At 75.1% G+C, this 57,478-nt stretch carries 53 protein-coding genes (1 of these 53 cut by a window edge); 23 read left to right on the forward strand and 30 right to left on the reverse strand.

The window, feature by feature from the left end; all coding sequences use genetic code 11:
- The 4 genes from VGH76_RS14490 to VGH76_RS14505 all read right to left on the reverse strand — a co-directional run.
- The coding region (locus VGH76_RS14490) for an iron-containing alcohol dehydrogenase (protein ID WP_331557386.1) at positions 1-613 on the reverse strand (613 nt) is incomplete at its 3' end.
- Positions 601-1,341 (reverse strand): phosphocholine cytidylyltransferase family protein, encoded by a 741-nt coding sequence (locus VGH76_RS14495; protein WP_331557387.1) that lies wholly within the window; start codon positions 1,339-1,341, stop codon positions 601-603. The genes VGH76_RS14495 and VGH76_RS14490, both read right to left, overlap by 13 nt.
- Before the next feature lie 13 nt (positions 1,342-1,354).
- Positions 1,355-1,723 carry a DUF6752 domain-containing protein gene (locus VGH76_RS14500; RefSeq protein ID WP_331557388.1) on the reverse strand — a complete coding sequence of 123 codons (369 nt, stop codon included), beginning with the start codon at positions 1,721-1,723 and terminating at the stop codon, positions 1,355-1,357.
- Positions 1,705-3,186, reverse strand: a complete 1,482-nt coding sequence (locus VGH76_RS14505) for a hypothetical protein (protein WP_331557389.1) — start codon at positions 3,184-3,186, stop codon at positions 1,705-1,707. The genes VGH76_RS14500 and VGH76_RS14505 overlap by 19 nt, the downstream gene beginning before the upstream one ends.
- A gap of 141 nt (positions 3,187-3,327) precedes the next feature.
- Between VGH76_RS14505 and VGH76_RS14510 the strand changes: the two genes are divergently transcribed.
- Positions 3,328-5,205 carry a glycosyltransferase gene (locus VGH76_RS14510; protein ID WP_331557390.1) on the forward strand — a complete coding sequence of 626 codons (1,878 nt, stop codon included), beginning with the start codon at positions 3,328-3,330 and terminating at the stop codon, positions 5,203-5,205.
- Positions 5,206-5,871: 666 nt separating this feature from the next.
- Positions 5,872-9,024: an arabinosyltransferase domain-containing protein gene (locus tag VGH76_RS14515; RefSeq protein WP_331557391.1), complete on the forward strand. Its 3,153-nt coding sequence runs from the start codon at positions 5,872-5,874 to the stop codon at positions 9,022-9,024.
- 12 nt (positions 9,025-9,036) lie between these two features.
- Here VGH76_RS14515 and VGH76_RS14520 read toward each other — a convergent pair whose 3' ends face one another.
- Both VGH76_RS14520 and VGH76_RS14525 read right to left on the reverse strand, forming a co-directional pair.
- Entirely contained in the window at positions 9,037-9,774 is a 738-nt protein-coding gene (locus VGH76_RS14520) for a class I SAM-dependent methyltransferase (RefSeq protein WP_331557392.1), read from the reverse strand.
- Between the two features lie 25 nt (positions 9,775-9,799).
- Positions 9,800-11,155: a glycosyltransferase family 4 protein gene (locus VGH76_RS14525; RefSeq protein ID WP_331557393.1), complete on the reverse strand. Its 1,356-nt coding sequence runs from the start codon at positions 11,153-11,155 to the stop codon at positions 9,800-9,802.
- Between VGH76_RS14525 and VGH76_RS14530 the strand changes: the two genes are divergently transcribed.
- The 3 genes from VGH76_RS14530 (at position 11,149) to VGH76_RS14540 (ending at position 15,214) form a co-directional block, all read left to right on the forward strand.
- The gene (locus tag VGH76_RS14530; protein WP_331557394.1) at positions 11,149-12,651 is read left to right on the forward strand and encodes a hypothetical protein; all 1,503 of its coding nucleotides are present in this window, start codon (positions 11,149-11,151) and stop codon (positions 12,649-12,651) included. The genes VGH76_RS14525 and VGH76_RS14530 overlap by 7 nt on opposite strands.
- 170 nt (positions 12,652-12,821) lie before the next feature.
- A complete protein-coding gene (locus VGH76_RS14535; RefSeq protein WP_331557395.1) occupies positions 12,822-13,754 on the forward strand; it encodes a hypothetical protein in 933 nt (310 codons plus the stop codon).
- A gap of 41 nt (positions 13,755-13,795) precedes the next feature.
- On the forward strand, positions 13,796-15,214 hold the full coding sequence (locus VGH76_RS14540) for a hypothetical protein (RefSeq protein WP_331557396.1): 1,419 nt from the start codon (positions 13,796-13,798) through the stop codon (positions 15,212-15,214).
- Here VGH76_RS14540 and VGH76_RS14545 read toward each other — a convergent pair.
- Positions 15,211-17,025, reverse strand: coding sequence for a hypothetical protein (locus tag VGH76_RS14545; RefSeq protein ID WP_331557397.1), 1,815 nt, complete (start codon positions 17,023-17,025; stop codon positions 15,211-15,213). The genes VGH76_RS14540 and VGH76_RS14545 overlap by 4 nt on opposite strands.
- A 107-nt stretch (positions 17,026-17,132) precedes the next feature.
- On the opposite strand from VGH76_RS14545, the gene VGH76_RS14550 reads away from it, so the two are divergent.
- Complete coding sequence (locus VGH76_RS14550; protein WP_331557398.1) at positions 17,133-20,801, forward strand: arabinosyltransferase domain-containing protein; 3,669 nt, start codon at positions 17,133-17,135, stop codon at positions 20,799-20,801.
- Here the strand turns inward: VGH76_RS14550 and VGH76_RS14555 are convergent.
- Both VGH76_RS14555 and VGH76_RS14560 read right to left on the reverse strand, forming a co-directional pair.
- Positions 20,798-21,529 (reverse strand): class I SAM-dependent methyltransferase, encoded by a 732-nt coding sequence (locus VGH76_RS14555; RefSeq protein ID WP_331557399.1) that lies wholly within the window; start codon positions 21,527-21,529, stop codon positions 20,798-20,800. The two genes, VGH76_RS14550 and VGH76_RS14555, sit on opposite strands and share 4 nt — an antisense overlap.
- Positions 21,526-22,911, reverse strand: coding sequence for a hypothetical protein (locus VGH76_RS14560; RefSeq protein ID WP_331557400.1), 1,386 nt, complete (start codon positions 22,909-22,911; stop codon positions 21,526-21,528). Before VGH76_RS14560 ends, VGH76_RS14555 begins: the two co-directional genes overlap by 4 nt.
- An 80-nt stretch (positions 22,912-22,991) precedes the next feature.
- Between VGH76_RS14560 and VGH76_RS14565 the strand changes: the two genes are divergently transcribed.
- A complete protein-coding gene (locus VGH76_RS14565) occupies positions 22,992-23,150 on the forward strand; it encodes a hypothetical protein (RefSeq protein WP_331557401.1) in 159 nt (52 codons plus the stop codon).
- Between the two features lie 20 nt (positions 23,151-23,170).
- Here the strand turns inward: VGH76_RS14565 and VGH76_RS14570 are convergent, their stop codons facing one another.
- The 3 genes from VGH76_RS14570 to VGH76_RS14580 all read right to left on the reverse strand — a co-directional run bounded on the left by VGH76_RS14570 (position 23,171) and on the right by VGH76_RS14580 (position 26,500).
- Entirely contained in the window at positions 23,171-23,635 is a 465-nt protein-coding gene (locus VGH76_RS14570; RefSeq protein ID WP_331557402.1) for an Asp23/Gls24 family envelope stress response protein, read from the reverse strand.
- Positions 23,636-23,668: 33 nt separating this feature from the next.
- Positions 23,669-24,919 (reverse strand): Na+/H+ antiporter NhaA, encoded by a 1,251-nt coding sequence (gene nhaA / locus VGH76_RS14575; protein WP_414637729.1) that lies wholly within the window; start codon positions 24,917-24,919, stop codon positions 23,669-23,671.
- 72 nt (positions 24,920-24,991) lie between these two features.
- Positions 24,992-26,500, reverse strand: a complete 1,509-nt coding sequence (locus VGH76_RS14580) for an alpha/beta hydrolase (RefSeq protein ID WP_331557404.1) — start codon at positions 26,498-26,500, stop codon at positions 24,992-24,994.
- A 142-nt stretch (positions 26,501-26,642) separates the two neighbouring features.
- On the opposite strand from VGH76_RS14580, the gene VGH76_RS14585 reads away from it, so the two are divergent.
- The 4 genes from VGH76_RS14585 to VGH76_RS14600 all read left to right on the forward strand — a co-directional run bounded on the left by VGH76_RS14585 (position 26,643) and on the right by VGH76_RS14600 (position 30,731).
- The gene (locus VGH76_RS14585) at positions 26,643-26,924 is read left to right on the forward strand and encodes a PASTA domain-containing protein (protein WP_331557405.1); all 282 of its coding nucleotides are present in this window, start codon (positions 26,643-26,645) and stop codon (positions 26,922-26,924) included.
- 36 nt (positions 26,925-26,960) lie between these two features.
- Complete coding sequence (locus tag VGH76_RS14590) at positions 26,961-27,917, forward strand: TIGR03557 family F420-dependent LLM class oxidoreductase (protein ID WP_331557406.1); 957 nt, start codon at positions 26,961-26,963, stop codon at positions 27,915-27,917.
- Positions 27,918-28,227: 310 nt separating this feature from the next.
- The gene (locus VGH76_RS14595; protein ID WP_331557407.1) at positions 28,228-29,877 is read left to right on the forward strand and encodes a peptide chain release factor 3; all 1,650 of its coding nucleotides are present in this window, start codon (positions 28,228-28,230) and stop codon (positions 29,875-29,877) included.
- Positions 29,874-30,731 carry a polysaccharide lyase gene (locus VGH76_RS14600; protein ID WP_331557408.1) on the forward strand — a complete coding sequence of 286 codons (858 nt, stop codon included), beginning with the start codon at positions 29,874-29,876 and terminating at the stop codon, positions 30,729-30,731. Before VGH76_RS14595 ends, VGH76_RS14600 begins: the two co-directional genes overlap by 4 nt.
- A gap of 15 nt (positions 30,732-30,746) precedes the next feature.
- On the opposite strand, the gene VGH76_RS14605 is transcribed toward VGH76_RS14600, so the two are convergent.
- Both VGH76_RS14605 and VGH76_RS14610 read right to left on the reverse strand, forming a co-directional pair.
- Entirely contained in the window at positions 30,747-31,148 is a 402-nt protein-coding gene (locus VGH76_RS14605; protein WP_331557409.1) for a hypothetical protein, read from the reverse strand.
- 67 nt (positions 31,149-31,215) lie between these two features.
- Complete coding sequence (locus VGH76_RS14610) at positions 31,216-31,578, reverse strand: hypothetical protein (RefSeq protein WP_331557410.1); 363 nt, start codon at positions 31,576-31,578, stop codon at positions 31,216-31,218.
- Between the two features lie 338 nt (positions 31,579-31,916).
- Between VGH76_RS14610 and VGH76_RS14615 the strand changes: the two genes are divergently transcribed.
- From VGH76_RS14615 to VGH76_RS14625, 3 genes are read left to right on the forward strand one after another with little or no spacing between them, the layout of a single operon-like run.
- Complete coding sequence (locus VGH76_RS14615; RefSeq protein ID WP_331557411.1) at positions 31,917-32,999, forward strand: protein kinase domain-containing protein; 1,083 nt, start codon at positions 31,917-31,919, stop codon at positions 32,997-32,999.
- Positions 32,996-34,261: a PP2C family serine/threonine-protein phosphatase gene (locus VGH76_RS14620; RefSeq protein WP_331557412.1), complete on the forward strand. Its 1,266-nt coding sequence runs from the start codon at positions 32,996-32,998 to the stop codon at positions 34,259-34,261. Before VGH76_RS14615 ends, VGH76_RS14620 begins: the two co-directional genes overlap by 4 nt.
- Positions 34,258-34,701 (forward strand): FHA domain-containing protein, encoded by a 444-nt coding sequence (locus VGH76_RS14625; RefSeq protein ID WP_331557413.1) that lies wholly within the window; start codon positions 34,258-34,260, stop codon positions 34,699-34,701. The genes VGH76_RS14620 and VGH76_RS14625 overlap by 4 nt, the downstream gene beginning before the upstream one ends.
- Here the strand turns inward: VGH76_RS14625 and VGH76_RS14630 are convergent.
- From VGH76_RS14630 to VGH76_RS14645, 4 genes are all read right to left on the reverse strand, one after another.
- Complete coding sequence (locus VGH76_RS14630; protein ID WP_331557414.1) at positions 34,682-35,227, reverse strand: GtrA family protein; 546 nt, start codon at positions 35,225-35,227, stop codon at positions 34,682-34,684. The two genes, VGH76_RS14625 and VGH76_RS14630, sit on opposite strands and share 20 nt — an antisense overlap.
- A gap of 58 nt (positions 35,228-35,285) precedes the next feature.
- Positions 35,286-36,338 (reverse strand): decaprenyl-phosphate phosphoribosyltransferase, encoded by a 1,053-nt coding sequence (locus VGH76_RS14635; protein ID WP_331557415.1) that lies wholly within the window; start codon positions 36,336-36,338, stop codon positions 35,286-35,288.
- Positions 36,335-36,892, reverse strand: a complete 558-nt coding sequence (locus tag VGH76_RS14640) for a phosphatase PAP2 family protein (protein ID WP_331557416.1) — start codon at positions 36,890-36,892, stop codon at positions 36,335-36,337. The genes VGH76_RS14635 and VGH76_RS14640 overlap by 4 nt, the downstream gene beginning before the upstream one ends.
- Before the next feature lie 140 nt (positions 36,893-37,032).
- Positions 37,033-37,833, reverse strand: a complete 801-nt coding sequence (locus tag VGH76_RS14645; protein WP_331557418.1) for an HAD family hydrolase — start codon at positions 37,831-37,833, stop codon at positions 37,033-37,035.
- A gap of 49 nt (positions 37,834-37,882) precedes the next feature.
- On the opposite strand from VGH76_RS14645, the gene VGH76_RS14650 reads away from it, so the two are divergent.
- A complete protein-coding gene (locus VGH76_RS14650; RefSeq protein WP_331557419.1) occupies positions 37,883-38,086 on the forward strand; it encodes a hypothetical protein in 204 nt (67 codons plus the stop codon).
- Here the strand turns inward: VGH76_RS14650 and VGH76_RS14655 are convergent.
- Positions 38,083-40,146 (reverse strand): glycosyltransferase, encoded by a 2,064-nt coding sequence (locus tag VGH76_RS14655; RefSeq protein WP_331557420.1) that lies wholly within the window; start codon positions 40,144-40,146, stop codon positions 38,083-38,085. The genes VGH76_RS14650 and VGH76_RS14655 overlap by 4 nt on opposite strands.
- A 241-nt stretch (positions 40,147-40,387) precedes the next feature.
- Between VGH76_RS14655 and VGH76_RS14660 the strand changes: the two genes are divergently transcribed.
- Positions 40,388-41,668, forward strand: a complete 1,281-nt coding sequence (locus VGH76_RS14660) for an ATP-grasp domain-containing protein (protein ID WP_331557421.1) — start codon at positions 40,388-40,390, stop codon at positions 41,666-41,668.
- Between the two features lie 83 nt (positions 41,669-41,751).
- Here the strand turns inward: VGH76_RS14660 and VGH76_RS14665 are convergent, their stop codons facing one another.
- The 5 genes from VGH76_RS14665 to VGH76_RS14685 form a co-directional block, all read right to left on the reverse strand.
- Complete coding sequence (locus tag VGH76_RS14665; RefSeq protein ID WP_331557422.1) at positions 41,752-42,978, reverse strand: FAD-dependent oxidoreductase; 1,227 nt, start codon at positions 42,976-42,978, stop codon at positions 41,752-41,754.
- Positions 42,979-43,112: 134 nt separating this feature from the next.
- The gene (locus VGH76_RS14670) at positions 43,113-43,550 is read right to left on the reverse strand and encodes a DUF350 domain-containing protein (protein WP_331557423.1); all 438 of its coding nucleotides are present in this window, start codon (positions 43,548-43,550) and stop codon (positions 43,113-43,115) included.
- A gap of 131 nt (positions 43,551-43,681) precedes the next feature.
- Entirely contained in the window at positions 43,682-44,644 is a 963-nt protein-coding gene (locus tag VGH76_RS14675; protein WP_331557424.1) for an SCO6745 family protein, read from the reverse strand.
- On the reverse strand, positions 44,644-45,810 hold the full coding sequence (locus VGH76_RS14680; RefSeq protein WP_331557425.1) for a glutathionylspermidine synthase family protein: 1,167 nt from the start codon (positions 45,808-45,810) through the stop codon (positions 44,644-44,646). The genes VGH76_RS14675 and VGH76_RS14680 overlap by 1 nt, the downstream gene beginning before the upstream one ends.
- A 26-nt stretch (positions 45,811-45,836) precedes the next feature.
- The gene (locus VGH76_RS14685; protein WP_331557426.1) at positions 45,837-46,685 is read right to left on the reverse strand and encodes a hypothetical protein; all 849 of its coding nucleotides are present in this window, start codon (positions 46,683-46,685) and stop codon (positions 45,837-45,839) included.
- Between the two features lie 151 nt (positions 46,686-46,836).
- Between VGH76_RS14685 and VGH76_RS14690 the strand changes: the two genes are divergently transcribed.
- Entirely contained in the window at positions 46,837-47,991 is a 1,155-nt protein-coding gene (locus VGH76_RS14690) for a septum formation family protein (RefSeq protein WP_331557427.1), read from the forward strand.
- A gap of 11 nt (positions 47,992-48,002) precedes the next feature.
- Complete coding sequence (locus VGH76_RS14695) at positions 48,003-48,341, forward strand: metallopeptidase family protein (protein ID WP_331557428.1); 339 nt, start codon at positions 48,003-48,005, stop codon at positions 48,339-48,341.
- 51 nt (positions 48,342-48,392) lie between these two features.
- On the opposite strand, the gene VGH76_RS14700 is transcribed toward VGH76_RS14695, so the two are convergent.
- Genes VGH76_RS14700 through VGH76_RS14710 form a run of 3 tightly spaced genes read right to left on the reverse strand, consistent with a single transcriptional unit; the run spans position 48,393 to position 51,049 of the window.
- Positions 48,393-49,043, reverse strand: coding sequence for a histidine phosphatase family protein (locus VGH76_RS14700; RefSeq protein ID WP_331557429.1), 651 nt, complete (start codon positions 49,041-49,043; stop codon positions 48,393-48,395).
- Positions 49,044-49,065: 22 nt separating this feature from the next.
- Entirely contained in the window at positions 49,066-50,049 is a 984-nt protein-coding gene (pheA, locus tag VGH76_RS14705) for a prephenate dehydratase (protein ID WP_331557430.1), read from the reverse strand.
- A gap of 1 nt (position 50,050) precedes the next feature.
- Entirely contained in the window at positions 50,051-51,049 is a 999-nt protein-coding gene (locus VGH76_RS14710) for a hypothetical protein (RefSeq protein ID WP_331557431.1), read from the reverse strand.
- Between the two features lie 126 nt (positions 51,050-51,175).
- On the opposite strand from VGH76_RS14710, the gene VGH76_RS14715 reads away from it, so the two are divergent.
- On the forward strand, positions 51,176-51,556 hold the full coding sequence (locus tag VGH76_RS14715; protein WP_331557432.1) for a DUF2470 domain-containing protein: 381 nt from the start codon (positions 51,176-51,178) through the stop codon (positions 51,554-51,556).
- Here the strand turns inward: VGH76_RS14715 and VGH76_RS14720 are convergent.
- Together VGH76_RS14720 and VGH76_RS14725 are read right to left on the reverse strand one after the other, a co-directional pair.
- Positions 51,507-51,866 carry a DUF3817 domain-containing protein gene (locus VGH76_RS14720; protein WP_414637730.1) on the reverse strand — a complete coding sequence of 120 codons (360 nt, stop codon included), beginning with the start codon at positions 51,864-51,866 and terminating at the stop codon, positions 51,507-51,509. The two genes, VGH76_RS14715 and VGH76_RS14720, sit on opposite strands and share 50 nt — an antisense overlap.
- 21 nt (positions 51,867-51,887) lie before the next feature.
- Entirely contained in the window at positions 51,888-52,379 is a 492-nt protein-coding gene (locus VGH76_RS14725) for a hypothetical protein (RefSeq protein ID WP_331557433.1), read from the reverse strand.
- Between the two features lie 66 nt (positions 52,380-52,445).
- On the opposite strand from VGH76_RS14725, the gene VGH76_RS14730 reads away from it, so the two are divergent.
- From VGH76_RS14730 to VGH76_RS14740, 3 genes are all read left to right on the forward strand, one after another.
- Entirely contained in the window at positions 52,446-53,252 is an 807-nt protein-coding gene (locus VGH76_RS14730; RefSeq protein WP_331557434.1) for a CPBP family intramembrane glutamic endopeptidase, read from the forward strand.
- Positions 53,253-53,345: 93 nt separating this feature from the next.
- Positions 53,346-54,533, forward strand: coding sequence for an arginine deiminase (locus tag VGH76_RS14735; protein ID WP_331557435.1), 1,188 nt, complete (start codon positions 53,346-53,348; stop codon positions 54,531-54,533).
- A gap of 118 nt (positions 54,534-54,651) precedes the next feature.
- Positions 54,652-55,650, forward strand: a complete 999-nt coding sequence (locus VGH76_RS14740) for a DUF5914 domain-containing protein (RefSeq protein WP_414637731.1) — start codon at positions 54,652-54,654, stop codon at positions 55,648-55,650.
- A gap of 32 nt (positions 55,651-55,682) precedes the next feature.
- On the opposite strand, the gene VGH76_RS14745 is transcribed toward VGH76_RS14740, so the two are convergent.
- The gene (locus VGH76_RS14745; protein ID WP_331557436.1) at positions 55,683-56,405 is read right to left on the reverse strand and encodes a class I SAM-dependent methyltransferase; all 723 of its coding nucleotides are present in this window, start codon (positions 56,403-56,405) and stop codon (positions 55,683-55,685) included.
- A gap of 279 nt (positions 56,406-56,684) precedes the next feature.
- Between VGH76_RS14745 and VGH76_RS14750 the strand changes: the two genes are divergently transcribed.
- Positions 56,685-57,478 carry the 5' end (the start) of a ferredoxin reductase family protein gene (locus VGH76_RS14750; protein WP_331557437.1) on the forward strand. 901 nt of this gene lie beyond the right edge of the window, so only the first 794 of its 1,695 coding nucleotides appear in the window; it begins with the start codon at positions 56,685-56,687; its stop codon lies beyond the right edge, outside the window.

Raw genomic sequence — 57,478 nt, forward strand, 5'->3', positions numbered from 1 at the left:
CGAGCCGGGCGAACGACACCGCGAGCCCGTCCACGCGCTCGCCCCGCTCCCGCCCGGCGAGCTCCCAGTCCGCGATCGCGGAGAGGTTGCTGACGACGTCGCCCACCCCTGAGCGCACCATCTCGGCGGGGGCCCGGCGCACGTAGTCGAGGTCGACGACGGCGGCGATCGGCATCGAGACCCCGAACGACTCCTTGCCGACCTCGGTCTCCAGCGACGACACCGGCGAGCACACGCCGTCGTGGGCGAGGTTGGTGGCCACCGACACCATCGGCAGGCCCATCCGGGTGGCGGCGTACTTGGTGACGTCGAGGGTGCGTCCGCCGCCGATGCCGACGAGGGCGTCGAAGCCGCGGCCGCTGGCCCGCACCGCGTCCTGCAGCCGGACCGCGTCGTCCACCGAGCCGCCGTCGACCCGGAAGATCGACGCCGTCGCCAGGGTGCCGGCGAGCCGCACCGCGATCTCCTCGCCGAGCCCGGGCCCGATGGCGACGGCGACCTGGCCGCCGCCGCTGATGCGCTGGTCGGCGAGCAGCCGGGCCAGCCCGTCGACCGCGCCGGGCCGGATGTCGACCTCGAGCGGGCCGAGCAGCATCCGGCTCAGCAGCGGCACGCGACGTCCCGCGCCCGGGCGAGGTCGGCGTGGTCGTCGACCTCCACCCACGTCGTCGGCTCGAGCGGGACGGGCCGGACGAGCCGGCCGCGGTCGGCGTACTCCTGGTAGCCGTCCTCGTAGTACAGCCCGTGGTCGCGTTCCCAGGTGGCCTGCAGGGCGTCGGTCAGCGGAGCGGCGGCCCCCGGCTCGATCAGCGAGACGCCGATGTACTCCCCGGCCGCCTCGGCCGGCGGCATCAGCTTGGTGATCCGCGCGAGGTAGCCGCGCTCGTCGACGCCGACCTTCATCTCCTCGTCGGCGAGGGTCTTGTCGGTGTCGAGCGCGAGGAGCACGCCCGGGCCGCCCGGGTCGCGGTGCGCGAGCAGCGTCTCCTCGACGCTGGGCGGGTGGACGGTGTCGCCGTTGACGAGCAGCGCGCCCTCACCGAGATACTCGCGCGCCGTCCACAGCGAGTAGGCGTTGTTGCGGTCCTCGGCATGCGGGTTGACGACCAGCTCGAGGTCCACGCCGTGGCGGCACTCCAGCTCCGGGCGCAGCACCTCGACCGCCTGCCGGGCGTACCCGACCACGACGACGACGTGGCGCAGGCCCACCGTGGCGAGGTTGCGCAGGCAGACGTCGAGGATCGTCGTCGTGCCGTCGATCGGGACGAGGGTCTTGGGGACGGAGTCGGTGTGTGGCCGCAGCCGCCGGCCCGCGCCCGCCGCCAGGACCAGCCCGATCACTGCGCCTGCTCCCTCACTGGGGCTCGACGTCGTGCGGGCGCAGTCGTTCGATGTCGATCTCGCGGTCGTGCAGCGGGAGCACGACCTCGGTGACGAGGTCGGTGAGCTCCGCGAGCCGGACGTTGAGCCGGCGGGCCTCGTCGAGGTCGGCGTCGAGGACCTCCACCCGCTGCGCGAGCCGGTCGCGCTCGCCCTCGAGGCGGGCGAGGTCCTCGCCCTGCCGCGCCACCGTGTCCTGCAGCGCGGCCAGCTCGTCGCGCAGCAGCGCGACCTCGGGCGTGACGGCCCGGCCGACCAGCCGACGGGCCCGCATCACCGGGCCCTGCGTCACCACCGACCGGACCCGGCCCACCAGGCGCGCCCTCACCTGTGCGGCGTCCACGCCATCACCATCCTCGTCACCGCTTCCCGGTCGGCCCGCGCGGTGTCCTCCGGCCGCAGGCCGTACCGCGCCGCCTCGGCCAGGACGTGCTCGAAGGGCTCGGCACCGTCGGCGATCTCCAGGTACGCGCGCCCGCCGCACCGGAGCGCCATCGAGAGCAGGCGGAACAGGTGGTGCCGCCCGCTGGGGCCGAGGCCCTCGACGACGCGGCGGACCACGACGGCCCAGGGCACGCGCCGCCCGCCGACCTCGGCGCCGAACGCGATCGTCGTCCGCGGGTCGTAGAGGTTCAGCACCCGCGTGGCCAGGTTGGTCGTGGTGGGGATCGCCGCCACCGCGTCCCGCGCCCAGTCGACCGCGAGGGTCTCGTGACCCGCCGTCGCGAAGCCGCGGGCGTCGACGCCGTTGCCGCAGCCGAGGTCGAGCACCGGCACGGTCGGATCGAGGCGCTCGGCGACCCAGCCGGCGAAGGATGACCCGGCGCGCGGACCGTCGAGGCGGTCCGCGTGCAGGACGTCCTCCCACTCGTCGCGGCCGCCGTTGAGGCCCGGGAACCAGTTCTCCAGCCGCCGACGGGTGGCGGGCACGGTGTCGAAGCGGAAGGCCGGGTCGGGCACCCGCCAGCCCGGGCCGTAGTTGGCCTCGAGCTGGATCCCCGGCGAGCGCGGCGCCGGTTCCTCGCGGTCCCCGACCCGCAGCGGGACCGCCGGGAGCAGGTCCTCGCGGTCGGCGGGGTGGCGGATGCAGAACACCTGGTGCCACCAGCCGTCGGCGAACCAGCCCGCGAACACGTCGACGTAGTGATCGGAGATGCCGCGGTACGTGAAGTGCATCTGCAGGTGGCCCGGGGAGTGGCGCACGACGTCGAACCCGGCCCGGCGCAGCGCGCGGCCCAGCGCGAAGCCCTCCCGGGCGACCTCGACCGGGTGGACGTGGCGGCTCACCCAGGCGAAGTCGACGTCGTCGTCGTGACCGATGAGGTGCCCGTCGCGGACCGGGCCCAGGAGCGTCCCGCCGGTGACGAACACATCGAGGCCGAACTCGTCCTCCAGGAGGCTGCGCACCTCGTCGGCGTGGTCGAGCAGGCGCACGACGATGGACTCGTCGTGGTCGTCGAGGACCCGCCCGGCCCGGCCCCACTTGTTGACCACGAGGTCGCGGCCGTGCTCGTCGACGAACACCACCCGCCCCGGGTCGTCGGTGAACGCGATCTCGGCGCACGCCCAGACCTCGTCGTCGGCCACGGCGCGAAGCGCGACCTCGGCGGACCCCCGCAGAGCCGTCAGGATGGCGGTGGGCCAGGGAACGGTGCGGAGGCCGTCGGTGGTGGTCTCGACGGACTCGAGCCGGAAGGACCAGACGCGGCGGCCGTCGAGCAGCACGTCGACGGCGCCCTCGGTCCGGCCGGGTGGGGGGACGAACCGGATGGCCTCGCGGTCGACCTCGACGGGCCGCGTCACCATCAGAGGCTCCGCAGCATCCGTCGTACCCATGTCGGGCACGGTACGGCCCACCGCGAATTTGCCGTGCGCTTACCCCCGTCCGGACGGCTCGCCGGGCACGGGGTGCTCGCGGTCGCGGCGGGTTCTCCTACCCTGCGGAGGGTGACCGACGTGCAGACGGTGTCGACGACCAGCTCCGATGCCGCGGCGCCCCCCGGACGCCTCGTCGTCCAGCGGGGGCTGTTCACCGGCCCGTCCACCGAGATCCCCGACGAGCTGTACGTCGAAGTGCTCGCCGGTCATGCGGAGCGCCGCCGCCGGCACGTGCGGGTCGGGCCGTTCGGGCGGGTCAGCACGAACACCTACTTCGGGCGCTTCCCCGCCTCGTACTGGCAGCGGTGGACGACGGCCGGCGCGGTGCGCTTCGAGGGCCGGATCAGCGGCGCCGGGCGGGTGATGCTGCGCGCCTCGGACACCAACGGCGTGCCCCGCACCGTGGCCGTGCACGACGCGCGCACCGAGGACGTCCGCCTCGAGGCCCGCCTCGACCGGTTCCTCGACGGCGGCGGCCTGTGGGTCGAGATCGTCACCGACGACACCGAGCTGCTCCTGCACGACGCCTGCTGGACCGTGGAGGCGCCCGCCGTCACCCGACACACCAGCATCGTCGTCTGCACCCACAACCGCGCCGACGACTGCGCCGCCACCCTCGCCGCCCTCGCCGACGAGCGGGAGGTGCTCGGCATCGTGGACGAGGTGATCGTCGTCGACCAGGGCACCGACCCGGTGGAGTCGCGAGCCGCCTTCGGCGAGGTCCGCGAGGCGATGGGGTCGACGCTGCGCTACCTGCGCCAGCCCAACCTCGGGGGGTCGGGCGGCTTCACCCGCGGCCTGCACGAGGTCGTCACCGCCGCCGGCGACACCCCCACCGACGCGCTGTTCATGGACGACGACGTGCGCTGCGAGCCCGAGGTCGTCGTCCGCCTGGCGGCGTTCGCGCAGTACACGACGGACTCGACGATCGTCGGGGCGCAGATGCTCAACCTGCTCCACCCGACCCAGGTCCTGGCCGGCGCCGAGTACGCCGTGCTCGAGGACCTGACGAACGGCCACGTCGCGCCCGGCGCCGTCGGGGAGTCGGACGTGACCGCGTACTTCCCCGACGGCTCCAAGAACGTCCAGGACCGGCGGGTCGACGCGGGCTACACGGGCTGGTGGTCGTGCCTGATCCCGGTCGAGGTGGTGCGCGGGATGGGCTATCCGCTCCCGTTGTTCTTCCAGTGGGACGACGTCGAGTACTCCTACCGCGGTCGCGGCCACGGGTTCCCGACGGTGACGCTGCCCGGCGCCGGGCTGTGGCACGCGGACTTCCCCTGGAAGGACTGGGACGACTGGCACCGGTACTTCAACCTGCGCAACGCCATGATCACCTCGGCCCTGCACAGCGGGTTCCCGGTGCGCCACGTGGCCAGGACCCTCGGGGACCTGCTGGCCCGCTACCTGGTGTCGATGAACTACGGGCTCGCCGCGACCCTGATCCGGGCGGTCGAGGACTTCCTCGTGGGACCGTCCGTGCTCGAGGACGGCGGGGTCGCGGCCACCGCGCGGATCCGGGGGGAGCGGTCGTCGTACCCGGAGACGGTGATGCACCCGGTGTCGGACGCCCCGGGACTCGGGCCGAGCCAGATGCCGATCGTGCGGGCGGCGAGTAAGCCCTCGCGGACCGGGCTGGTCATGGCCAAGCGGCTCGTCCAGCAGGCACTGGGGCGGGTGCCCCACCCCGTCGGCGCGGTCGGGGCCGGCGAGGCGCACTGGTGGCACGTGTCGCTCTTCGACCGGGTCGCGGTGACCGACGCGGGCCAGGGGGGCGTCCGGGTGCGGCAGCGGGATCCGGAAGCGTTCACGCGACTCGGGCGCGACGGGGCGAAGGTGTTGTGGCGCTTCGTGCGTGAGGGCGAGGGGGCCGCCGCGCAGTGGCGCGAGGCGATGCCGCGGCTCGTGGGCGAGGAGAACTGGCGCCGACTCTTCGGGATCGGCTGAACCGCCACGCCGGGTGCCGCCCTCGGTGATCGCCCGGGGTTCCGGCACCCTGATCCCATGGGAACTGCCGTCCGATCGTCTCCGGCCCTGAACAGGCCGCGGACCCCGACCCCGGGCGAGCTGGTGGCGGCGGATCCCGCCGAGGTAGTAGTGCGTGTCCTGCAGCAGCAGCCCTGGCCAGAGGGTGACCAGGGCGGCGAGCAGGCCCGGTACCGCGAGCGTCGCGATGGCGGAGCCGGTACGGCGTGAGGCCGCGACGCCGACGAGCGCGGCGACGACGACCGCGCTGCCCGTCGCGGCGACCGCGGTGGGCACGGAGGTGGGGAACGGGATGTGCACGCGGCTGATCGCGACCTGGAGGACGAGGCACACCAGGACGGCGACGACGAGGCCGCCGAGTCCGGCCGCTGCGTGCGACGTGGCGCCGTTCCCTCGCCCCGACCCGGAGCGCCGCGGGCTCCCTGGCGACGAGTCGATCGGGTGCTCCCTCCGATCCCGTTCTCGTGTCCGACCTTCGGCCCCCGGGGCGCGCAGGGTACGGAGATCGAGCGACCGGATCCGCGACCGGCCCCCTTCGTTGGCCGGAGCCTCCCCGGAGATCACTTCCGGGGTTGCTACGTTCGCTGTTCACAACGTCACACCGCACGCGGATCCGGAGATCATCAGGTGACCTCGACGTCGCAGGGGGAACAGGCGACGGCGCAGGTGGCTCCCCCACCGACCGGCGACCACGCCGAGCCGTCCCCGTCCGACCGACGGGGCTCGCGAGCGCTGGTCCTCGCAGCCGTCGCCGGCGCCGTCGCGATCATCTGTGCGGTCCTCCTGCCGCTGCTGCCCGTCCGTGTCGACCGGCCCGTCGTCTCGTGGCCCGAGGTCGCGGGTGCACCGCAGTCGACGCAGCTGGGCCTCACCGCACAACGTCCCCTCGTCCTCGACGCCTCGTTCGACTGCGCCGACGCCCGGAGCGCCGCGACCGTGCCGGGCGGCCTCGTGCTCTCCACGGCCCCGCCGGGGTTCCCGGACGCGCAGCAGGCCGCCCTGACCGCCACCGCGACCAGCAGCGGCCTGGACATCACCAGCCGGGGCAGCGTGCTCTACCGGGGGGCGCTGCCGACCGGCCCGTGCACCGTCGCGGTGCACGGCGACCTCGCCGGACTCTCCGCCCGGATCGACGGCGCGGTCGTAGGGGCACTGCCCGGGGGGTCGCTGCCGGACGTGGACGCCCTGGCGACCGGCCTCTCCGGACCCGGCTCACGGCTGCAGGTCCACCTCACGCTCGACGACCAGGGAGCGACCTCCCCGACTCCGCTCAAGGGGGTCGTGACGATCCTGCTGGTCGTCGCGGGTGTGGTGTCCCTGGTCGCGCTGTGGTTCGCCGAGTGGCGTCCGGGCCGGGTCCGCGGCCGCCTCCCGCGCCCCGCCCTCGTCGACCTCGCGGTGCTCCTCGTCATGGTCGTGTGGTCGTTCCTCGCCCCGATGACCGACGACGACGGCTACTACTCCGCGATGGCGACGAACGTGTCGCACTCCGGGTACGTCGCGAACTACTTCCAGCTGTTCAACCAGTCGTTCACGCCGTTCACGTGGATCTACTACGCGCTGAACTGGTGGCAGGACGCGGTCGGCACCGCCCCGGTGCTCCTGCGGGTCCCGGCGTTCCTGCTCGGCCTGGTGACCTGGCTCCTGGTGCGGGTGTTCGTGGACCGGCTGATCGACGAGTCCGTCGGCCGACGCACCGGGCAGGCTCTCCGGATCACCCTGGCGATCGTCTTCGTCGGCTGGTGGCTGCCCTTCGACACCGGCGTCCGCCCCGAGGCCGTGGTCGCGGCCTGCGTCATGGCGAGCCTCGTGGCGCTCGCGCACTCCCTCGAGACCCGGCGCGCCTTCCCCGCGGCACTCGCCGTGGTGTTCGCCGGCGTCGGGTTCACCGCGGGCACGGCCGGCTTCGTCGCGCTCGCGCCCGTGCTCGCCGCTGCCCCGGCCCTCTGGCGCGCCCTCGCCGGACGGTCGCGGCTGCTCGCCGTGGTGGCGGTCCTGGGAGCGGGCTCGGTGGTCGGACTCCTCGCCTTCGCCGACGGGTCCCTGCGCGACTTCACCCGCGCACAGCAGATCTTCCTCGGGATGCAGTACCCCGAGACGTGGTCCACCGAGATCGTCCGGTGGTACTACCTCCTCGAGAAGCCAGGGGCCCAGGGCAACTTCGCCCGGCGTCTCCCGGTGCTGATCACCCTGTTCGCCGTCGCCGGCTACCTCGTCGCCGCGGTGGGCCGTCGGCCGGACCGCGCGTGGCCGGCCCGGGTCCGGCTCGCGATGCTCACGACGGTCCTCGGCTTCCTGCTGCTGTGGATGACACCGAGCAAGTGGACCCATCACTTCGGCGCACTGGCGGGGGTCGGCACGGTCCTCGTCGCGACGGTGCTCGTGCTCGGGGTGGCCGACCTCCTGGAGATGTCCGACTCCCGGACACCGCGACTCGCCCTCGCCGTCGGTGCCCTGGTGGGCGTGTCGATGCTGGCCGCCCTCGCCGGGCAGGGCATCAACTCCTGGCCGTACTCGTGGCTGCTCGGCCTCCCGCACCCCCTCGTGGCGCCCCAGGTCTCGATCGTGAAGCTCGGCCAGCCGGCGTGGTGGCTGCTCGGGAGCGCGCTGGTGACGGCCGCCGTCGTCGTCGTGATGCGCCGCCGTGGCCGCGCCCCGACCGTGGCGACAGCCGCGTGGCTGGCGCTCCCCGTGGTCGTCTGCGTCGCCTTCCTCGCGACGACCGGCTACATGGTCGGGACCTTCGCGCTCGCCACGGTGCGCACGGCGAGCACGTACTCGCCGTGGGCGGACGCCGTCGAGGACCCGCTCGCCCACCGGTGCGGCGCCGAGCAGGCGGTCCAGGCCCTCGACCCCCGCACCGCGAGCGCCCTCCCGGTGGCCACGCTCGCCGGGGCGTCGACCCCCGGCCCGGTCTTCTCCCCGGGCGGGTGGTCACCGTCCAGTCCGCCACCCGTCCCGACGGTCCCGGCGTGGGGCAGCCATCGCCCGGGTCCCGACAGCGCCGACCCACCCGACGGCGCCGGCAGCGGCACCCTCGACACCCCCTGGTACTCGCTCCCGGCCGCGGGGCCGTCGAACGGGGTCTCGTTCTACGTCTCCGGGAGGACCGGGGACGGCAACTCGGTCCGCGTCGAGTACGCCTCGACCGATCGCACCGGCGCGCCGACCCCGCGCGGTGAGGTCCCCGACGTGGGCGAGGGGAAGGGCGACGCCCCCGTCGACGCCCGCCAGTGGCGGTCCGTCACGCTCGACGGTCCGCTGGCACCTCCCCCGGGGGCCACGGCCGTCAGGCTCGTCGTCACCGACACGTCCGACGCCCCGGCGGGCTGGACCGCGGTCACGGCCCCGGTGCTCCAGCGGTGGACCCCGCTGGCCGGCATCCTGCCGCCCGGTTCGCCGGTCGCGGTCGGCTGGACGCTCGCCTTCCTGTTCCCCTGCCTCGACAAGCCCGTCCAGGCAGACGGGATCAACCAGCCCGTCGCCAGCGCCGTGACCGGCGGCGAGGAGCCGATGGACGGCGTCGGGGACAGCGCGTTCCAGTCCGCGCGGGGCGGTCTGTTCATGCAGAGCTACCGGGGCTCGGCCGTCACGCAGCTCTCGGCCCGGTTCACCGACTTCCCCGCGACGCCTGGCATCCAGGTCTACCTCTTCCGGAGCACGTTGCCGGCCGGCCGGTACGTGGTGGCGCCGGGGAGCGAGGTCGTGCCCGGATGGGCGAAGGCCCCCAACACGACGTTCTCCACCCCGGTGGGGCCGGACGCCGTCATCCGGCCCTGAGCCGGACGGTCGCTACGCGGTGGTCGTCACGTAGAGGCGGCTGTCCCAGCGGGGACCGGCGCTCGTGTCGTGGTCGGCGGCGACGACCCGTGCCCCCGTCGACGCCACGAGACGCTCCACCTCCGGCTCCGGAGTCGCGTGCATCTCCATCCCGCGCCGCAACAGGCGGGCGAGAGGGGTGGGCAGGGCGGACAACAGCCGACCCGACAGCGCGGACGACGGCCGGGTCGGCATCTGGAAGACGACCACCCCGCCCGGCCGCGCGACGCGCCAGAACTCCCTGATGTAGCCGTGTGCGAGCGCGGGCGGCATGTGCTGGAGCACCCGGCACGAGTACACGAGGTCGACGGAGCCCGTCTCGACCGCGGCGAGGTCGGTGCCCGTGACCTGCACGAAGCGGCACGCGGGGTCGGGGACGATCTCGCGTGCCTTCTCGAGCATCGTCGGCGAGATGTCGCAGCCCAGCACCTCCTCGAACCCGGCGACCGCGAGGCCGTGGGAGAGGCGGCCGGCACCGCATCCGAAGTCCAGGGCGCGCCCGTGTCCGAGCTCGAGCCCGAGTGCCCGCAGGCGGGCGAGCACCGCCGTGATCTCCTCGACCCCGGTGGCCAGGAAGTCCTCCGGGCTCCAGCGGTTGCGATCCTTCCCCCGGTCGGTGAGCACGGCCCACATCGGGTCCTCGCCGCCGAGCTTCGTCCAGGTGCGCGAGACGTCGTCGATGTCGCCTGCGGCGTCGCGATCGGTGGTCATGGGGCGGTTCTCCACGGGGTCGGGGTCAGCCGGCGGCTTTGGTGAGGACCGCCTCGTAGGCGTCGAGCACGGAGTCGACGCTGAAGTTCGTCGCGGCGGCCGCACGGCCGGCCGTGACGTCGGGTGGGGTGTCGCGCAGCCGGACCAGGCCGTCGCGCAGGGCCGGGACGTCCGCCGGCGGGACGATCGTGCCGAATCCCGTCCGCTGGACCGGCACGCGGACGCCCGGCAGGTCGCTGACCAGCGCCGGGACGCCCGCCAGCATGCCGACGACCTGCACGATCCCGAACGCCTCGAAGGCGTTGACCGAGGGCAGCGCGAACGCGTCCACCGAGGCGTAGAAGTCGCCGAGCCGCTCGTCGGGGACGAACCCGAGCAGGTCGATCCGGTCGTCGCCCCCGGCGTGCGCCCGCACCCGGTCCACGACGCTCCCGCCGGCGATGCGGCTGTGGTCGCCGCCGATGAGCAGGCGCGAGTCGGGGTCGTCGAGCGCCAGGAATGCGTCGACCAGGTGCTCGACGCCCTTCTCCTCGACGAGGCGCCCGAGGAAACCGACGTGGAACCCGCGGCCGCGGCGATAGGTCGGCTCGCCGGCCGAGACCGGGAGGCACGGGGGCGGGATCGCGACCATGTTGGGCGCGATGACCGACCAGAGGCGACTGCGCCGGGCGTAGTCCTCGCTGCTGACGATCGTCGCCGCCGACCGGCGCAGCGCGGAGCTGCTCGACCGGTCCACCGCCTCGCGCTGGGCGCCGTTGACGACGCCGGGCGGGAGACTCACGTCGCAGTGGTAGGTCGACACGACCGGGATGGGCGCGAACCTCGTCAGCAGGCCCGCCTCGATGAGCGGCAGGTGCAGGTTGGCGACGCGCGACCGCCGCATCTCGCGCAGCGCGAGCCGGGTGAGGTTGACCCCGATGGTGCCCTTCCCGACCCGCGCGAGGACCGGCGCGCGGACGACCCGGACGCCGTTGATCACCTCGTGGGTCGCCAGGGACTGCTCGTGCTTGCTCGCCACGACACAGACGCGCCAGCCCCGTGCGGCGAGGCCCTCGGCCACGTCGCGCGCGACATTCGTCAGCCCCGAGACGTACGGCGTGTAGTAGGTGAGGACGATGACGAGGTCGTTCTCGGCAGGCGATTCCGCGCGTCCGATGGCCGGGCCTCCCTGCTCGTCTCGCGGACGACCGGCCGGAAGCCCCGGTCCTCGTTGGCGCGGGTCCGCTTCGGCCGAGTCATCGGTGTGGGGCCACGGTAGCGTTCGGGACGTGCGACCTCCGTCACGGGCTGTGGGGACGCGCCGTGGCGCCCCTCCGGCAGCCCGACCCGCGTGCCGCCCGCGGTCCACGCCGCCGGGCACGGCACCCTGACCCCATGACACTGACCGGGGGGCTGGTCGAGGCCCGGGACACGCCGTCGCGGGTTCCGGGGGTCGTCCGGCTCGGGCTGCTCGGCGCCGCCGAGGGTGGGGCCCTCGGGGCGATCGGGTTCTGGGCGATGCACCGGGCGCTGGGGGACGACGCCCTCATCACCGTCAGCTACGCGCGCACCCTCGCGGCGTCGGGGACCTGGGGCGTGTTCCCCGGCCTGACCGCGAACACCCAGACCAGCCCGCTGAACGCCTGGCTCCTGGCGGCCGGGGTCGCGCTGGCCGGGCACCCGGTCCTCGTCGCCGGGCTCCTGTACTGCGCCTGTCTCGCGGCGTGCGGATGGCTCGCGACGGTCCTCGCGGCCCGCTGCGGGGTCTCCCCTGTGGGCGGGTGGTTGACGGTGGGTCTCGTCGCCACCTCCCCCGTCCTCGTCGCCACCGTCGGGCTGGAGGCGTGCCTCGGCGCGGCGGTGCTCCTCGCGGTGGCCCTCGCCGCCACCACCCGTCGGACCGTCGCGACGGGAGCGCTCGTCGGGCTCGCCGTCCTCACCCGACCGGACCTCGCGGTCCCCGCGGGGGTCCTCGCGCTCGCGCTGGTACTCGTACCGGGCCCGGACGGCACCCGCCGTCGCCCGGCGCACCTGGCGGCGGCGGCCGGCATCGCCGTGGTGATCGCGCTGCCGTCGCACCTGTGGTCGTGGTTCGCCCTCGGGGACGCCGTGCCGGACACGACGTGGGTGCGCACCGGCGACCGGAGCGGCCCGAGCATCATCCCGGCTGTCGCGACGTGGGTGCACCTCTACCCGGCGGCGGCCATCGGGAGCATCGTCCCGGTCGTGGTCGCCGTCGGTTGCGCGGTGTGGGCCGTGCGCCGCCGCGACGCGGCGGTCGGCACCGAGGTGATCCTGCTCGTGGCGGCGGGGTGGGCCCACCTCCTCGCCATGCAGGCCATCCACGCCCAGGGCGCCGGGTGGTACTACGGGCCGGTGGTCACCTGCTCGGCGGCCGCGATCGGCCTGACGGCCGCGGCGACGGGCCCGAGGATCACCGTGGGCGGCCTCGCCGTGGTCGGGGCGCTGGCCCTCGCCGGCCTGGTGACCTCGGGTCCGCTGCCCTGGACCGCGGCGCCGCTCGTCGCGAACTACGCCCGGACCGAGCAGTACGCGGCCGTCGGCCAGGAGCTGCGGGGGCTCACCGGCGGCGCGCCCGTCGAGGGACCCGGTGAGCTCGGCGCCCTGGCGTACTACGCCGACGTCCCCGTCCTCGACTTCCTCAGCGAGCCCGCGCAGACCGACGCGGTGATGGCCGCCCGCGCCGCCCGCGGTGGGCTCCGCGCGGAGCTCATGCGGTGGAGCACGCTGCACCGCCGGCCGGCTGTGCCGATCTCGACCCCGTGGCACCTCGGGTGGGGTTCGTCCGGCGTCCCGCGAGGACGCGTCGTCGCCACGTGGCCCATTGACAGCCCGAACCGTGGCGCGGACACGATCGTGCTCAGCATGGGTGGTTGACCTACTCGAGTCTGTGGGGTTTGCGGGTGGCGCGCGCACTGATCCACAAGCGATCCGGCACTCTTCGTCGCATGGCGCGGGGGGCGTTGTCAGCAACATCCATCGGCGGGCGGAGCTCGGGGCGGCCCGGATGGACGTCATGGGTTCATGACGCCAGGCTGGTCAGGTACTTGCCCGAGGCGCTCGGGGTCATCGTGTTCCTGGGGTGCTTTCTCCGTATCCGACAGCGGTGGTTCATCGAGGGCATGCCCGGGTTCGGCTTCACGACGTGGGTCGCCCAGACGACAATCGACGGGACCGCCATCGCCCCGGATCAGTACCGGGCGCTCATGCCCTGGGCCGACCACCTGCTCGCGATCGCGGGTCAGCTGCCCCTACCCACCGCGATCCTCGTCTCGGATTTCGGGCTCCTGGTCGTCGTACTCGTCCTGCTACACCTCTTGGAAGCCCGGCTCGGCCAACCTGGCGTGCTGCTCGCAGCCGCAACGGGATGGGCGTACTGGACGGCCAAGCTCGACCATTGGGACCCGCAGGTCATGCTGCTGACCGCGGTCGTCACCGCCGTCAGCCTGCTGCTCCACGATGAGCGATCTCACGACGGACTCGCCCTGGCGCTCGGCCTGATCACGTGTGGTGCGCGAGCGGATTACGCGGTCGGTCTCGGGATCGTCGTGCTCGGCGTGGGCGTTCACCGCAGGCGCCGCCGCACCGCCCTCACCGGCCTGGCCCTCATCATGGCTGCCGTGGCAGCTACCTTCGTCCTCGCCGACGTCCTGTACCCGAAGGCGAGATACGACGTCGCTATCGTGCAGCTCCCGTTCAACCTGACTCCGGGCGTGTGGGCCATGGTGCTGACCTTCTACGGTGCGCTCCTGATCACCCCGGCTCTACTCGCCGCGCGGAGCAGGTCCGCTCCGCCGATGGCGTTCACGATCGCCTGGTTCCTCGTCGAATTCGCCGCGACGTTCGTCGTCGGACGGGTCGAGGAGTCTCGAATCTTCATGCCTTTCGCTCCGGTGCTCGGAGTCGCCGCGCTCCTCGCCTATCAGCATCTCTCGGGACGATCATCAGTCGCGATCACTCGAGAACCCGCATGCCCATGACGATGGCCCGGATCCCTCTCATCCTCCGTGCGCCCGGCGCGATGAACGCACGCGACGCCGGCCCGCGCGCGAGGACGCCGGTCCGTCCTGTTTCCTGGGATCTGCTCCTCGCGGTCGGGCTCTACCTGCTGGCGGCCGGGTGGTTCCTGTGGCTGGGGGCCGCCGCCTCGGCCCAGCACGTGATCACCGGCGAGGAGGCCTCGATCACCCATCGCGACGCGATGTCGATCGCCATGGCCTGGCAGCCCTCGATGTACTCGACGAACGTGGCCTCGCAGGTCTTCTACTGGGCGGCCGGCCACCTGGACCCGCACTACGGGCTGCTCTACGCGCGAAGGTGGAAGGCCGTCGCCACCGCGCTGATCGCGCCGTTGCTCTACCTCGCTGCCCGGCGGCGGCTCGGGTGCGGCCGGGTCGCCGCGACGGTGGCCGGGGTGCTGGTCGCCCTGCTGCCGGGGGTGTCGGCGGTCGCCTGGGTCGGGACCGAGAACGGTCTCGAGGCGGTCGCCGGCGCCGCAGCGCTCTACGCGGTGACCTCGAGCAGGCGGTGGTGGCCCCTCGGACTCCTCGGCGCCGGGCTCTCGATCTCGCTGTACACCGCGGGCCTCTCCTGGGCCGTCGTCGTGGCGGTCGTCGCCGTGACCCGGATCCGCTCCCTCCGGACCGCCGCGTCCGTGGTGCTCGCCGCCGCCGGGGGCGCCGCGGTCGTGGTCTGGCCGCTCGTGTGGTGGCACAACGGGGGCCAGCTCGTCACCGGAGGCGGTGGCGCCGGAGCCGACGTCACGGCCGTCCCCGTGAACCTCGGGCAGGCCTTCCGCTACGCGGTGGACTCGGGCTCGTCGTACTACTACTTCTCGCCGTTGCCGACGCTCGGCGGTCGGGGCGTCGCCGCGCTCCTGCTCGTGGGGTCGGTGGTGGCCGTCGTGGCAGGGCCGGCCGCGCGCTGGTGGGCGGCGGTCGCGGTGGTCGCGGTCGGCATCTACGCGGTCTCGACCGGTGTCCCGGGAGCACGCCGCCTCGTCGCGGTGGCCGTCGTCGCGGCACTGCTGGCCGGGGTGAGCCTCGACGTGCTGCTCCGCAGTACGCGCGTTCCCGCGATCGCGCGCGTCGCCGCCGCGGTGGCGGCGACGCTCGCGGTCGTCGCGGTCCCGGTGATCCGGACGGTGCCGTGGCACGCCGACCTGGAGTCGGGGCGCGAGGCCCTCCCGATCGACTGGGCCTTCCCGGTCGACCCCGGCGGAACCCAGGAGTCCACGCTGGCCCGTCTGGACGCGGCGGTCAGGTCCGGGCGGCTCTCAGCGGCGCAGGTGGGCGAGCGCTACGGGGGGACCCGGACGATGGCACTGCTGTTCATGCTCGACGAGCGTGCGGGCCGGGGCCCGGCGGTCCGGCCCGCCGACATCGTCGGGTTCTACCGCTCCACCCGCGACTGCCGCGATCTCGACGGGGCCGCCTGCTAGCGGGCCGCGACGGGCACGATCCACGCACCGTCGGCAGAACGGCCCGGACCCCCGCCCACCGCCCGTGCCCAGCGCAGGGCGGCGTCGGGATCCTTCACCGCCGACGGCACCACGACGATCGCCGACACGTGCCGCGCCGCGAGGTCCGCCCGCGCGGCCGCGACGTCCCCCCGCCCGCCGTCGGCGACCCCGCGCTGGAAGGCCCCGATCTCACCCTCGTAGAGCACGGGAGTGGTGGGGCTGCCGCCGATGAAGTAGCCGCCGGTCTGGCGGAACGCGTACCCGGAGAGCGCCTGCCAGCGCAGCGGGTCGCCACCACCGAGCCAGGCCTGGGAGGGCCGCGGCACCACCTCGACGATCGGCGGCCCGCCGTCCGGCGCCGGGGCACCGAGGCCCGGGGCGCCGGCGGTGAAGAACGCCGGCACGGCGGCGTCGGTGCTCTGCTGGTCGTCGACCGGCACCCACGTGGCCGCCGCCGCCAGCACGAGCACGACGACGACGCCGCGGCCCACCCGGCGCCACCGGCTCCCACCGGCGTGCGTGAGGTGCTCGAGCGCCAGCGCCCACACCGTCACCACCCCGAGCGCCACGAACGGCGCCATCCGGCCCGCCTCGGCCTGACCCACGAGCGGGAGGTCGACGAGCAGCCGCCACGGCAGCGGGACGCCGGTGTCGTGGCCGAGCACCGCGACCGAGGTCCCCAGCGAGAGCACCGCGAGCACGACGGTGACGACCGCGGTGAGCAGGACGGGCCGCGTGCGCACCACGACCACCGTCGCCAGGAACACCAGCAGCATCGCCGCCCCGAGGTAGGCGCCCTGCTCGCCGGGATAGGCGCGCAGCCCGGCGGCGAGGGCGTCGGTGCCCTGCCGGATCGCGGTCAGCGGGGAGGGCACGACGAGGTTGGCGGCGTCGGCGCCCATGGTCACTGCGTCGCGGACCGGCCCGCGGGGGCGGCTCGGCCCGCGCAGCAGCACCCACGCCGGCCACGCGCACAGCACCCCGGCGACTACGAGGGTGGCCGCGAGCGCGCGGGCGAGGTCGGGCAGCCGCCGCCACGCGGCGCGGGGCGCGCCGATCACCAGCACGACGGCGACGACGACGAGCGCGACCGCCCCCAGCGCGACCGTCTGCGTGTAGAGCCCGACCTGCACCGCGAACGCCAGGCCGAGCAGCGCGCCGTCCCGCCAGGGCCGCGCGCCCGCACCGTCGTCATGAGGACCCCGACCGGCCAGCACCCGCACCGAGGCCCACAGCACGACCGGCGGGAACACCGTCCAGACCAGGTTCGCGTGGCCCACCCACGCGTGCGCGATGACGAACGGCGAGAAGCCGTAGACCAGCCCGGCCAGGGCCCGTATCCACCGCGGCCCGACCAGCACGCCCAGCGCCCGGTGCGCGGCGTACGCGGACACCGCCGGCCCGAGGATCATCGCCACGTTGTCCGCGACCACGGGGCCCGCGCCCGCGGTCACGGGCGCGAGCAGCACCCCCAGCAGCGGCACCCCGGTGTTCCACATGCCGTCGACGCCGTCCGGGGCGTTCTGCCAGGTCGAGGTCAGCGGGTCGAGCCCGTGGCCGAAGGCGTACGGCGTCCAGCCCAGCCACCAGGTGAAGAGCGACGAGTCCGAGGACACCCAGCCCGTGGCGCGCCCGGCGAGGTCGCCGAGGACCCGGTGGTACAGCAGGGCCGAGGCGGCGAGGTAGGCGACGACGACGCCGAGCTCGGCCGCCACCCGGCGCGCCCGCCGGGGGCGTGGGGGCGCCGGGTCGCCGACGGTGGGCGGCCGGGTCGTCGTCGTGGTGGTCACCGCCGGAGAATCTACGACCCGCGTACGGCTTCACCGGGTGGGAGCCGGACGATTGTTAGCGTCAGGGGCTGCTGGCCGGGATGACGAGGGGTCGAGGGGAGCACGGCGTGGGCGAAGGCACCGACGGCGGTGTCGGCCCGTCCGACGCCGACTCCGGAGCCACCACCCCGGCCGGGCTGCTCCTGCGCCGGCTGGTGCCGATGGGTCCCGGACGGCTCCGGCCGCGCCTCGTGCCGGTCCGGTCCGGTCGGCATCCCGACGCCGCCGCCACGTCCGACACCACCGCCTCCGAGACCGCCACGTCCGGCACCGCCACCTCCGACACCACGACCGAGGACGGTCCCGCCTCGGCCCTCGACGCCGGCACCGAGCCCCTGGGCCGGCGCGGGACCGAGGACGTGTTCACCCCCGACGACGACGTGCCCGACCAGTGGGGGCCGGACGACTGGGGGCTCGACGGCCTGCTCGTCGCGCGGGTGGTCGCGGTCGCGTCGGCCGTCGTGGCCGTGGTGTGCGGGGTGCTGCTGCCGTTCGCGCCGGTGGTCCAGAACCACCCCGAGATCCGGTGGCCGCAGGACGTCACCCGGCCCGAGCCGACGATGCTCATGCTGACCGCCTACCAGCCCGAGTCGTTCTCGGTGCGGTTCAGCTGCCGGGCGGCCCGCGACGCCGGCGCCACCCCGGACGGCTACGTCCTGACGACGATGTCGCCGACCTCGTCCGACTTCGACAAGAAGGCGCTCTCGGTCCGCGTCCGCGCCGGCGAGCTGACGGTGCGCAGCGCGGGACAGGACATCGTCGCCGAGCGCCTGCCCGCCGGGGACTGCTCCTACGACGTCGACGGCACCACGGCCCGGGTGGCCGTGAGCCGCGACGGGCGGCCGGTGGGCCAGCTGGCGCCGCGCTTCGGGGAGGCCGACCCCGACGAGATCAAGAACATCCCGCCCGACTCGAAGCCCGCGCCCAAGCCGATCAGCGCCCTGCCCGACATCGACGCCCTGTCGAGCTCGCTGGCCGCCCTGCCCGGGGCGACCCGCGCCGATCTGTCGGTGAGCGTGTACCCCGACGACCGCTACGCCAGCTCACCGAGCTCGTTCAAGTCGGGCCTGACCACCGCGACCGTGCTGGCCGTGGTGCTGGGCGGGCTGGCCACCACGGTGGCCATCTGGCTCGGCCGCCGCCGGACCCGGTGGCGGGACGGGGAGACCCTCAGCTCCGGGACGGAGCCCGACGGCGATCAGGCCCCGCAGTCCCGCTGGGCGCCGCCACAGTGGGCGCCGTCGTGGTGGGCGCGGATCGACGCGAAGGTTCTCGCCGGGCTGGGCCGCTACCGGCCCCGGCTGATCGACCCCGTGGTCGTCGTGGCCCTGCTCTCATGGCTCTACCTCGCGCCGCTGACCGACGACGACGGCTACTACTCGGCGATGTCGGCCGACGTGCCGTTCGCGGGGTACGTGCCGAACTACTACCAGATCTACAACCAGGGCTTCACGCCGTTCTCCTGGCCCTACTACCTGCTCTCGTGGTGGCAGCAGGAGGCCGGCCTCTCCCCGGTCGCGCTGCGGGTGCCCTCGGTGGTGTGCGGCATCCTGACCTGGATCGCGATCCGGGTGTTCGTGGCCCGCTGCCCCGGCGTGACGTTCCCGTGGCGCGACCACTGGTGGCTGGCGTTCGCGAGCCGGATCGTGCTCGGCGTCGCGTTCCTGACGTGGTGGCTGCCCTACGACGTCGGCACCCGCCCCGAGCCCTACACCGCGGTGTTCGCAGCCGCGGCCCTGGCCGTCGTCGCCGAGGGCATCGAGCGGCAGCGGATGGACCTGCTGGCGCTCGCCGTGGGCCTCGGCGGGATCGGCCTGATGACCGCGCCGACCGGGTTCATCTGTCTCGCGCCGCTGCTGGCCGCGGCGCCGACCGCGTGGCGGGTGATCCGGCGCCGGTCGTCGCACTGGTGGGAGATCCCGCCGCGCTGGCTCGTCGTGATCGCACCCGGGGCGCTCGGCGCCGTCGCCGGGTTCGCCGACGGCACCTACGGCGACTTCGCCCGCTCCCAGCAGATCTTCGCGCCGATCCAGCGGGCCGATACCTGGTACCTGGAGTTCGAGCGGTACGCGACCCTGCTCAACGAGACCTCGCGGTTGGGCACCTATGCCAAGCGCACCGCCGTGCTGCTCTGCCTGCTGGCGCTGGTGTGGTTCCTCGTCACGGCGGTGATCGCACGGGTGCGGGATCTGCCGGTGCCGCAGCGCCTGATGCTGTCGGGCTGGACGACGGTGCTGGCCTTCGTGCTCCTGCTGCCGACCCCGAGCAAGCCCTCGCACCACTTCGGCGCCATCGCCGGGGTCGGGGCCCCGTTCCTCGCGCTCATCCTCGTCGCGGGGCCGGCCCTGGTTCGGGCCTCGGTGCGCACGGTCCGCGCCCGCGACGGGAAGGTGCCCGTCCCGGCGGTCCTCGCGTCGGCGGCCGCGGCGATCATGGTGATCGCCCTGTCGGGCCACGGCCGCAACCGCTGGGGCTTCATGTGGGGCCTGGGCATGCCGTCGTGGCTGGACTACCCCTCGGTGAAGGGGTTCTTCTTCGACCAGCCGCTCTGGTGGGCCCTCGTGCTCGTCGTCCTCACCCTCGCCGTCGCCCTGGTGACGACGTGGCGGGGCCGCGGGTGGCGGCCGTGGTCGCTGATGCTCGCGATCCCGGTGCTGTGCACGGTGGCGATGGCCGCGAGCACCGGCCGCATGGTCTCGGACTTCGCGCTGTCCGCGGCCCACACGATGCAGACGTACTCCCCGGCCGCGGACGCGTGGGAGGACCCGTCCGCCGCCCGGTGCGGCGCCGAGCGCGCCATCGACGTGCTCACCCCGCAGCGCACCCCGCTGCTCCCGCTCCGACCGTTGCCCGCCGCCGACGACGAGGCGGGCGGCGGGACAGGCGGCGGGACAGGCGCCGGGACAGGCGCCGGGGAGGGGTCGGACCAGGCGTTCCTGCGCGACGCCACGCTTCCCGCGAGCCCCCCGCCCGCGGACCTCCCGCGCGGGCTGCCGGTGTGGGGCAGCTTCCGCGCGCCGTCGGAGGGCCGGTCCCCCGACTCCCGCACCGGGACGTTCACCGGGCCGTGGTTCCGGCTGCCCTCCGGGCCGACCCGCGACGTCGCCCTCACCACGGAGATCTCGGGCCGGCTCGGGCAGGGCAACACGCTGCGCCTGGAGTACGCGCACGTCGGTCCGAACGGTTCCGACGTCGAGCCGCTGGGCTCGAGCACGGTGCGCGAGACCAGCGACGGCACCGACTGGCGGACCGTGGACATGACGAAGTCCCAGGTCCTGCCCCCGGACGCCACGCTCGTGCGGCTCGTCGCCACCGACACCACCACCGACGTCGGCGGTTGGCTCGCGTTCACCGCGCCGCTGTCCCAGCGGTGGGCGCCGATGACCACGGTGCTGCCGCGCACCAACACCTACACGGTGGCCTGGGAGAACTCCTTCCTGTTCCCCTGCATCCACCAGCCGATCCAGCAGAACGGCGTCACCCAGCCCATGGACGGCTTCCTCGGCTACGGGGAGACAGAGAGCTACGCGCTCGCCGACTTCATCGCGAAACCGGACAACGGCGGCATCGTCGGGAACGCCTACCGCGAGGCAGACGTCACCGAGCTGCGCACCCGGCTGCACGACTTCCCGGACGTCGACGACGACGTCTTCCTCATGCTCTTCGACCAGCCGTACCCGACCGGACGCTACGACCTGGTGCCCGGTTCGCGGGTGGTGTCCGGGGCCCAGCCCTAGGTGCGCGAAGCGCACCTCAGCACGAACATCGACGACTCCCCCGTGCCCGGCCGCAGCAGCATCCGTCCGGCGACGAACTGCACGAACCCCGGCACGGCGTACCGCGCCGCGTCGAGCAGCTTCGGGAGGCGGGAGTACGGGACGTCCCAGAGCCCGTCGGTGCCCTCGCGCTCCACCGTGAACCCGTGCTCGCGCAGGAACGCCGCCCACTCGGCGTGGGGCTTGAGGTTGATGTGGGTGGGGTCGGCGAAGCCCATCCAGTCGTTCCCGGCGAGGCGGCGGCCGCGACCGGCCGGGTCGGGCATGACGACGAGGGCCTGTCCCCCGGGGCGCAGGATGCGCCGCCAGGTGGCCAGCACGTCGGCGGCGGTCGCGTCGTCGAGGTGCTCGAGGACGTGGATCGCGGTCAGCGCCCCGAAGCCGGCGGTGGGCAGCTCCTCGACGTCGGTGGTGATGGTGGCGCCCGGCGCGGTCGCCCGGGCCGTCGCCGCGCTGTAGTCGGAGAGCTCGAACCCCCACGCCGGCCCGAGCGCGGAGAGCCGCCGCACCAGGTGCCCGGTGCCGCAGCCGAAGTCGAGGTAGGGCCCGCCGTCGGTGTAGCGGGCGACGAGGCGGGTGTAGAGCCGCAGCGCGGGCCGGTCACCGGCCTGCCCGTTGCCCGCGTAGTAGTCGGCGTCGTAGTGCTCGCCGGTGCCCTCGTGGCTCCCGGGCGCCCGTTCCGCGCTCACGTGGCCGTCCTCTCCGTCGTCGTCCCGGTCGTCCCGTCCGCCGCGCCGTGGGTGCGCATCAGCAGCAACGCGCTCACCACGGCACCCACCGCCGAGCCGACGCCGAAGGCCACCTCACCGGCGACCACCACCCCCGGCACCAGCCAGAACGTCACCGCCGCCACCACCAGCCCGGCGAGCCAGCTGGCCGCCACGTCCACGTGCCGGTCCCGCGCGACGTGGACCTGGGTCACCACGACCAGCCCGACGTGCGCCAGCACGCCGGCGATGATCACCGCGAGCTGCGCGCCAGGGATGCGGTACTCCGCTCCGAACACCAGCGACACGATCGGCGGGCCGAGCCACCACGCCAGCGGGACCCCGACGACGGCGAGCCCGGCCAGCCCGGCCGCTCCCCGGGCGAGCAGGCGCAGCACCTGGCGGCGGCGGCCCGCCCCGAGCAGCCGGGTCAGCGTCGGGACCACGGCCGACTGCAGCGGCACGACCATGGACAACGGCGCCTTGGCGAGGGTGAACGCCGCGACGAACACGCCCGCGGCGGCCTGGGCGGTGCCGTCGGCCAGCGCGACCACCACCACCGGCAGGCCGTTGAGGAGCAGCTGGGCGCACACCGAGCCGACGAGCAGCGGCGTCGCCGACCGCGTGAGCGCGCGGGTGTCGTGCCGGGTGGGGTCGGGCGCGGCGGTCGCGACCTCGCGCTCCGCTCGGCGCCACGCGCACGGCAGCAGCGGCACGTGGGCCAGCGCGATCGCCGCGACCAGGGCCCAGCAGTAGAACGACGCCTGCCGGCCGCCGACGGCGAGCAGGACCACCGCGACGCCGAGGCGCAGCAGCGCGTCGAGCACCATCACCGCGCCGTGGCGAACGAGCCGGTCGGTGCCGATGAGCACCCCGCGCAGCAGGAACTGCCCGGCCGAGACGAGGCAGAGAGCCACCAGGGCGCCGAACGCCCAGGGGTCCCGGTCCAACGAGCTCGCCACCACCGGGAACGCCGCGAGCAGGACGATCAGCGCGAGCGCCGCGAGAGCCGCCGCCGTGGTCGCCCCGGCGAGCAGTACCTGCCGTCGGGACTCCCGCAGCGACAACCGCCGCGCGAGCTCCTGCTCGAGCGGGAGGAAGGGCCCGAAGCCCAGGACGAGCGCGAGCGCCCAGAACGCGCCGAACGTCGCGTACTCCGCCGGGGTCAGCGCCCGGGCGACGACGGCGAGGTAGACGTTGACCAGCAGGCCCGAGACGACGACGCCGATCCCGGCCGATCCGACCAGGCGCCGCGCCCCCGGCCCGCGCGGTCGCGCCGCGGGCGAGGGGCCGGAGGGATCCGTCGTCGCACTGATGCGACGACGATAGCGATACACCGGTGGGCTGCCACGGCTCGCCTCCATGGGGGCCTCCGTGCACCATCCCGGTGAAGACCGTGTCACTCCCCTGTGTGACCTACCCCGCGTGAAGGTACGGTGACGCTGTGTCCGTAGGGAGAGTCGTCGGCGTCCTCGTGGGGATCCTCGTGATCTTCTGGATCATCAGCTCCCCGGCGACGGCTGCCCACACCGTCAACACCATCCTCGCCGGCCTCGCGTCCGCCGGTGCCTCGGTGATCCTGTTCCTCCGCGGCGTCGTCTGACGGCAGGGGGCCGACGGCCTCTACAGCGTCGCCGTGGGGGCGCTCGGCGGCGGCGGGGTGGGGGCGGGTTCGTCGTCCCGCCCGGGCAGGTGCACGTCGGTGACGACGATGTTCAGCTCGGTGACCCGCACGCCCGCGATCTGCTCGACCGCCTCCGGCACGTGCCGGCGCAGGCCCCGGGTCAGCTCGCGGGCACCGGCGCCGTACTCGATCTCGACGTCGAGCCCGACCACGGCCGTGTCGCCGTTGAGCTCGACCCGCACGCCGCCGACGTTCTCGGTGTTCCCGGTCAGCGTCTGGCGCACCGCGCCCACCGCGCGGGAGCCCGCCGCGCCGAGCGCCACGACCCCGGGGATCTCGCGGGCGGCGTAGGCGACGACCTTCTGCACGACGGCGGGGAGGACCTCCGTCGTCCCCGTGACCGGCACCGCCCCCGGGGGCGGGGGCGGCGGCGTCGGCGGGACCGGGGGCGGCGGGGTGGTCATGGTGACCGTGTACCCGCTGCGGGGTCCCTCGCGTCACCGTTCGCCCGGACGGGCCCGGCGTCGGGCGGACAGGCGCAGCACCAGCGTCGCCAGCACGGAGGCGATGACAGAGGCGGCGACGATTCCGACCTTGACGTGGTCGTCCGCGGGCGTCCCGCCGCCGAACGCGAGCTCGCCGATGAGCAGTGAGACGGTGAAGCCGATCCCGCCCAGCAGGGCCAGCCCGAGGACGTCGGGCCAGCACAGGGAGGGGTCGAGCCGGGCCCGGGTGAAGCGGGAGACCAGCCAGGTCGCCCCCGCGACACCGATCGTCTTCCCGGCGACGAGGCCGACGACCACCCCGATCGTGACCGTGTCCGACAGGCTCGCCCCCAGGCCGCCGCCCACGACCGACACCCCGGCGGCGAAGAAGGCGAACACCGGGACCGCCACCCCCGCCGAGAGCGGGCGCCACCGCTGCTCGAAGTGCTCGGCGAGGCCAGGACCCTCCCCCGGCGAGCGCCGGATGACCGGCACCGTGAACCCGAGCAGCACCCCGGCGACCGTGGCGTGCACCCCCGAGGCGTGCACGAGGGCCCAGGCCACGCCTGCGAGGGGCAGCAGCAGCCACCAGCTGCGCACCCGGCGCTGCACGAGCACCCCGAACAGCGCGATCGGTACCAGCGCGAGCAGCAGCGGCACCACGGAGAGGGTCTCCGTGTAGAAGACCGCGATGATCGTGATGGCGATGAGGTCGTCGACCACGGCGAGGGTGAGCAGGAAGGTGCGCAGCGCGGTCGGCAGGCCGCGCCCGACCACCGCGAGGACCGCGAGGGCGAAAGCGATGTCGGTGGCGGTGGGCACTGCCCAGCCCGCCAGCCGTTCCGGGTCGCCGAGGGTGATCGCGGCGTAGAGGACGGCGGGCAGGACCATCCCGCCCACGGCCGCCGCCACCGGCAGCAGGGCCCGGGCCGGGTCGCGCAGGTCACCGGCCACGAACTCGCGCTTGAGCTCCAGGCCGGCGACGAAGAAGAAGATCGCGAGCAGGCCGTCGGAGGCCCACGTCGCCAACGTCAGGTCGAGGTGCAGGGCGCTCGGGCCCACACGCAGCGCGCCGAGGGCGGTGTAGGCCTCGCGCCACGGGGTGTTGGCCCAGACGAGGGCGACCAGGGCCGCGCCGATGAGCAGCGCGCCCCCCACCGTCTCCCGGCGCAGCAGCTCGGCCAGCCGCGACGCCTCGCGCGGTGACGGCGGGACGAACAGCCGCCCGGTGCGGGTGCGGCGCAGGAGGTCGCGGGGTCTCACGGCGGCTCCGGGGCAGGGGGCATCGACGCCGACCAGACTTCCCGGCACACCGTCGTCCAGGCTACCGGCGGCTCAGCAGGTCGCGTTCGGTCCCGGCAGCGTGAGGTCGGTGAGGTAGCGGTTCACCTGGTCGTCCACGCACGCGACGCCCTGGCCGTACACGGTGTGCCCGTCCCCGCGGTGGGTCAGCAGCACCGACCCGGGCAGGTGGCGCACCAGGTTGACGCTGTTCTGGTACGGCGTGGCCGGGTCGTTCGTGGTGCCGATGACGAGGGTCGGGGCGAGGCCCAGCCCGGTGGGCGGCGTGAGCGGGTCCTGCGGGACCGGCCAGTCGGCGCAGGTCAGGCCGCTGACCAGGACGTTGCCGCTGAAGTGCGGCGCCCGGGTCTCGGCGGTGCGGGCCTGGGCGAGGACCTCCTGCTGGTTGCGCGGCCAGGAGCTGTCCAGACAGGTGACGGCGTTGTAGGTGTCGGAGTTCGAGCCCTCGAAGTACTTGGCGGCGAGCCGGCGGAACGGGCCGCCGTCGCCGCCGTCCGCGGCCTTGAGCGCCTGCGCGAGCACCGGCCAGTTGCCCTTGGAGTACAGCGGGAGCACGACGCCGAGCTCGAGCAGTCCCGGGGAGAGCGGGGTGGTGCCGGCCACCGGGATCGGCGCGGCCTGGACCCGTGCCCGGACCCGGTCGAGCATCGCGATCGCGTCCGGGCCCGCCGGGCAGTCCGGCCGGGAGGCGCAGTCGGCGGCGAACTGGTGCAGCGAGTTCTCGAAGCTCTCCGCCTGGCTGGGGTCCAGGCCGGGCAGCGTCACGTCGACGACCCCGTCGAGCACCATCGCCCGGACCCGCTGGGGGAACAGCTCGCCGTAGACCTGGCCGATCGAGGTGCCGTAGGAGTAGCCGAGGTAGCTGATCTGCTGCTCGCCCAGCGCGGTGCGCAACGAGTCCATGTCGCGAGCGACGTCGCGGGTGCCGAGGTGGGGCAGCAGCTGGCGGAAGGCGTCCTCGCAGGACTGGTCGTAGCGCTCGACGGCCTGCGACGTGGACGCCTCGCCGGCGGGGTCGCCGGGGTCCGGGTCCCCGTAGTAGGGGGTGTCGGGGGTGACCGGGCACTTCAGGGGGCTGCTGCGCCCGACCCCGCGGGGATCGAACCCGATGACGTCGAAGCGGTCGGCGACGGCTTCCGGGACCTGGCCGCTCTCGACGGTGTCGATGCCGGACCCGCCAGGGCCGCCGGGGTTGACGAGCAGGACACCGACCTTGCGGGCCTGGTCCTTCGCCGGCTGGCGCACGATGCCGATCCCGACGGTGGGACCGCCGGGGTTCGCGTAGTCCATCGGGACCGTCACCGTGGCGCACTGGAAGGCGCCGTCGCACGGCACGAACTGCGCCGGGGCGCCGAGTGGGCTCGGGGGCGGCGCGGGGGCCGGCGTCGTGCTCGACGACGACCCGGTCTGCAGGGCGGGCAGGGTGGCCACGCTGCTGCACCCGGCGAGCACGACGGCCGTGACCAGGGCCGCGAGGCCGGCACGAACGGCGCGCCGCGGCCGGCGGCGTGCTCGACCCGTCGGCACCGTCCGTTGCTCCATCCCGCCGCTCCCGCCCCGCCGTCTGCTCGACATGGGTGCCACCAGCGCGGAACCCGACCGTTCGGGGCATCTTGCCGGTACCCGGGCGGGGGGACCCGCGCCGCCCCTTCTGCGGACGCGTCCGGGTGGCTACCGTCGGCTCATGGATGAGCCCGACCTGGTGCTGGTTCCGGCGCTGGTGGGGCTCCCCGCCGCCCAGGCACACGAGATGGCGATCTCCGCCCGTGTGGTGGCGGTCGACCCGGACCCCGACACCCCGCCGACGGTCAGCGGCACCGTCACCGCCCAGCAGCCGCTGGCCGGCATCCGCGTCCCCGCGGGCGACCCGGTGACGATCTGGGTGGAGCCGGACGACGACGGCGGCGGCAACATGCCCCGCCTCGCTCCCGACCAGCCGCTCGACGGGGCGGGCGCCAACACCTGACCGCGTCGGGCGTGCCCGCACCGGGCACCCGCCCCCATGAGGATCGGCTACAAGCTCATCGCCGAGGGCTACGGGCCCGCCGAGATGGTCCGGCAGTGCGTGCTCGCGGAGCAGGCGGGATTCGACTTCGTCGAGATCTCCGACCACTTCCACCCGTGGGTCTCCGAGCAGCAGCACTCCGGGTTCGCCTGGTCGATGCTGGCCGCAATGGCCGCGCGGACCGAGCGCATCGAGCTCGCGACGGGGGTGACCTGCCCCTTCATCCGCTACCACCCGGCCGTCATCGCCCAGGCCGCCGCCACGACGCAGCTCCTCGCCGAGGGCCGCTTCACGCTCGGGGTCGGCTCGGGCGAGCGGCTCAACGAGCACGTCGTCGGCCAGGGCTGGCCCGCCGTGCACGTCCGCCACCAGATGTTCCGGGAGTCCCTGGAGATCATCCGGCTGCTCTGGCGGGGTGGATACCAGAGTTACGAGGGCAAGCACCTGACGATCGAGGACGCGCGCGTGTTCGACCTCCCCGAGAGCCTGCCGAAGATCGTCGTGGCGGCCGGCGGACCGCGGGCGGCGGCCCTCGCGGCCGCGCTCGGCGACGGGCTGTTCGTCACCGAGCCGCGGGCCGACCTCGTCCAGACCTACGAGGAGGGCGGCGGGGACGGGCCGCGCTACGCCGAGGTCCCGCTGGCCTACGCCGCCACCGAGCAGGAGGCCGCGCAGAGCGCCCGCGACCTGTTCCGCTTCGGGCTCACCGGCTGGAAGGTGCAGGCCGAGCTGCCCAACCCGGTCAACTTCGACGCCGCCACGTCCTGGGTGTCCCCGCAGCACATGCAGCAGGCCTTCGGCTGCGGGCCGGACACCTCGCGCCACGTCGCGATCGCCCAGCCGTTCGTGGATGCGGGCTACGACCACCTGGCGCTGATCAACGCGGGGCCCGACGTCGACGGCTTCTTCGACCATGCCCGCTCGGAGCTGATCGGGGCGCTGCGCGAGCTGTAGGACTCCGCCGCCGGGTCGGTCCCCTCCCCCCGGGAGGACCGGCCCGACGACGTCGCCGGGGCAAACCGGGCGGTTTGCCCGTAGGAAGTGTGCCGTGCGGACGCCACCGGGAGCACACGGGGACCCCGCAGATCCGTTCGGCGGTCCGTTCGACGCGACGAGCGTCCGATCGCCGCGGTCGGAGGCCCTCGTCCGGCCCTGGGCGGCCGCCCGGGTGACCCACCCCGGGTGCCGTCCCCCAGACGCTCGTCACACCGGCGTCACCCGTAACCTGACCTCCGATGGAGACGAGGAGGGGGAGGACCACCGGATGACCGTGGCCTCCCCGCACACCGACCCGGACGGACACGACACGTCGGGCGGGAGCGATCCGGACGGCAGCCCGGTGGGCGAGGCCCGTCGCCGCCGCACCTTCGCCGTCATCTCGCACCCGGACGCCGGCAAGTCGACGCTCACCGAGGCGCTGGCGCTGCACGCCGAGGTGATCTCCGCGGCGGGCGCGGTCCACGGGAAGGGCGGGCGCAAGGGCGTCACGTCCGACTGGATGGACATGGAGCGCGAGCGCGGCATCTCAGTGACCTCCGCGGTGCTGCAGTTCGCCTACCGCGACCACGTCGTCAACCTCCTCGACACCCCGGGCCACGGCGACTTCTCCGAGGACACCTACCGCGTGCTCGCCGCCGTCGACGCCGCGGTGATGCTCCTCGACGCCGCCCGCGGCCTGGAGCCGCAGACGCTCAAGCTCTTCGACGTGTGCCGGGCGCGGGGCGTGCCGGTGCTGACCTTCGTCAACAAGTGGGACCGGCCGGGCCGCGAGCCGCTGGAGCTGGTCGACGAGGTCGAGCAGCGGATCGGGCTGCGCCCCATGCCGATCACGTGGCCGGTCGGGATCGCCGGCGACTTCCACGGCCTGGTCGAGCGGGCCGACGGCAGCATGCGGCGTTTCACGCGCACCGCCCACGGCGCGTCGCGGGCCACCGAGGAGATCCTGGATGCCGACCGCGCCGCGGCGGAGGAGGGCGTGGACTGGGAGCGCGCCACCGAGGAGCTGGAGCTGCTCGGGGAGATCGGCGCCGACTTCGATGCCGCCGCCTTCCACGACGGCACCGCCACCCCGGTGATGTTCGGCGCGGCGCTGTCGAACATCGGCGTGGCGCGGCTGCTCGACGCGCTCGTCGACCTGGCCCCGCCGCCGTCGCCGCGTCCCTCCGCCGGCGGCGAGCCGCGTCCCCTCGAGGCCCCGTTCTCCGGGCTGGTGTTCAAGGTGCAGGCCTCGATGGACAAGTCGCACCGCGACCGGGTGGCGTTCGTCCGGGTGTGCTCCGGACGGTTCGAGCGCGGCATGGTGCTCACCCACGACGCCACCGGCCGGCCGTTCGCGACGAAGTACGCGCAGGCGATGTTCGGGCGGGACCGCTCGACGATCGAGGAGGCGTTCCCCGGCGACATCGTCGGGCTCGTCAACGCCACCGCCCTGCGGCCCGGGGACACCCTGTGGGCCGAGAAGCCTGTCACCTTCCCGACCATCCCGAGCTTCGCGCCCGAGCACTTCGCCGTGGTGCGCGTCGCCGACGCCTCGAAGACCAAGCAGTTCCGGCGCGGCATCGAGCAGCTCGACTCCGAGGGCGTCATCCAGGTGCTCTCCTCCGAGCTGCGCGGTGACCAGGCACCGGTGCTGGCCGCGGTCGGCCCGTTGCAGTTCGAGGTGGTCACCGCCCGGCTGTCCGACGAGTTCTCCGCGCCGGTGCGGCTCGAGCGCCTCGACTACTCCCTCGCGCGGCGCACCGACGCGGCCGGGGCGGAGGCGCTGAAGGGGGCGATCGGCATCGAGGTGCTCACCCGCCGCGCCGACGGCGAGCTGCTCGCGCTGTTCCCGCACAAGTGGCGCCTGCACGCCGTGGCGTCGAACCAGCCCGACCTCGTGCTCGAACCGCTGATCGCCGAAGGAGCCGCCCCGTGAGGCCCACGACCGGGAGCCGGGCCCACGGTCTGCTGGGACTCGCCGTGTCGTTCCTGCTGGTGGCGGGCGTCGTCGTCGGCTGCTCCTCCGGGGGCTCGGGCGGGTCGACCGGCTCGTCGAACCCGGCCGACGCCCCCGCCCTGACCGGCGTCCCGGACCCCGCGACCGTGCCCGCCCCGATCTGGGCGGCCAACCTCTCGGGGCCGAATCCGCTGGCCAACTTCCGGGACACGCCCTACAACAACGACGGCGCGCCCCCGCCGTCGATCGTCGACGCGCCCGACGTCTCCGGCGCGAAGGCGGTCCGCTACACCGTGCCCGGCGGCGGCAAACGCACCGAGCTCGAGCCGCAGGTCCCCTCCTACCGCGAGGGCGGCGAGGGCTACTTCGGGTTCGCCTGGTTCCTGCCCGAGGACTTCCCGGTGAACGCCGACGGCTGGCAGGTCGTGGCCCAGTGGAAGAACGAGGGCGAGGGCAGCCCGCCGATCGAGGTCAAGGTCGACCACGGCCAGTTCGTCCTCGACGGCGGCGCGGGCGGCGACGATCCGCGGCAGAACTACTTCTCGGTGCCGATCGGCCCGGCCGTGACCGGCCGGCAGACCGACGTGGTGCTGCACATCCACTTCTCGACGGACCCGCAGAAGGCGGCCGTCGACGTGTGGATGAACGGCCAGAAGCGCATCGACGGCTACCACCCGGCGGGCGGCACCCGGTACTCGAGCGACGACTCCTACCTCAAGACCGGCATCTACCGGGACTCGGCGATCGACCAGACCGCGATGCTCTACCTCGTCGACGCGCGGGTGGCGACGAGCTACGACTCCGCGGCGGCGCTCGTCGGGCCGAAGAGCTGACCGGCCCGCAGCCCATCAGCCCCGCGGGGCCGGGCTCGCCCCGGGAGGCAGTCCGCGCGGGCGCAGCGCGGCGTTGATGATCCGGCTGAGCTCCTCGGGGTCCTCGACCTCGACGACCACCCGGTGGAACGGCACGCCGCGCAGGTAGATCGCGAGCAGCGTGGTGGCGGCGTGCACCATCCACAGCTGGCGGCGCTCCCCGACGCCGTAGGACCCGGCCCGCAGCATGCGCGGCACCGAGATGCCGGGCAGGTGCACGCGCGGGCTGGCCGCCACGGCCTCGCGGCGCCGCAGCGTCCGCGCGCCGAGCACGCGGTCGATCGGCAGGAACACCCCGCCGCGGCACGCGTACACCTTGTCCCGGCCGGTGAAGCGCAGCAGGACACCGTGCTCGGTCACCCTGGTCTGGACTGCCATCGCGCGGCCCCCTCCCCGCTCTCAGCCCGACGGTCCGCCCCACGCCGCCGTTCACACGGGGCGGGGCTCACTCCCCACGGTCGGCCCGGGACGAGGACTGCTCGTACGCCTCCTCCGCCGCGCGCCGGGCGTCGTCGAAGCCCTTCTGCACGGCGTCCTGGCCGTCGTCGTGCGCCTCCGCGACGGCCTGCTCCGCGGCCTTCGCGGCAGCGGCGAGGGCGCGCTCGGCCTCCGCGGCGGTCGCCGCGAGGTCGGGGCCCGTCTCCGCCTGCGACGTGGCCGGGCCGGCCGGCTCCGGCGAGGTGGGCGCCTGGGCGGTCGAGGCCGCGTCCCCCGTGTCGGCGGTGCCCTCGTCGCGGTGACGGGCCCCGGGGGCCTGGTCCTCGCTCGTCCGCGGCCCCGTCGCTGGGGTCGGAGTCGATGAAGTCACTGCGCGTCTCCGTGGCTCGGTGTCCGGTGCCGCCGTCCAGCGCAACCGGTTGCGCTCCGACCGCCCCGGACAGGGGTGCTTCTCGTCAGCATCGCACCTTCCCGCCCCCGTGACGCCAGGGGGCCCGCCCCGGGGACCGTTCGGCGCAGGAGCGGCCGCGGAGCCCGCCACGCGTCCGTCCCCGGCGGCCGGTCGCCGCACGGGCGGGCGGCGGTCCGGGCGCGGCGGGGAGGGCGGGAACCGGGGGTATCGTGCTCGGACCGTCCGAGGGGCCACGGCCCCGGCCGGACGGCGTCGGGGAGAGCGGATGCCGGTCATCCGCGCACGAGGAGCACGCGGTGGATCGTCACAGCACGCGGGCGGGCGGGACGCGCCGTGGTCTGCGGCCGTCCGCCGCGGGACCCGCGGTACCCGACGACGTCCTCGCGCACGCCACCGCCCTGTTCCCCGAGTCCCGCCGCTGGTGTCCGCACTGCGACGCGGCCGTCGGCCGCTCGCGCGACGGCCGCCCGGGACGACTGCGCGGCACCTGCGCCCACTGCCGCCGCCCCTTCGACCTCACCCCGACCCTCGCGCCGGGCACCGTCCTCGCCGGCCGGTGGCGGGTCACCGGCCTGCTCGCGCGCGGCGGGGACTGGCTCCACACCGCGGCCGGGGCGGGCGGGGAGTCGGTCGTCCTCGCGCGCCGCGGCGACGGCGACGCCACGACGCCCGCGCTGCTGCTCGGGCACGACCACCCCGCGCTCGTGCGGCTGCGCGACGTCGTCGAGCACGACGGCGCGGTGCACCTCGTCCTCGACCCGGTCACGGGGGAGCCGGTCCGTGGCCCGCGGGACCCCGACGCCGCCGCCGCGGTGGTGCTCGGCATCGTGCCCGCCGTCGCGCACCTGCACCGTCTCCGCCTGCTGCACGCCGACCTCAAGCCCGGCAACGTGCTCGACACCCCCGACGGCCCGGTCCTGCTCGACCTCGGCTCCGTGCGCCGGCTCGACGACCGCCACAGCCCGGTGTGGGGCACCGAGGGCTTCCTCGCCCCGGAGATCGCGCCCGGCGGCGCGGGGCCGTCGGTGGCCTCCGACGTGTTCGCCCTCGGCCGCACGCTCGCCGTGCTGCTCGGCCGCCCGGTCCGCCCCCAGCTCGCACCCCCGTCCGACCACCCGACGACGGCGCTCGACCCGGTCATCGCGCGGGCCACCGCGGCCGACCCCGGGCTGCGCCACCCCGACGTCGAGACCCTCGCCGCGGACCTGCGGGCGGCGTCGCACCGCGGTCGGTCGGGACGACCCGTGCGGTGCGGCGTGGGTGGGACGGCCGACCGCGAGGCCGTGCACCAAGATGATTCCCGCCGCGATCACCGCCGCCGCGACGATCCCGACTCCCCCGCCCGCGTGCCCGCCCCACGAGGAGCCTTCCCGACGTGACCGAGTCCTCCGCGCCGCCGTCCGCGACGAACGGCTCCGACGACCCGGGCCCCGACCGCTCCGGCCGGGCGACGCCGCCGTCGGGCACCGCCGTGCCCGACCCCGGGCCGACCGTCGACGCCCGCGACCCGGACCCGACCGGCGGCGTCCCGGTGCAGTCCGTCGGGCCCGCGGGCTCGGCCGGGGAGCACACCGACCTGCGAGCCGTGCTCGAGGCGACCCGCAGCGAGATCGAGGAGGCGGACTGCCCGGAGTGCGGGGCGGGCGCCGAGGCGGCGGTCGAGGGCGCCTGCGGGACCTGCGGCACGCGCCGGCCCGCCCTGCGCGACCACGTGGAGTTCCGGCTCGGCCCGGGCGCCGCGGTCACCGACCGCGGGCTGCGGCGGCGGCGCAACGAGGACGCCTGCGCGCTCGGGCGCATCGCGACGGCCGCCGGGGAGGTCCTCCTGGGCTCGGTGTGCGACGGCGTCGCGTCGGCCCGGCGGGGGGACGAGGCGTCGCTCGCGGCGGCCGAGGCCGCGGTGGCCGCCGTCCTCACCCGCATCGCCGCCCACGGCGACGGCCGCGCGGGACTGGACACGCTGGCCGCGACGGCGGCCGGCGCCGCCGCCGAGGCCGCCGCGGACCTGCTGCGCTACGGCGGTGACCCGTCCGACCCGCCGGCCACCACCTACACCGGCGCCGTCACCCGGGGCGGCTCGGCCGTCGTGTCCTGGGTCGGCGACAGCCGGGTGTACTGGCTCGCCCCGGACGGCACCTCCCAGCTGCTCTCCACCGACGACTCGTGGGCCGAGGAGATCGCAGCGGCCGGGGTCATGACCCGCGAACAGGCCCACGCCGACCGCCGCGCGCACGTGCTCACACGCTGGCTGGGGCACGACTCGCCGGAGGGGCCGGCCCGCGCCCGGCGCTTCCGCCCCGCGGGGCCGGGCTACCTGCTGCTGTGCAGCGACGGGATCTGGAACCACCTCCCCGACCCCGACCGGCTCGCGGCGCTCCTCTCCGGCGACGACGTCCTCGCCGACGCCCGCGCGCTGGTGGACGCCGCGCTCGCCGAGGGCGGCCACGACAACGCCACGGTCGCCCTGCTGCCCCTCGACCCCGGCGACGGCGGCGGCGGCGGCGAGTGGGGTCCCCGGCCCGACGGCAGCGACGACACCGGGCCGATCCTCATCCCGCTCGACGGCGACGACGACGACCGCGAGGACCCGATCGGCGGCGCGGGCGACACCGCCGACCCGACCGGGTCCGGACGCCCGTGACGGGCTGGACCGCGCGGGTCTGGGCCGACCGGGACCACTACGAGCTCGTGCATGCCCGCGCGGTGCCCACCGAGGACCCCGTCGCGCTCCCGGCGTTCCCCAACGACCCCGTCCAGTTCGAGGTGCCGCTGCGCGGCGAGGAGGTCCGGATCGGGCGCCGCGGGGTGCCCGACGACGACCCGTCGGCCGCCTCGCGGCCCGACGACGTCCCCGACATCGACCTCACCGGTCCCCCGCGGGACCCCGGGGTCTCGCACCTGCATGCGGTGCTGCTCGCCGTGGGACCGGACCGCTGGGTGGTCCTCGACGCCGGGTCCACCAACGGGACCTCGGTGAACTACGCCGCCGAGCGCCTGGAGCCCGGCACGGCGGTGCCGCTCGCCCCCGGCGACAGCATCCACGTGGGGGCGTGGACCACCATCACCGTCGAACGGCGATGAGCCGCAGCGTCACGGGGTCGTCCTCGATCGCCGCGGCGGCCGCGGGGTCCACGGTCGCCAGCGGGCCGGTCGACGGGTGCGGCTCGGGGGCGGGGCCGTCGGTGACGACCGGGATCGGCCCGGTGGCCGTGGTCGCGCGGTGGTGGGCGAGGACGAAGCGCGCGGCGAGGAAGCTCACCGGCACCGCGAGCACGGCCGCGGCGAGGGGCGCGACCCGCTCGTCCACCCCGACCCCGACCAGGACGACGACGCCGACGGTGGTCGCCGCGACGTTGACCGCCTGCGAGGCCGGGTAGAGCAGGAAACGGCGCCACGAGGGCCGGACGCGGAACGTGAACCGGCAGTTCAGGAAGAACGACACCACCATCGCGGCGCCGAGACCGAGGACGTGGGCGGTGAGGTAGCCGACCTCGCGCAGCACCAGCAGGTAGACCACGTAGTACGTGGCGGCGTTCCCGACCCCCACCAGCGCGTAGCGCACCAGGGCCCACAGCAGCACGGTGCGGCGGGCCTGCACGGTGCTCACCGTCCGAGGAATCCTCACGCCCGGGGTGTCCGTCCTGCGTCCGTCCGCGGTTCGGTCCTCAGCGGACGCCCGGGCTGAGCATCACCGCGAGCGCCACCAGCACCACCCAGGCGATGCCGAGGATCTGCAGCACGCGGTCGTGCAGCACGATCTCCTCGGGCTCACCGCCGTTGCCGCCGTCGACATCCACCGCGTAGCGCAGGATCGCGATGACGAACGGGACCACGGAGACGATCGCCCACATGCTCGGCGGGGTCGGGAGCCGGCCGGGGATCGTCATGACGCCGATGCCGAACGCCCACAGCCCGTAGGCCATGATCACGACGGTGGCCGAGAGCGACCACACGAACCGCAGGTAGGACGCGGAGTAGCGCTCCAGCGACTTGCGGATCTTCGCGCCGGTCCGCTCGGCGAGGCGCATCTCGGCGTAGCGCTTGCCCGCGGCCATGAACAGCGACCCGAACGCCATCGTCAGCAGGAACCACGGCGAGAGGTACAGGGTGGCGGCCGCACCACCGGCGATGGCGCGCATGAGGAACCCGGACGACACGATGCAGATGTCGATGACGGGCTCGTGCTTGAGCCACAGGCAGTAGGCCAGCTGCACCACGATGTAGACCGCGGCGACGATCGCGAGATTGCGGCTCGCGACGAAGCTCAGCGCGATCGCGCCGACGAAGAGCACGACGGCGACCCCGTACGCCACCGACGCTGGCACCACCCCGGCGGCGATCGGCCGGAAGCGCTTCTTCGGGTGGGCGCGGTCGGCCTCGACGTCGCGGGCGTCGTTGACCAGGTAGACCCCGGAGGCGGCCAGCGAGAACACCGCGAACGCGACCACGACGTGCAGCAGCACACCGACCTCGCCCAGCCGGCCGGCCGCGAACGGCGCCGCCAGGACGAGCACGTTCTTCACCCACTGCTTGGGGCGCATCGTCTTGAGCACGCCCAGCGGGAGCGCCAGCGGACCCTTCCGGCGCTCCGGCACCGCGGTGTCGTCCGGGGCGTCCTCGGGCTCGCTCTCGGCGAGCGCGTCGAGCGCGAGGTCCTCGGGCTCCACCTCGTCGCGCGTCACCTCGCCCCGCGTCTCCCGCTCCTGGGATGTCGTCATGCAGTCCTCCAGCGGCCGACGGACCCGCGCGCGATGAGCCGGCGCGCGCCCAGTGCGCACGCCACCCCGAGGGCGGACCCGGCCAGCACGTCGGTCGGGTAGTGGACGCCCAGCACCAGGCGCGAGAGCGCCATCGCGGGCACGGTCGGGAGGGCGGCACCCGGCCGCCCGAGCAGGCCACCGAAGAGCACCGCGGCGGCCGTGGTGGAGGTGGCGTGCGAGGAGGGGAAGGAGAGCCGGCTCGGTGTGCCGACGTGCACCGCGATGCGCGGGTGGTGCGGCCGGGGCCGGCGGACCACACGCTTGACGGCGATCGAGGCGCCGTGCGCGGCGGCGACCCCCGCGGTCGCGGTCAGCCACTGCCGACGCCGGGGCGGGTCGAGCACGGCGCCCGCGGCGCCGATCGCGAGCCAGCCCGCGGCGTGCTCCCCGAAGAGCGACATCGAGCGCGCGGCCCGCACCACCGAGGGGTGGTCGATGCGTCGCTGGACCGCGGTCAGCGCGGCGACCTCGCCGGCCGGATCGTCGCTCTCCTCGGGCGTCCGGTCGAGCACACGTCCTCCTCCCGGGGAAGCTCCCCGAGTCAGGGCCTGGCCTCGTGCTGGCCTCGTCCACACCTCGGCCGCCCTGCCCGACCGAGCGGGCGGCGACCGGGGCGATGCTACGCGGGCCTTGACAAGCGGCCGTCAGACGGTCAGAACCAGCGCTCCAGCACGAGCGCGACGCCGTCCTCGTCGTGGCGGGCGGTCACCTCGTCGGCGACGGCGTGCAGCTCGGGGTGGCCGTTGCCCATCGCGACGCCGTGCCCGGCCCAGCGCACCATCTCGAGGTCGTTGGGCATGTCCCCGAAGGCGACCACCTCCTCGGGCTCCACCCCGAGGTGGGCCGCCGCGAGCGCGAGCCCGTGGGCCTTCGTCACCCCGCGCACCGAGCACTCCACGAGCCCGCCGGAGGCCGAGAAGGTCACATCGACGAGCTCGCCGAGCCCGTCACGCACCGCGGCGGCCATCACGTCGCTCGAGAGGCCCCGCTGCCGCGCGAGGACCTTCATCGCGGGGAGCTCCACCAGCTCCGGTGTCGCCACCACCACGTGGTCGGAGTTCGGCCAGGCGTGCTCGAAGTCGGGGTCGCAGCAGAACTCCTGCACGCCGGGCCGGGGCACGCGCTCCACCGCCAGACCCGCCCCCGGCAGCGCCACCCGCAGCCGGTCGACCACCTCGGCGAGCACCTCCGTGCCGAGCTCCGCGGCCTCGAGGACCCGGTCGTCCGCCGCGTCCCAGAGCACCGCGCCGTTCGCGGCTACGCACAGCCCGCGCTCCCCGATCGCGTCGCACACCGGGAGGATCCAGCGCGGCGGCCGCCCGGTCGCCAGGACCAGCGGGACGCCGGCCGACCGCATCCGATCCAGCACCGCGAGCAGGCGGGGGCCGGGATGGTCGTCGGCGCCGAGCAGCGTGCCGTCCACGTCGCTGGCGACCAGACCCGGTGCTCTCATGCCGCCGATTCTCCGCTCCGGGTGCGCCGTGCGCGGGTACGCCCGACCCGTGAGCAACGCCGAGACCGCCGCCGACCTCCTCGACACCGCCGGCGAGACGTTCGCCGCGGAGGCCGGGATCACCCTGGAGGACAAGCCCGCCCCGCTCTACCGGCTGCTCGTCCTCGCGGTGCTGCTCTCCAGCCGGGTCCAGGCGAAGCTCGGCACGCGGGCGTGCCGCGAGCTCGTCGCCGACCGGTGGAAGGTCGACTAACCCTGCAGCACCCGCGGTGGGCCGTCCGGCGCGCCGGGGATCGCGCGGCCCAGGACGTGGGCGAACGCCCGCTGGTACTGGTCGGTCATCGCGGTCGCGGTGTAGTTCGCGAGCGCCCGCTCCCGCCCGGCCGCGCCGAGCCGCGCGGTGCCCTCGGGGTCGCGGACGACCGCCTCGAGGGCGTCGGTCCACGCCTCGCGGGTGAGCGGGTCGACGATCACGCCCGCGCGCCCGTCGTCGAGCATCTCGGGGATCGCGCCGCTGACCGCGGCCATCACCGGGACCCCCCGGGCCATCGCCTCCACCATCACCAGCGGGAACGCCTCGAACCCGCTCGGCACGCAGAGCACGTCGATCTCGGCGAACGCGTGGTCGGGTCCCGACGAGCGGCCCCGCCACCGCACCCGGTCGGCGAGGTGCGCCGGGGTCCGCGCCTCGAGCGCAACGCGGTCGGGACCGTCGCCGAAGATGTCCAGGGACCAGTCGGTCAGGCCGCGCGCGTCGAGGGCGCCGAGCGCGTCGGCGAGCAGCAGCGGGTTCTTGTAGGCCTGGATGCGGGTGAGCATCCCGAAGCGCACCCGGCCCGCCGTGGCCCGGTAGGGCAGCGCCGGGGGTTCGGGGATGCCGTTGGGCACGACCATGGCGAGGTCGGTCAGCCGCTGGTGGCGCGTCAGGTCGACGTGGTGCTGGCGGGAGAGCACGACGAGGCCGTCGGCGGCCCGCAGCGCCCGGGCCTGCTTCGCCGAGTACGTGGCCCGGTCGAGCTGCGCCGGGTCGTGGGTCGCGGGCAGCCAGCGCCGCCGCTGGCCCCGGGCGCGCCCGGCCGCCCGCCACGCGACCGCGAAGCCCATCTCGGTGTTGGTGACCCCCCCGACCACGACGGCGTCGTCGCCGGGCAGGTCCGCGGCGTCCACCACCGGCTGCCAGAACGGCTGCAGCGTCAGGCGCACCCGCGGGTCCAGCTCGGTGACGTAGCGGCCGAGCTCCTTGAGGCAGACCACGGTCACCGGGTGGCCGCGGGCCACGAGCTCGTTCGCCAGCATGATGCGCTGCCGCTCGGCGCCGCCGAGCACGAGGTTGTTCGAGGTGATGACGACGCCCGGACGGCCCGCGGCGCGCTCGGCGACGCGCTCGGTGCGCCGGCGGCGGGCGGCGCGCGCGGTCGGGCGCAGCCGATCCAGCACGCGGGTGCCCGCGGCGTAGACCGTGCCCGCGCCGCGGTGTCCCGCGTTGCCGAGCAGGATCACCCGGGCGGCCCGCTCGAGCTCGGCCTCGCGCCGGGCCGCGTCGGTGTCGGAGACGACGCCGGCGCTCGCCGGGGCGACTCCGGCGGCGGGAAGCCGGACCTGGCCGGCGCCGCGGCCGTCGTCGTCGGGGTCGGTGACCAGCTGCAGCGTCCAGCCGGCGGCGCGGGCGGCCCGCTGCCAGGCGAGGTCCTCGCCGCGGTCGAAGAAGTCCTCGTCGAAGTCGCCGAGCGCGGCGCGGGCCGCCCCGGAGACCAGCAGGCAGCCGCCCACCAGCACCCCGTCGACGGCGCCCGCGGGCGGGGCCGCCAGCAGCCCGCCCGCGGTGCGGCCGCGCAGCCGCTCGCCCGCGCCGGCGTAGTCGGCGAGATCGCGCACCAGGGACGGGGTGCGCCGCGCCACGGCGTCCCACGGGTGGTCCTCGGTGGGGCCGGACTCGGGAACCGGGGCGACGGCGGCCACCCCGGGGCGGGCGAGCACCGCCCGGGCGGCGGCGAGCGGACCGAGGAGTTCGGCGCCCGGCTCGAGCAGCAGCACGTCGGTGGAGGTGCCCGACGCGGCGTCGGCGCGGGCGGCGAGGGCGTTGCGGGCGGCGACCCGCCCGGCGTCGGCCTCGGCGACGGTCCAGTCCACCTCGGGCCGGGTGGCCGGGAGCCCGGTGCGGTCGTCGGCGGTGGCGACGGGCTGGCACCAGACCAGGACCCGCGCTGCGGGTAGGTGCTTCGCGACCGAGTCCAGCGTCCGCTCCAGCGGCTCCGCGGCCCCCGCGGACACCACCAGCACCGCGAGCCCTGAGCCGGTCGGATCGCCGTCCACCGTCGCCTCCCGAGGTCGTCCCCGCTCCGAGCGGGTCGCCACCGATCGTGACACGGCGTGCCCGGCGCTCCCGTCGCGGCCTCCCCGCCTGCGGCGGAGATCGACTCCGGGCCCGTCTACGCTGCCCGCAGCGTGTCCCCCGTTCGGGCGTCGGTCCGGACCCGGGGGACGATCCGGGTGGCCCTCGACACGGCGGGGTCGTTGGACCCCACGATCGCGGCGACGGCACGGGAGGGGGTGCGTGGTGCTGATCGACACGCACGGCGGAGCACGACAGCAGGTGGAGCTCGACCGCTCCGTGCCCGCGCTGCTGCTCAAGCTCGGCAGCTACCCGCTGCACCACGGCGGCGTCGGGGTGGTGCGCAGCCTCGGCCGCTGCGGGGTCGACGTCTACGCCGTCACCGAGGGCCGGTTCACCCCCGCCGCCTGCTCGCGCCACCTGCACGGCCGGTTCTCCTGGCCCACGACCGGCAGCGAGGACCCGGCGGAGCTCGCGGAGGGCCTGCACGGGATCGCGAAGGCCATCGGCCGACGCGCCGTGCTCGTGCCCACCGACGACGAGGCGGCCACGGTCGTCTCCGAGCTGGGCGCCGAGGCGGGCCTCGCCGACGACTTCCTCTTCCCTCGCTGCAACGACCCCGGCCTGCCCCGGCGGGTCGCCAGCAAGGAGGGCCTGTACCGGACCTGCACCGAGCACCGCATCCCGACGCCGCGGACGGTGTTCCCGGAGAGCCTCGCCGACGTGGAGGACTACGCCGCGACCGGCGCGTTCCCCGTCGTCGTCAAGAGCCGCGACCCCTTCGAGCGCCACCGCCGCCCGACGGTCCGCTCCTCCACCGTCGTCGACGACCCGGACCGGCTGCGGGCGATGGCCCTGGAGTGGGACGACGTGCCCTCGGTGATCCTGCAGGAGTACGTGCCGCGGGAGACCGCCGAGGACTGGGTGGTGCACGCCTGGTGGCCCGGGCCGGGCGCGTTCGACGAGGGGACGCTGTTCACCGGGGTGAAGCTGCGCTCCTGGCCCCCGCACGCCGGGTTCACGACGGCGGGGCGGGCGCGCTGGAACGACGATCTCGCCCGGCTCTCGGAGAGGCTCTTCGACGCCGTGGGCTTCCGCGGGATCGCCGACCTGGACTGGCGGCGGGACCTGCGCGACGGGCGCTACAAGCTCGTCGACTTCAACCCGCGGGTCGGGGCGCAGTTCCGGCTCTTCGAGGACACCGCCGGGCTCGACGTCGTGCGGGCCCAGCACCTGTCGCTGACCGGCCGCCCCGCTCCCCGTGCCCCGTTCCCCGAGGGACGCGGGTTCGTGGTGGAGGACTTCGACTACGCGGCCCGGGTCGCCTACCGCGGCGACCGCACCGACGGCCCCGCCCCCGACGGCCGGGCGCCGTCGACCGAGCACGGCTGGTTCGCCCTCGACGACCCGCTGCCGTTCCTGCCGATGCTCGTGGGCCGGGCGACGCCGGTGCTGCGGCGGTTCACCCGCACGTGGGTGCCGCGGGCGCGCCGGCCGCGCTGAGCCCCCGCCCGGACGCACGAACGGCCGGTTCGTCACCTTGGATGGTGATGAACCGGCCGTTCGTTCCGTCCGGGCTGGGCCCGTCAGGCGATCGCGTGCGACCCCACGGGGAAGGCGACCCGCAGCGTCGGGCCCCGCTTGCCCGCGACGCGGCGCGCGAGCTCCGGCGCGGCGTACCAGGTGCCGGTGACGAAGCGGTTGACCGGCCCGAACGAGCGCACGGCCGGCGCCCCGAGGAAGTGCAGCCCGGGCACCGAGGACTCGAAGCCCTTGCCGAGCTTCGGCGACCCGTCGAGGAGCTCGAGCTCGCCGAGCAGCTCCTTGTCGAGCAGGTCGTAGCGGGCCACGTCGATGTCGTAGCCGCTGCCGACCATGACGTGGTCGGTGTGCAGCGTCGAGCCGTCCGAGAGCGTCACCACGATCTCGTCGCCGGTGTGGTCGACGGAGGTGATGCGGCGGCCGAGGTGGAACGGCACCTGGTCGAGCCGGGCGCGCAGGTTGTGCGAGCCGGCGGGGAACAGGCAGCGCTTGCGCACCTCGAGCTGGACGCGTTCGGGCAGCCGGCGGTAGGTCTCCGGCGCCGCGGCGAGCCAGCCGGTGAGGCGGCCGCCGACGTCCGTCGGCGGCACGCGCCACTTCTCGCGGAAGGTGGGCGGCGGGGAGCCGGCGGGCTTGTGCGGGCCGAGCCAGTGCGGCTGGTCCGCCCGGGCGGTGACGGTGACGTCGACGCCGAGGTCGGCGAGGATCGCGGCGTTCTCCAGCGCGCTCTGCCCGAGCCCGACGACGAGCACCCGCTTGCCGGCGAACGTCGAGAGGTCCTCGTGGTGCGCGACGTGGGACACCGACCCCTCGGGCAGGCCGTCGAAGTCGGGGATCGAGCGCTCCATGTTGCGCAGCCCGACCGCGAGCACGACCCGCTCGGCATGCATCCGGTCGCCGTCGTCGAGGTGCACCGAGAACCCGGAGCCCTCGCGCACCACCTGCTCGACGCGACGGTGGTCGAGGTCCGGGACGATGCGCTCGGCGATCCAGTCGCCGTAGTCCAGGAAGTGCTGCAGCGTCGCCGGGTTGTCGAGGGCCACGTCGTGGGCGCGGGCCCAGGCCGTGATCGTGTGCCCGGGCACCGGGTGCGCGATCGAGGAGGCCCGCTCCTTGGAACGCAGGATCATCCCGCGCGGCATCTGGTGCTTCCACGAACCCATCACCTCGCCGAAGGTGTGGGTCGCGGTGCCCTGGTGACGCAGGAATGCGGTGGCGGCCAGCCCGTACGGGCCGGCGCCGACCACCGCGACGTCCGTGGTTCCGGCCATGATCCCCCTCTCCGGTGGGCGCCGCGGGGCGACGGCGCGTGCCCTCCATGATGACGAGCCCGGTTTCGCCACCCTCGCCGGGGTGACCCCGGACGTCACGGGGCCGTCACGATCCGGACATCACGGACGTGCCCTCAGACGATGGCGACCGCCACCACGAGGCCCAGCGCCAGGTGCATCCCGGCGATCATCGCGGACACCGGTGTGTAGTACTCGTCGCGCAGGCAGGCGCCCACGTCCAGGCGCGACACCGCCTCGAGGCCGCGGACCACGAGGACCTGGGCGACGATCCCGACGAGCCCGTAGACCACCGTGTTGATCACGCCGGTGAGCAGGCCGCCGCCGGAGATGTAGATCGCGACGACCACGATCAGCGCCATCGAGACGAGCCCGGACGCGGACACCACCACCGCGTTGGGCCGGCCGTCGCGCACCAGGCCGCGCAGGTCGCCCGGCGTCGTCAGGTCGATCGCGAAGTAGCCGACGTACATGAGCACCGCGCCGATGACCGCGTACAGCGCGATCAGGCCGATGTTGCCGAGGAGCGTCGGGAAGAAGTCGGGAGCGAGCACACGGGCCTCCGCGCGGGTCCATCCGGACGAAAGAGACGCCGCAGACTAGCGGCCGCGGGCCTGCGCGCGCGGCACCCTCGTCGGCCGCAGCAACGGCACGTTCCTGGCACTGGGCGCGCGAGCGGCGCCGTTCACCCCTCGGGGCGCGGCCGCGGTCCATGAGTGAACGGCGCCGTCCTGACGTCAGATGACAGGAACGTGCCGTTGCTGCACGTCGGGCCGGACCCGGCCGGATCGGGCCGGAGCAGGGCCGGCTCAGGGGCGCGGGAGCCCGATGGGGTTGAACCCCGGCACCACCGACCGGGCCGCCGCCGCGATCGGAGCGAGCAGCGTCGCGAGCCGCTCCGTGCGCTCCGGGCCCAGCGCCTCCCACGGGCCCGCCGCCGCGCGGTGGGTCGCGTCCTCCACCGCGGCGTGCAGCGCCCACCCGGCGTCGGTGAGGGCGCCGTCGCCCTCGAGCACCCCGGCCGTCGCCAGGCGCGCCGTCCCCGCCTCCCAGGCGTCGTCGGGGATCCGCCGCCCGAGGCGCAGGTCCGCCCGGGCGACTCGCCGGCCGCCACCTTGAGCACGTGCGAGGCCACCGGCCCCACGCCGTGCACCGCGAGCGCGGCGAGGTGGCCGTCACCGCGGTGCTCCCGCAGCGTCGTCGTCGCCTGCCACAGCGCGAGGTGGGGCGCCGCGGGACGGGGCAGCGCCCGGTTCGCCGCCCCGAGCACGCGTCCGGCGTCCTCGCACGCCGCCGCCGCCTCCCAGGCGAGGTCGGCCGCCTCGGCTACCACCGCAGCGTCGGGGGCCTGGGCGAGGTCGGCGAACGCCGCGTCGACGCCGTCGAGGCGGGCCTCCAGCGCGCCGGTGGGCGTGACGCCGGGCGCGACCGCCGCGCGGGCGTCGGCGATCCGGTCCGGGGCGAATCCGCCGAACGCGGCCACGACGACGGCCGTGGGGACGTCGCCGAGCGGGGCGGCGCGCTGCGCGACGTAGCGCGCCCAGAAGGAGCCGCCGAGCGGTTCGGCCACGGCGAGGGCCGCCGGCGCGAAGTAGGTCAGCGCGTGGACCGGCTCGTAGAGCGCCCACAGCCTGCGTGCGGTGTCCATCAGTCGGGGATGCGGTGCGGCACGAACGCCGCACCGTTGTCGGTGACGAGCCCGGCGGTCTCGCGGATGCCGAGCCCCGCGGACTCGTCGCCGACGATCCAGGCGCCGAGCGCGGGCCGGTAGCCGTCGAACTCGGGCAGCGGGTCGAAGAGCTGGTAGACGTAGCCCTCCTCGCCGTAGACCCCGCCGGTCTCGACGACGGGTTCGCCGGCCCCGGCGACGATCTGCACGTTCGCGCCCTCGCGCCCGAGCAGCGGCTTGCGGACGTACTCGGTGAGGAAGCCGGGGTCGCCCAGCGACGCGGGCAGCAGGTTCGGGTGGCCCGGGTACATCTCCCAGAGCACGGCGAGGATCGCCTTGTTCGACAGCAGCGTCTTCCACAGCGGCTCGATCCACTGGGTCTCGGGAAGGCTGCGGGTGACGTGCTTGCCGAAGTCGTCGCCGAGGATCCACTCCCAGGGGTAGAGCTTGACGACGCAGCTCATCGGGGCCTCCTCGAGGTCGACGAACCGGTCGAGCGCGGCGTCCCAGCCGATCTGCTCGATCGCGAGCCCGACGGTGTCCAGCCCGGCCTCGGCCGCGGTCTCCTGCAGGTAGGCCGTGGTGACGTGGTCCTCGCCGGTGATCTCGGCCTGCGACCAGCAGAAGTGCACCTCGTTGCGGGGCAGGTCCGCGGCGATCTCGCCCCACCGCGCGACGAGCTTCTCGTGCAGCGAATTCCACTGGTCCTGGTCGGGGTAGACGTCCTTGAGCCAGTACCACTGGCAGATGCTGGCCTCGAGCAGCGTCGTCGGGGTGTCGGCGTTGTACTCCAGCAGCTTGGCCGGGCCCGAGCCGTCGTAGCGGAGGTCGAAGCGGCCGTAGAGGTGCGGGTCGTGGCGCTTCCAGGAGTCCGCGACCTGCTCCCAGCACCACTCGGGCAGCGCGAAGTCGCGGAACCGCTCGGTGGTGACGACGTGGTCGACGGCCTCCAGGCACATCGAGTGCAGCAGCTCGACGTCGGCCTCCAACGACAGGACCTCGGCCATGTCGAGGACGTAGTGCACCGACTCGTCCCAGTAGGGCCGGGCGCCGTCCTGCCCCATCGCGGGGGTGCCGAAGACCAGGCCCTGCTCCTCGATCTTCTGCCGCCAGTCGGGGCGGGGGGTCGACCTCTCGCGACGCACGCGCGTCCTCTCCGCTTCGGTGTGGGTCAGCTGCCCGACGACGAGCCCGAGCCCGACGACGAGCCCTTGGATCCCGATCCCGACGAGCCGCTGCCGGACACGCCGAGCCCGCCGCGGCTCACGGTGCCGTTGGACGACGTGGAGCCCAGGCTGCTGCCCGACGTCCCGCTGCGCACGCTCGTGCCCGAGGGCGGCGCGGTGACCGAGCCGCCGCGCGCGACGGTCCCGACGGGCGAGCTGGAGCCGTAGTTGTAGTGGTACTGGTTGCCGAACCCGCCGAGGAAGATCGGGACGAAGCCGCCGTGGTACGACCCGTTCGTCGGGGTCCCGGAGCAGAGATTGTCGTCGACGACCACGCCGTTCTGGTCGGTGCACTGCGCGGTGACCTCGTCGCCCCCGCCGGAGGACGCCGCGTAGGCGATCGCGACGATCGCCGCGACCCCGACGGCGACCCCGCCCCCGATGAGGACCCGCTTGCGGATCTTCGACTTGCGCTGCGCGGCGGCGGCCGCGGCCTCCTCCTGCGCCTTGCGACGGCGCTCCGCCTCGCGGCGGGCGCGCTGCTCGGCGACGGTCGGTTCCCGCGGCGTGGTGGTCTCCGGGTCCTGGTAGCGCACCCGCCCCCGGCGCCCCGCCTCGGACGACGCCGTGTCGGGCTCGTCCGGCCGCGCCTCGCCACCGGCCCCGGGCGAGCCCCCGGCGTCCGCGTTCCACCACGGCTCCGCGGTGCGGGTGGTGGGCGCATCGGCGTCCGCCGACGCCGACCCGCCGACGGCGGGCGTTCCCGAGGGCGGCGTGGCCGCGTCGTCCGCGGCCGACCCGGCGTCGGGGCCCTCGTGGCGCCCCCGCGACGCGGCCCCCGGGTCCTCGCTCATGTCCTCACTCCCGTTCCCGCCGACTCGGCACCCGCACGGCCGAGTGCCGATCCCCCCTCGAGGAGACGATTCCGGCACGCGGCATGATGTCAGCACCATGGTCCTACGGGAACGGCCGTCCTCGCAGGGACGCGACGACCGACGCGACCGGGTGGCTGACGACGCGGACGGTCACGCCGCCCGGCGGCTCGTCGCGCGCCGGGGCGTCATCGGGGTCCTGGCCGGGGCGCTCATCATGCTCGTGGCCGCCAGCGCGTTCGCCGCCACGGGCAGCGGGCTCGGCTTCCTCGAGCTCGCCGGCCACGAGTCCGGCTCGTCCCCGGGTGTCCTCGGCGGCTCGAGCAGCGGGCCGGAGACCGGCTCCTCCGAACTGGCGAAGGCCCCGGGCACCTGCCTGACCTGGCAGCGCACCGACGGCGCCGACGTCCACCAGGTGGACTGCTCGGCCCCGCACCTGTTCGAGACCGCGGGCCCGGTCAACGCGAACCAGCCCGACGGCGCGCCGTTCCCGGCCGACGCCGCCTGGCAGAAGATCGTCGCCGACCAGTGCGGCTCGCTCGTGCAGCGCTACCTCGGCAAGCCGCTCGACCCCACCGGCCGCTACAAGGTCGGCGCGCTCAAGCCCACCGCGGCGGCGTGGGGCGACGGCGACCGCACCGTGCGCTGCGGCCTGCAGGCCCCCGGCGTCACCGGCGCCCTGCTCTCCTCGACCGGCAAGGTCTCCGCGGCCGACCAGGCCGTGGTCTTCGCGGCGGGCACCTGCCTGGGCCTCAACGGCAAGGAGGTGTCCGACCCGGTGTCCTCGTGCGCGAAGACGCACGCCGCCGAGGTGGCGGGCACCGTCGACCTCGGCTCGAAGTTCACCGGCGCCCTGCCCTCGGTCGACGACCAGGACAACTTCCTGCAGCCGGCGTGTACCAAGGTCGCCCAGGACGCCGTCGGCGCCCAGAAGCTCACCGACTCGAAGCTCACCGTCTACTGGACGAACATCGACCAGGCGTCCTGGGACGCGGGCACCCGCCGGGTGAGCTGCAACATGGGCTCGCTGCTCGCGGACAACTCCGGCTTCGCACCGCTCACCGGGGCGGTCAAGGACGGCGTGACGATCGGCGGCGCCGCCCCCGCCTCGCCGGACCCGCTGCCGCCGCCCGGGGCCCCCGCCGTCGAGCCGTCGACCCCGGCCGCGACGACGACGGCCGCCCCCGCGGCACCGGCCGCGACCCAGGCGCCCGCGGCGCCGGCACCGACGCTGCCGAGCGTGCTGCCCTCGCTCCCGCCGCTGCTGCCCGGCGGGACCGGGAACTAGCCCGCGCGGCGGTGGACCCGGAGCGGTTCGACGAGCTCGTCGGGGAGGCCCTCGACGAGCTGCCCGCCGAGCTGCTGGCCGCGATGGACAACGTCGTCGTGCTCGTGGAATCCCGCCACCCCGAGGACCCGGAGCTGCTCGGGCTCTACGAGGGCGTCGCGCTCACCGACCGCACCAGCGACTACGGCGGCGTGCTCCCCGACCGGATCACGCTCTACCGCGACGCGCTGGTCGCGATGTGCGCCGACGAGGACGAGCTGCGCGACGAGGTCGCGATCACCGTCGTGCACGAGATCGCCCACCACTTCGGGATCGACGAGGCGACCCTGCACCGGCTGGGGTGGGCATAGCCCTCGTGAGTACTCGTGGTGGCCCTACCCACCACGAGTACTCACCTGGCGTCAGCCTCCTGTGGCGTCGCGCGTCGAGGCCAGCCCGCCCGGTGCCTCCCGCCGCCACGCCTCGAGGCTCCACCCGCCGTGGCGGCGCCCGGTGAGGACCACGCGCCCGCAGTTGTCGACGTGGTCGTCGGACCCCAGGTCGGGGACCTCGCCGAGCAGCGCGTGCGCGACCAGCCGCAGCACCGCGCCGTGGCTGACCAGCACGACGGTGCCGGGCAGGTGCTCGTCGCGCAGGGCCGTGACGGCGGGTAGGTAGCGGTCGAGGACGTCGCGGCCGGACTCGCCGCCCGGCATCCGGGCGGTGACGTCGCCGTCGCGCCAGGCGTCGTAGACCGCGCGGAACCGCGCGATCGACGGCTCGTCGTTCTGCCCCTCGAGGTCCCCGACCTGCACCTCGTGCGTGCCCTCGACGACCGCGGCCACGAGCCCGACGGCGGGGGCGACGAGGGAGGCGGTCTCGCGGGCGCGCCGCGCCGGCGAGCTGACGACGGCCGTGACCGGCCCGAGGGGATCGGCGGCCAGCTCCTTGCCGAGCGCCTCGGCCTGCAGCCGGCCGAGGTCGGTCAGGCCCGGACCGGGCAGCACCGTGTCCAGGGTCTTCGCGACGTTCGCCGGGGTCTGGCCGTGGCGGGCGAGCACGAGTCGCAGCACGCCTCCATCCGTACCACGCCGGTCAGCCCGGGAGGGCCTCGCCGGGGACCTCGCGGAGTGCGGTGAGCCACCTCGCGGCGGCGTCGTAGTCGGCGCCCTCCTGCCCGGGCACCGGCGGCGCGACGGGCGGGGACGGGGCGGTGGAGCCGGCGGGGACCCGCGCCCTCGGGTAGGAGCCGAGGAACCGCAGGTCGGTGCAGCGCCGGTGCAGCGCGGCCAGTGCCTCCCCCATCGCCGGCTCGCCGACGTGCCCCGCCCCGTCGAGGAAGAACCAGTACGTGCCGAGCCGCTCCTTGGAGGGCCGGGACTCGATGCGGGTGAGGTCGACGCCGCGGATCGCGAACTCGGTGAGGATCGCCAGCAGCGCGCCGGGCTCGTTCACGGTGGTCGCGGCGATCGAGGTGCGGTCGCTGCCGGTGGCGGCGGGCAGCCGGACCCCGGCCGGGGCGACGACGACGAAGCGGGTCACCGCGTCCCCGGTGTCGTGCACCCCGTCGGCGAGCGCCTCGAGCCCGTAGTGCCGGGCGGCCACCGGCGCGCAGACCGCGGCGTCGACCTGCCCGTCCGCGACGGCGGCCGCGGCGGCCGCGGTGGAGGGCGTCATCCGGGTCTCGGCCGCCGGCAGGTGCGTGGCCAGCCAACGACTGGTCTGCGCCTCGCCGTGCGGGTGGGAGGCCACGGTGCGGACGTCGGCGCGGGTGGTCCCGGGGCGTACGAGCACCGCGAACCGCACCGGCAGCAGGATCTCCCGGACCACGACGACGGGCGGGGACTCGACGAGCCCGTCCATGGTCGCGGGCACCGCGCCCTCGACCGAGTTCTCGATCGGCACGCACGCCAACTCCACCTCGCCGGCGCGCAGCAGGTCGAGCGCGGCGGTGGTGCTCGCCGCCGCACGCGGCACCGCCCCGGTGAACGCCGAGCCGGGCGCCTCGACGAGGCTGCGCAGCGCCTGTTCGCAGAACGTGCCGGGCGGGCCGAGGTACGCGACGTGGCCGCTCGTCACGTCACACCAGACCGAGGCGGGCCATCTCGGCCCCCTGGTCGGCGGGGGCCGTGGACCCGAACGACGACAGGTGCGCGCGGACCTGCGTCGCGGTCGCCTCGTCGACCTCGGCCACCTCCGCGGCCAGCGCGGTGGCGTCGGTGGCGTCCAGGGCGCTGCGCACGGCCTCCACGAGCTCGGGCGGCGGCTCCACGGACGGTTCGGAGGGACCGGAGGCGCCGGGCGTCCCGGCCTCCGGGGCGGCGCCCGTCCCGCCGTCGTCGGGACCCCCGGCGGCCGTCGGCGGCACCGCGCGCAGGGCGCGGGTCACGGCGACCATGAGGTTGAGCCAGCCGTGGTGGTCGAACCCGGTCGCGGGGTCGACGTGGCGGGCCGCGCTCTGCAGCCCGATGCTCGCGGTGAACGAGCGGCCCGCCGCGGCCACCACCGCGAGGAACCGGGAGACGTCGGTGACCCCGGGGAAGGCGCCGGCGCGGTCGCCGCCGCAGCGCAGCTTCGGCCGGCACCCGTGCCCGACGACGCGGCGCACGCCGTCGATCCAGTCCGCCGACCCGTCGGCGTCGGGGCGGCGGGGTTCGACGACCGCCACGACGTCGTCGGGCACGAACTCGGTGACGCGCTCGAGCCAGACGGAGTCCACGTCGTGCGGGGCGGGCATCTCGACGGTGCCGGTGGTGAGCAGCGCGGCCCGCGAGGTGGTCAGCGACAGCGCCTTGGGCACCCCGCCGAGGCCGGTGTCCACCGACAGCGTGATCGGGACCGGGGCCGCGGGCCGGCGCTTCACGAGCTCGGCCACGAACTCCTGCAGCCGGGACACGGGGACCACGAGCGCCCCGACCAGACCGCCGTACTCGCCGGCACGCACGTCGAGGTGGGCGTCGAGCACGTCCGCCATCCCCGGGCGCGGCCCCGAGACGAGGGCGGCGTCGTCGAGGATGCGCGCGAGGAGCGGGGGCACACCGTCGACCGGTGCCCCACCGGCCTGGGGGACGGTGGACACGAGGGCACGGTAGCGGTCCGGTCGCCGCGGGTCGGTCACCGGGCGCCCGCTGTGCGATCGGGACTTGCCCTCCTCCCGATCACTTCGGTTAGGCTCACCTAACCCACCGCGTCTCGGAGGAGCCCGATGGCCAGGAGCTGCCCGCACCAGCCGCCCGTCCCCGGTCCGGCCGAGCGCGCGCGGGCCACCGCACCCCCCGACCCCTTCGTGGGCTGCGGCGACGCCCGGGTCTCCCACCTCGCGGGCGCCCACGGCGCGCTCCTGGCCGGGCTCGCGCGCCACCTGCCGCCCGCGCTGCGGCGACCGGTGCACGCGCTGGTGCCGCTGGCCGTCGACCGGCTCGGGCTGCGCCTGCGGGTCGAGACCGACCTGGGCGACCACGACGTGCGGATCGGCTTCTCCGCCCCGGTGGCGTGCCCCCGGATGCTCGGGGCGGAAGTGCGCCGGCTCGCGGAGGTCAGCCCGACGGCGACGGGTGCGGTGCACCGTCGCGCAGCGGAGCGGTGACCTTCCGCTCGGCGACGAACGAGACGAACGGGATGGTGCCCGCGAGGGCCACGAGCAGCAGGCGCAGGACCGGCCAGCGGCTCTTCACCCCCAGGTCGGCCGTGAACGCCAGGTAGCCCATGTACAGGAAGCCGTGGATCGGGCCGACGATCGCGACGAGCGTCGGGTCGCCGCCGAAGTACTTGAGCGGCATCGCGACCAGGACCAGCACGAGCAGCCCGACACCCACCACCCAGGCCATCACCCGGTAGCGCTTCATCGCGGCGACGATCTTCGGGGTCAGCGCCGCCGTCGGCGTCGATGCGGTCACGCAGGGGCTCCTTCGCGCGGGTCAGCGGTGCTCGTCGGCAGCGTCGGCGCGGGCGAGCGCGGCGAGCATGGCGTTGTAGTCGGTGCGCGCCCGGCCGCGCAGGGGCGCGCCCTGCCCGTCGCCGGGGCGGACCCCGGCCGGCCGCGGGGTGAAGGGCGAGTCCGGCGTCGTCGGGGTCCCTCCACCGGGACCGACGGGGCCCGCGGCGGACGCGTCGTCGGGTGCGGCCCGGTCGACGGCGTCGGCGGGGAGCTCCTCGTCGGGGACCTCGCCCCGCACGGCCGCGAGAGCGAGGGCCTCGGCGTGGAGCATGCGCCACCACAGCGCGGCGAAGAACACCCCGAACAGCGGCCACTGCAGCGCATACCCGGCGTTGAGCAGCGTGCCCGTGGGGGACTCCGCGCGGCCGAGCTGCCAGTAGGCCATCCCGGCGCACACGATCACGGCGACGATCGCGAGCAGGGTCCACCCGACCCACCGGGGGGTGGCGAGCACTCGGAGGACACGTCCCACACCGGCGAGGTTACCGACCCGGCGCGGACGGGGCGCCGTCGCGCGGCGGCCTTAGGGTGCGTGCCGATGAGCCTCCTGCGTACCTGGCTCGCCCCGCCCAGGCCCGCGGTCGTGGAGGCCGAGGGGCGCGAGCGCCGCCTTCTCGTGACCGAGATCCTCGTCGTCGCGACCGTGACCCTCGGGCTGTCCGGGCTGCGCTCGCTCATCTCGCTGCTCGACTCGCTCGCCGCCCCGGCGCCGCTGGCCTCGCGGCGCGTCGCGATCGACCAGCCGCTCGCCACCGACTCCTGGGTGGACCTCGCCGCGCAGCTCGCGTCCTCGCTGCAGCTCGTCGCGTGGGGGGCGCTGGGCCTCTACCTGCTGCTGCGCGCCGGATCCGGGCCGCGCGGGGTGGGCCTGGACGGCGCCCGTCCGGGACGGGACGTGCTCGCCGCGCTCGGGCTCGCCGCGCTCATCGGCATCCCGGGTCTCGGGTTCTACCTCGCCACGCGCGCCCTCGGGATCAACCTCACCGTGGTGCCGTCGGTGCTCGACGACCACTGGTGGCGGGTGCCGGTCCTCGTGGTGTCGGCGGTCGCGAACGCGTGGGCCGAGGAGGTGCTCGTCGTCGGTTGGCTGCTCACGGTGCTGCGCCGGCTCGGGCTCTCGGAGAACCGGTCGCTGGCCGTGTCGGCCCTGCTCCGCGGCTCGTACCACCTCTACCAGGGCTTCGGCGGCGGGCTCGGCAACGTCGTCATGGGGCTGGTGTTCGGGCGGTACTGGCAGCGCAGCGGGCGGCTGTGGCCGCTGGTCGGGGCGCACGCCCTGATCGACGTCGTGGCGTTCGTGGGGTCGGCGCTGCTGGCGGGGAAGGTGCCGTTCCTGCCGCGGTAGCCGTGTCAGCCTCCTACTGAGCACGCCGATAGGGGCACGATGCTGGCATCTGTCGCAAGGACGGCGCCGTTCACGCATCTAGGGTCGGCGACCATGACCCCGCCCCGCGTGGACTCCGAGGTCGGCCCGCTGCGCACCGTCGTCCTCCACCGGCCGGGCCCGGAGCTCGAGCGGCTCACCCCCCGCAACGCCGACCGGCTGCTCTTCGACGGCATCCCGTGGGTCGAGCGGGCTCAGGTCGAGCACGACCGCTTCGCGGCCACCCTCGAACGGCACGGGGTCCGCGTCCTGCTGCTCGCCGATCTCCTGCGGACCGTCCTGCACGACGCCGCGGCCCGGGAGCGGGGCATCGCCGACGCGGTCGACGAGCGCGTGCTCGGCCGGGAGCTGGGGACGGGCGTCCGCGCCCAGCTCGCCGCGATGGGGCCCGACGACCTCGCCGAGGTGCTCATCGGCGGGCTCACCTTCCGCGAGCTGGGCGACGGCCAGAGCTCGCTGGTGCGGCGCATGCACGGCCCCGACGAGTTCGCGGTCGACCCGCTGCCCAACCTCATGTTCACCCGCGACTCGTCGATCCGCGTCGGGGACCACGTCGTCGCCGCCGCGATGGGGATGCCGGCGCGGCGGCGGGAGGCCGCGCTCGTCGCCCTCGCCCAGCGGAAGCACCCGCAGCTCGGCGGCGTCCCGCCCACCGACCCCCGGGACCCGTCCCCGGTCGAGGGCGGCGACGTGCTGCTGCTGGCGCCCGGGGTCCTCGCCGTCGGGGTCGGGGAGCGCACCAGCCCGGCGGGCGCGGAGTCCTTCGCCCGCGCCATGTTCGACGCCGGGCTGGCGCACACCGTGCTGGCCGTCCCGATCACCCAGCGCCGGGCGACGATGCACCTCGACACCGTCACGACGATGGTCGACGTCGACACCATGGTCGTCTTCCCCGAGGTCCTCGACTCGCTGCAGGCCTGGACGGTCACGCCCGGGCTCGCCATCGCCGGACCCGAACCGTTCCGGCCGGCGGCCGCGCGGGCGATGGGGATCGAGGAGCTGCGCGCGGTCGACACCGGCCCCGCGGGCGTGGCCGCGGAGCGCGAGCAGTGGGACGACGGCAACAACACCCTCGCGCTCGCCCCGGGCCTCGTCGTCGCCTACGAGCGCAACACGACGACGAACGCCCGGCTGCGCGACGCCGGGATCGAGGTCGTGACGATCGAGGGGTTCGAGCTGGGGTCCGGGCGCGGCGGGCCGCGGTGCCTGTCCTGCCCGTGGGAGCGCGACCAGCCGTCGTGATGCACCACCCGATCGGGTCCGCGCGCCCACGTTCGGCGCAGCCAGGCGTGCATCCGGCCACAGCACGCGCACCCGTCACTGCGCCCGAACGGCCGTCGACCTAGCGTCGTCGTCCGTGCTGGACAAGCGCCCTGCCCGCCGGCCCGCGAACCCGCTGCGCCGTCTCTCCGGCGAGCGCTGGGAGGCCATGGAGCCGACCTGGCGCGACGCGAAGCCGGGGATCATCCACGCGGCGCTGGAGCGGGCGAAGGCGCGGCCGTCGGGGAACTGGTTCGTCGTCGCCGCGTCCCGCGACATCCGCGCCGGAACCCCGTGCGGCACGACGGTGGCCGGGGTGGAGCTGGTGCTCTGGCGCTCCCCGTCCGGGGAGCTCCACGCCGGGCCGGGCGCGTGCCCGCACCTCGGGGCGGACCTGTCGACGGCGGAGCAGTCCGGGTGCGAGCTCATCTGCCGCTGGCACGGCCTCGCGCTCGGGCCCTCCGGGCGCGCCGGCTGGCGGACGCTGCCCGCGCACGACGACGGGGTGCTGACCTGGGTCCGGCTCGACACGGTCGGCGGCGAGGAGCCGACACCCGCGCCGATCCTGCCGGTGCGCCCGGACCACACCGCGAGCCTCGTCGCGGTCGCGACGATGGTCGGCACCTGCGAGCCCGACGACGTCGTCGCCAACCGCCTCGACCCGTGGCACGGCGCGTGGTTCCACCCGCACTCGTTCGCCGACCTGCGGGTGGACTCCGCGCCGGGTCGCACCGCCCCGGAGGCCGAGGACCACTTCGACCTGCACGTCGCGTTCCGGCTGACGCGGCACTACGGCATCCCCGTCGAGGCGCGCTTCACCTGCCCGGACCCGCGCACCGTCGTCATGCAGATCACCCGCGGCGAGGGGGCGGGCAGCGTCGTCGAGACCCACGCGACCCCGCTCGCCCCGCACCCCGACGGCCGGGCCCGCACCCAGGTGACCGAGGCCGTCGTCGCGCATTCGGACCGGGAGGGGTTCGCCCACGCCCGGCGGGTCCAGCGGGTGGTCCGCCCGCTGATGGAGTGGGCGGCGAAGCGGCTGTGGGTCGACGACATCGAGTACGCCGAGCGGACCTACGAGGTGCGCAGGCGCAGGTGAGTACTCGTGGTGGTCATGGCCACCACGAGTACTCACCTGGGGCTCCGCCCCACCACGGTGTGCACGATCCCGCGCTGCCAGCCGTCCATCGGCTCCGCGTGGACCTGCTCCAGCCCGGCCTCGCGCAGCCGGGCGGTGAGCCGCTCCAGCCCGTCGAAGGCCAGCACGCTGCGCCACAGGTAGCGGTAGAGCGACGCGTCACCGGTCACCCGCCACCCGAGCGGGATGACGATCGCCCAGCACACCGCCGTCCACACCGCCCGCGCGTACCGGGAGTCCGCCACCGAGTACTCGTGCACCGCGAGCGGCGCCCCCGGGGCCAGCAGGTCCCGCAGGTCGGCGACTCCGGCCGAGACGTCGGGCAGGTTGCGCAGCAGGTAGGCCGCGAGGATGCCGTCGAACGGCCCCTCGACCCCGGCGGTCGCCAGGTCCTCGGCCCGCGAGTGCACGAACCGCACGGTGGTCGGCCAGGCCTTGGCGCGGGCCTGCGCGAGCATCTCCGCCGAGGCGTCGGCCGCGACGATCTCGGCCTCCGGGTAGGTCTCGAGCAGCGCCCGCGTCGAGAGCCCCGTCCCGCACCCGACGTCGAGCAGGCGCAGCCCGGCCCCGCGCCCCGGCAGCCCGAGGCGGGCCGCGGACCGGCACAGGTGCTCGAAGTACCCGGGGTTGGCGCCGACGAGGCGGTCGTAGGACGTCGCGTCCTGGTCGAACGCCGACGGCACCTCGGCGGCCTCACGCACACGGTCGAAGGTCACGACCGCGCATCCTGCCGTGAACGGGTGAGCGGCGCCGTCCTGGCGTCAGATGCCGGCATCGTGCCCCTATCGGCGTGCTCACCAGGTTGCTGCGAGGAGGGCCGGGGCAAACTGAGAGCCCGCTCCCGCACACGGATCACCAGCGCGTCCGATCGGAGCACTCTCACGGCCCGTCGTCGCCCGGTGACGGGCTCTCGGCGCCCCCGGCGGCCCGGACCTCTCAGACTCGCCGATCACGAACAGGTCACGGCCCTACCTTCTGCGGCCGTGCGGAGACGGATGACGACGACGGCCTGGGCTGCGGTCCTCATCGCGATGACCGTGGTGCCCTTCGCGATGTCGGCCTGGCGCGGCGACAGCACCAGCCCCGGCACGATGCTCTCGGTCGGGCTCGCGGTGCTGGGCCTGACGGCGCTCATCGTGGTGGTGCTGGTCCCCTCCCGGATCCGGACCCTGACCCGCGCGTTCGGCGTCGACCGCGTCATGGGCCTGCACCGCTGGCTCGGGATGCTCGCGCTCACTGCCGTCGTGCTCCACGCCGCCGTGGCGCTGTGGAACCACCCCACCCTGATCAACCCGTTCACCGCGCGCGACACCGCGAAGGTCGGCTGGGGCTCGCTGGTGGCGCTGCTGCTGGTGGGCGGGGTCGCCGCGGGCGGACGCCGGCCCGGGGCCCGCTACGAGGTCTGGGCGCGCCTGCACGTCGCGCTCGCGGCCGCCGGGCTCGTCCTCGCCGCACTGCACGTGATCTGGCTGAACCACCTGGTCGCCGACCCGGTGATGCGGGTGTGCCTGGTGGTCCTCGCCGGTGTCCTGTTCGCGGTGCTCTCCCACCGCTGGGTGTGGCGCCCGCTGTTCTCCCGGCAGGGCGCCTACGTCGTCTACGGCGTGCGCCGGGAGGGCCCGAGCGTGTCGACGCTGGTGCTCGCCCCGGTGCACCTGCGCCGCGGCGGGATGCGCTTCGACCCCGGCCAGTTCGTGTGGCTGCGCCTCAAGCGCGCGGTGGTGGGCACCGAGGAGCACCCGTTCACCATCGCCTCCAGCGCCAACGTCACCGGTCGGCTCGAGCTGAC

The sequence above is a fragment of the Actinomycetospora sp. genome, from assembly GCF_036497585.1.
GTDB lineage: Bacteria > Actinomycetota > Actinomycetes > Mycobacteriales > Pseudonocardiaceae > Actinomycetospora.

Excerpts from the sequence above, each read along its gene's own strand:
- VGH76_RS14580 (WP_331557404.1), bottom strand. The coding sequence starts at position 26,500 with ATGGAGCAACGGACGGTGCCGACGGGTCGAGCACGCCGCCGGCCGCGG.
- VGH76_RS14585 (WP_331557405.1), top strand. The coding sequence starts at position 26,643 with ATGGATGAGCCCGACCTGGTGCTGGTTCCGGCGCTGGTGGGGCTCCCC.
- VGH76_RS14685 (WP_331557426.1), bottom strand. The coding sequence starts at position 46,685 with ATGAGCGAGGACCCGGGGGCCGCGTCGCGGGGGCGCCACGAGGGCCCC.
- VGH76_RS14635 (WP_331557415.1), bottom strand. The coding sequence starts at position 36,338 with ATGACGACATCCCAGGAGCGGGAGACGCGGGGCGAGGTGACGCGCGAC.
- VGH76_RS14560 (WP_331557400.1), bottom strand. The coding sequence starts at position 22,911 with ATGGAGGCGAGCCGTGGCAGCCCACCGGTGTATCGCTATCGTCGTCGC.
- VGH76_RS14595 (WP_331557407.1), top strand. The coding sequence starts at position 28,228 with ATGACCGTGGCCTCCCCGCACACCGACCCGGACGGACACGACACGTCG.
- VGH76_RS14590 (WP_331557406.1), top strand. The coding sequence starts at position 26,961 with ATGAGGATCGGCTACAAGCTCATCGCCGAGGGCTACGGGCCCGCCGAG.
- VGH76_RS14645 (WP_331557418.1), bottom strand. The coding sequence starts at position 37,833 with ATGAGAGCACCGGGTCTGGTCGCCAGCGACGTGGACGGCACGCTGCTC.
- VGH76_RS14730 (WP_331557434.1), top strand. The coding sequence starts at position 52,446 with ATGAGCCTCCTGCGTACCTGGCTCGCCCCGCCCAGGCCCGCGGTCGTG.
- VGH76_RS14530 (WP_331557394.1), top strand. The coding sequence starts at position 11,149 with ATGACACTGACCGGGGGGCTGGTCGAGGCCCGGGACACGCCGTCGCGG.
- VGH76_RS14715 (WP_331557432.1), top strand. The coding sequence starts at position 51,176 with ATGGCCAGGAGCTGCCCGCACCAGCCGCCCGTCCCCGGTCCGGCCGAG.
- VGH76_RS14505 (WP_331557389.1), bottom strand. The coding sequence starts at position 3,186 with ATGGTGACGCGGCCCGTCGAGGTCGACCGCGAGGCCATCCGGTTCGTC.
- VGH76_RS14675 (WP_331557424.1), bottom strand. The coding sequence starts at position 44,644 with ATGGACACCGCACGCAGGCTGTGGGCGCTCTACGAGCCGGTCCACGCG.
- VGH76_RS14605 (WP_331557409.1), bottom strand. The coding sequence starts at position 31,148 with ATGGCAGTCCAGACCAGGGTGACCGAGCACGGTGTCCTGCTGCGCTTC.
- VGH76_RS14665 (WP_331557422.1), bottom strand. The coding sequence starts at position 42,978 with ATGGCCGGAACCACGGACGTCGCGGTGGTCGGCGCCGGCCCGTACGGG.
- VGH76_RS14570 (WP_331557402.1), bottom strand. The coding sequence starts at position 23,635 with ATGACCACCCCGCCGCCCCCGGTCCCGCCGACGCCGCCGCCCCCGCCC.
- VGH76_RS14540 (WP_331557396.1), top strand. The coding sequence starts at position 13,796 with ATGAACGCACGCGACGCCGGCCCGCGCGCGAGGACGCCGGTCCGTCCT.
- VGH76_RS14735 (WP_331557435.1), top strand. The coding sequence starts at position 53,346 with ATGACCCCGCCCCGCGTGGACTCCGAGGTCGGCCCGCTGCGCACCGTC.
- VGH76_RS14520 (WP_331557392.1), bottom strand. The coding sequence starts at position 9,774 with ATGACCACCGATCGCGACGCCGCAGGCGACATCGACGACGTCTCGCGC.